Origin of the sequence: Kitasatospora sp. NPDC085895 (assembly GCF_040702125.1) — a bacterium.
In the GTDB taxonomy this organism is placed as follows: domain Bacteria; phylum Actinomycetota; class Actinomycetes; order Streptomycetales; family Streptomycetaceae; genus Kitasatospora; species Kitasatospora arboriphila.
Genome location: NZ_JBFBJY010000008.1, coordinates 1 through 56,892 on the forward strand (window position 1 = coordinate 1; position 56,892 = coordinate 56,892).

General features: G+C 74.9%; 48 protein-coding genes and 1 riboswitch. Of the genes, 20 read left to right on the forward strand and 28 right to left on the reverse strand.

What is annotated here, in order from left to right; all coding sequences use genetic code 11:
• From AB0442_RS07135 to AB0442_RS07190, 12 genes are all read right to left on the reverse strand, one after another.
• On the reverse strand, positions 1-848 hold an 848-nt coding region (locus AB0442_RS07135; RefSeq protein ID WP_366161222.1), incomplete at its 3' end, for a HAMP domain-containing protein.
• A gap of 123 nt (positions 849-971) precedes the next feature.
• A complete protein-coding gene (locus AB0442_RS07140) occupies positions 972-1,403 on the reverse strand; it encodes an ATP-binding protein (RefSeq protein WP_366161224.1) in 432 nt (143 codons plus the stop codon).
• Positions 1,400-1,792 carry an STAS domain-containing protein gene (locus tag AB0442_RS07145; RefSeq protein ID WP_366161226.1) on the reverse strand — a complete coding sequence of 131 codons (393 nt, stop codon included), beginning with the start codon at positions 1,790-1,792 and terminating at the stop codon, positions 1,400-1,402. Before AB0442_RS07145 ends, AB0442_RS07140 begins: the two co-directional genes overlap by 4 nt.
• A gap of 101 nt (positions 1,793-1,893) precedes the next feature.
• Entirely contained in the window at positions 1,894-4,365 is a 2,472-nt protein-coding gene (locus AB0442_RS07150; RefSeq protein WP_366161228.1) for a SpoIIE family protein phosphatase, read from the reverse strand.
• A 197-nt stretch (positions 4,366-4,562) separates the two neighbouring features.
• A complete protein-coding gene (locus AB0442_RS07155) occupies positions 4,563-5,471 on the reverse strand; it encodes a SigB/SigF/SigG family RNA polymerase sigma factor (RefSeq protein WP_366161230.1) in 909 nt (302 codons plus the stop codon).
• A gap of 567 nt (positions 5,472-6,038) precedes the next feature.
• On the reverse strand, positions 6,039-6,701 hold the full coding sequence (locus AB0442_RS07160) for an HAD family hydrolase (protein ID WP_366161232.1): 663 nt from the start codon (positions 6,699-6,701) through the stop codon (positions 6,039-6,041).
• 94 nt (positions 6,702-6,795) lie between these two features.
• The gene (locus tag AB0442_RS07165) at positions 6,796-7,311 is read right to left on the reverse strand and encodes a hypothetical protein (RefSeq protein WP_366161234.1); all 516 of its coding nucleotides are present in this window, start codon (positions 7,309-7,311) and stop codon (positions 6,796-6,798) included.
• 81 nt (positions 7,312-7,392) lie between these two features.
• On the reverse strand, positions 7,393-7,866 hold the full coding sequence (locus AB0442_RS07170) for an ATP-binding protein (protein ID WP_366161236.1): 474 nt from the start codon (positions 7,864-7,866) through the stop codon (positions 7,393-7,395).
• Between the two features lie 257 nt (positions 7,867-8,123).
• Positions 8,124-9,638, reverse strand: coding sequence for an MFS transporter (locus AB0442_RS07175; RefSeq protein ID WP_366161238.1), 1,515 nt, complete (start codon positions 9,636-9,638; stop codon positions 8,124-8,126).
• Positions 9,639-9,709: 71 nt separating this feature from the next.
• On the reverse strand, positions 9,710-10,891 hold the full coding sequence (locus AB0442_RS07180) for a permease (RefSeq protein WP_366161240.1): 1,182 nt from the start codon (positions 10,889-10,891) through the stop codon (positions 9,710-9,712).
• 57 nt (positions 10,892-10,948) lie between these two features.
• Positions 10,949-12,286, reverse strand: coding sequence for a deoxyribodipyrimidine photo-lyase (locus AB0442_RS07185; protein WP_366161242.1), 1,338 nt, complete (start codon positions 12,284-12,286; stop codon positions 10,949-10,951).
• A gap of 172 nt (positions 12,287-12,458) precedes the next feature.
• Positions 12,459-13,166 carry a pyridoxamine 5'-phosphate oxidase family protein gene (locus AB0442_RS07190; protein WP_366161244.1) on the reverse strand — a complete coding sequence of 236 codons (708 nt, stop codon included), beginning with the start codon at positions 13,164-13,166 and terminating at the stop codon, positions 12,459-12,461.
• A gap of 484 nt (positions 13,167-13,650) precedes the next feature.
• Here AB0442_RS07190 and AB0442_RS07195 point away from each other — a divergent pair, with 484 nt between their 5' ends.
• Positions 13,651-14,511 carry a universal stress protein gene (locus tag AB0442_RS07195; protein ID WP_366161246.1) on the forward strand — a complete coding sequence of 287 codons (861 nt, stop codon included), beginning with the start codon at positions 13,651-13,653 and terminating at the stop codon, positions 14,509-14,511.
• Between the two features lie 140 nt (positions 14,512-14,651).
• Here the strand turns inward: AB0442_RS07195 and AB0442_RS07200 are convergent, their stop codons facing one another.
• Entirely contained in the window at positions 14,652-15,500 is an 849-nt protein-coding gene (locus AB0442_RS07200) for a LysR family transcriptional regulator (protein WP_366161248.1), read from the reverse strand.
• A gap of 203 nt (positions 15,501-15,703) precedes the next feature.
• Here AB0442_RS07200 and AB0442_RS07205 point away from each other — a divergent pair, with 203 nt between their 5' ends.
• The 3 genes from AB0442_RS07205 to AB0442_RS07215 all read left to right on the forward strand — a co-directional run bounded on the left by AB0442_RS07205 (position 15,704) and on the right by AB0442_RS07215 (position 18,291).
• Positions 15,704-16,399: an SDR family NAD(P)-dependent oxidoreductase gene (locus AB0442_RS07205; RefSeq protein ID WP_366161250.1), complete on the forward strand. Its 696-nt coding sequence runs from the start codon at positions 15,704-15,706 to the stop codon at positions 16,397-16,399.
• A gap of 314 nt (positions 16,400-16,713) precedes the next feature.
• Entirely contained in the window at positions 16,714-17,880 is a 1,167-nt protein-coding gene (locus tag AB0442_RS07210; protein WP_366161471.1) for an MFS transporter, read from the forward strand.
• A gap of 75 nt (positions 17,881-17,955) precedes the next feature.
• The gene (locus AB0442_RS07215) at positions 17,956-18,291 is read left to right on the forward strand and encodes a YnfA family protein (protein ID WP_344624790.1); all 336 of its coding nucleotides are present in this window, start codon (positions 17,956-17,958) and stop codon (positions 18,289-18,291) included.
• A gap of 14 nt (positions 18,292-18,305) precedes the next feature.
• Here the strand turns inward: AB0442_RS07215 and AB0442_RS07220 are convergent, their stop codons facing one another.
• The 6 genes from AB0442_RS07220 to AB0442_RS07245 are packed head-to-tail and all read right to left on the reverse strand — an operon-like array spanning position 18,306 to position 25,634.
• Positions 18,306-19,679 carry a hypothetical protein gene (locus AB0442_RS07220; RefSeq protein ID WP_366161253.1) on the reverse strand — a complete coding sequence of 458 codons (1,374 nt, stop codon included), beginning with the start codon at positions 19,677-19,679 and terminating at the stop codon, positions 18,306-18,308.
• Positions 19,680-19,689: 10 nt separating this feature from the next.
• Entirely contained in the window at positions 19,690-21,060 is a 1,371-nt protein-coding gene (locus AB0442_RS07225) for an amino acid permease (protein WP_366161255.1), read from the reverse strand.
• A complete protein-coding gene (locus AB0442_RS07230; RefSeq protein WP_366161257.1) occupies positions 21,057-22,346 on the reverse strand; it encodes an MFS transporter in 1,290 nt (429 codons plus the stop codon). The genes AB0442_RS07225 and AB0442_RS07230 overlap by 4 nt, the downstream gene beginning before the upstream one ends.
• Positions 22,343-23,641, reverse strand: coding sequence for an ATP-grasp domain-containing protein (locus AB0442_RS07235; RefSeq protein WP_366161259.1), 1,299 nt, complete (start codon positions 23,639-23,641; stop codon positions 22,343-22,345). The genes AB0442_RS07230 and AB0442_RS07235 overlap by 4 nt, the downstream gene beginning before the upstream one ends.
• Entirely contained in the window at positions 23,638-24,642 is a 1,005-nt protein-coding gene (locus AB0442_RS07240) for a class I SAM-dependent methyltransferase (RefSeq protein WP_366161261.1), read from the reverse strand. The genes AB0442_RS07235 and AB0442_RS07240 overlap by 4 nt, the downstream gene beginning before the upstream one ends.
• Entirely contained in the window at positions 24,639-25,634 is a 996-nt protein-coding gene (locus tag AB0442_RS07245; RefSeq protein WP_366161263.1) for an aminotransferase class I/II-fold pyridoxal phosphate-dependent enzyme, read from the reverse strand. Before AB0442_RS07245 ends, AB0442_RS07240 begins: the two co-directional genes overlap by 4 nt.
• A 117-nt stretch (positions 25,635-25,751) precedes the next feature.
• Here AB0442_RS07245 and AB0442_RS07250 point away from each other — a divergent pair, with 117 nt between their 5' ends.
• The 8 genes from AB0442_RS07250 (at position 25,752) to AB0442_RS07285 (ending at position 36,002) form a co-directional block, all read left to right on the forward strand.
• A complete protein-coding gene (locus AB0442_RS07250) occupies positions 25,752-28,532 on the forward strand; it encodes a BTAD domain-containing putative transcriptional regulator (protein ID WP_366161265.1) in 2,781 nt (926 codons plus the stop codon).
• A gap of 89 nt (positions 28,533-28,621) precedes the next feature.
• Entirely contained in the window at positions 28,622-29,731 is a 1,110-nt protein-coding gene (trpS, locus tag AB0442_RS07255; RefSeq protein ID WP_344624802.1) for a tryptophan--tRNA ligase, read from the forward strand.
• A gap of 401 nt (positions 29,732-30,132) precedes the next feature.
• Positions 30,133-32,004, forward strand: a complete 1,872-nt coding sequence (locus AB0442_RS07260; protein ID WP_366161267.1) for a RiPP maturation radical SAM C-methyltransferase — start codon at positions 30,133-30,135, stop codon at positions 32,002-32,004.
• Positions 32,001-32,723 carry a DUF5825 family protein gene (locus AB0442_RS07265; RefSeq protein WP_366161269.1) on the forward strand — a complete coding sequence of 241 codons (723 nt, stop codon included), beginning with the start codon at positions 32,001-32,003 and terminating at the stop codon, positions 32,721-32,723. The genes AB0442_RS07260 and AB0442_RS07265 overlap by 4 nt, the downstream gene beginning before the upstream one ends.
• Entirely contained in the window at positions 32,720-33,379 is a 660-nt protein-coding gene (locus tag AB0442_RS07270; RefSeq protein WP_366161271.1) for a hypothetical protein, read from the forward strand. The genes AB0442_RS07265 and AB0442_RS07270 overlap by 4 nt, the downstream gene beginning before the upstream one ends.
• A 54-nt stretch (positions 33,380-33,433) precedes the next feature.
• A complete protein-coding gene (locus AB0442_RS07275; RefSeq protein WP_363538641.1) occupies positions 33,434-33,799 on the forward strand; it encodes a MoaD/ThiS family protein in 366 nt (121 codons plus the stop codon).
• Entirely contained in the window at positions 33,799-35,037 is a 1,239-nt protein-coding gene (locus AB0442_RS07280; RefSeq protein ID WP_366161273.1) for a cytochrome P450, read from the forward strand. Before AB0442_RS07275 ends, AB0442_RS07280 begins: the two co-directional genes overlap by 1 nt.
• A 17-nt stretch (positions 35,038-35,054) precedes the next feature.
• Positions 35,055-36,002: a 2-dehydropantoate 2-reductase gene (locus AB0442_RS07285; RefSeq protein ID WP_366161275.1), complete on the forward strand. Its 948-nt coding sequence runs from the start codon at positions 35,055-35,057 to the stop codon at positions 36,000-36,002.
• A 40-nt stretch (positions 36,003-36,042) separates the two neighbouring features.
• Here the strand turns inward: AB0442_RS07285 and AB0442_RS07290 are convergent, their stop codons facing one another.
• From AB0442_RS07290 to AB0442_RS07315, 6 genes are all read right to left on the reverse strand, one after another.
• Entirely contained in the window at positions 36,043-37,038 is a 996-nt protein-coding gene (locus AB0442_RS07290) for a nitroreductase family protein (RefSeq protein ID WP_366161277.1), read from the reverse strand.
• Positions 37,039-37,078: 40 nt separating this feature from the next.
• Complete coding sequence (locus tag AB0442_RS07295) at positions 37,079-37,375, reverse strand: SHOCT domain-containing protein (RefSeq protein WP_366161279.1); 297 nt, start codon at positions 37,373-37,375, stop codon at positions 37,079-37,081.
• Positions 37,376-37,509: 134 nt separating this feature from the next.
• Positions 37,510-38,022 carry a flavodoxin domain-containing protein gene (locus tag AB0442_RS07300; protein ID WP_366161281.1) on the reverse strand — a complete coding sequence of 171 codons (513 nt, stop codon included), beginning with the start codon at positions 38,020-38,022 and terminating at the stop codon, positions 37,510-37,512.
• A 219-nt stretch (positions 38,023-38,241) separates the two neighbouring features.
• The gene (locus tag AB0442_RS07305) at positions 38,242-38,508 is read right to left on the reverse strand and encodes a hypothetical protein (protein ID WP_366161283.1); all 267 of its coding nucleotides are present in this window, start codon (positions 38,506-38,508) and stop codon (positions 38,242-38,244) included.
• 126 nt (positions 38,509-38,634) lie between these two features.
• A complete protein-coding gene (locus tag AB0442_RS07310) occupies positions 38,635-39,285 on the reverse strand; it encodes a beta-glucanase (protein ID WP_366161285.1) in 651 nt (216 codons plus the stop codon).
• A 64-nt stretch (positions 39,286-39,349) separates the two neighbouring features.
• A complete protein-coding gene (locus AB0442_RS07315; RefSeq protein WP_366161287.1) occupies positions 39,350-39,955 on the reverse strand; it encodes a MarR family winged helix-turn-helix transcriptional regulator in 606 nt (201 codons plus the stop codon).
• 267 nt (positions 39,956-40,222) lie between these two features.
• On the opposite strand from AB0442_RS07315, the gene AB0442_RS07320 reads away from it, so the two are divergent.
• Both AB0442_RS07320 and AB0442_RS07325 read left to right on the forward strand, forming a co-directional pair.
• Positions 40,223-42,328 (forward strand): MMPL family transporter, encoded by a 2,106-nt coding sequence (locus AB0442_RS07320; protein ID WP_366161289.1) that lies wholly within the window; start codon positions 40,223-40,225, stop codon positions 42,326-42,328.
• 193 nt (positions 42,329-42,521) lie between these two features.
• Entirely contained in the window at positions 42,522-44,033 is a 1,512-nt protein-coding gene (locus AB0442_RS07325; protein WP_366161291.1) for a glutamate synthase subunit beta, read from the forward strand.
• Positions 44,034-44,218: 185 nt separating this feature from the next.
• Here the strand turns inward: AB0442_RS07325 and AB0442_RS07330 are convergent, their stop codons facing one another.
• The gene (locus AB0442_RS07330; RefSeq protein ID WP_366161293.1) at positions 44,219-45,130 is read right to left on the reverse strand and encodes a LysR family transcriptional regulator; all 912 of its coding nucleotides are present in this window, start codon (positions 45,128-45,130) and stop codon (positions 44,219-44,221) included.
• Positions 45,131-45,226: 96 nt separating this feature from the next.
• Between AB0442_RS07330 and AB0442_RS07335 the strand changes: the two genes are divergently transcribed.
• The 5 genes from AB0442_RS07335 (at position 45,227) to AB0442_RS07355 (ending at position 52,712) form a co-directional block, all read left to right on the forward strand.
• On the forward strand, positions 45,227-46,666 hold the full coding sequence (locus tag AB0442_RS07335; RefSeq protein ID WP_366161295.1) for an MFS transporter: 1,440 nt from the start codon (positions 45,227-45,229) through the stop codon (positions 46,664-46,666).
• 79 nt (positions 46,667-46,745) lie between these two features.
• Positions 46,746-47,447, forward strand: a complete 702-nt coding sequence (locus AB0442_RS07340; protein WP_366161297.1) for a hypothetical protein — start codon at positions 46,746-46,748, stop codon at positions 47,445-47,447.
• Between the two features lie 492 nt (positions 47,448-47,939).
• A riboswitch (cyclic di-AMP (ydaO/yuaA leader) is annotated at positions 47,940-48,090 on the forward strand.
• A 1-nt stretch (position 48,091) separates the two neighbouring features.
• Complete coding sequence (locus tag AB0442_RS07345) at positions 48,092-49,243, forward strand: transglycosylase family protein (protein WP_366161299.1); 1,152 nt, start codon at positions 48,092-48,094, stop codon at positions 49,241-49,243.
• A gap of 471 nt (positions 49,244-49,714) precedes the next feature.
• Entirely contained in the window at positions 49,715-50,938 is a 1,224-nt protein-coding gene (locus AB0442_RS07350; RefSeq protein ID WP_366161301.1) for a glycoside hydrolase family 6 protein, read from the forward strand.
• Between the two features lie 406 nt (positions 50,939-51,344).
• Complete coding sequence (locus tag AB0442_RS07355; protein ID WP_366161303.1) at positions 51,345-52,712, forward strand: endo-1,4-beta-xylanase; 1,368 nt, start codon at positions 51,345-51,347, stop codon at positions 52,710-52,712.
• Between the two features lie 101 nt (positions 52,713-52,813).
• Here AB0442_RS07355 and AB0442_RS07360 read toward each other — a convergent pair whose 3' ends face one another.
• Complete coding sequence (locus AB0442_RS07360; protein WP_366161305.1) at positions 52,814-53,254, reverse strand: GNAT family N-acetyltransferase; 441 nt, start codon at positions 53,252-53,254, stop codon at positions 52,814-52,816.
• A gap of 300 nt (positions 53,255-53,554) precedes the next feature.
• On the opposite strand from AB0442_RS07360, the gene AB0442_RS07365 reads away from it, so the two are divergent.
• The gene (locus tag AB0442_RS07365; RefSeq protein ID WP_366161307.1) at positions 53,555-54,559 is read left to right on the forward strand and encodes a hypothetical protein; all 1,005 of its coding nucleotides are present in this window, start codon (positions 53,555-53,557) and stop codon (positions 54,557-54,559) included.
• Between the two features lie 256 nt (positions 54,560-54,815).
• Here the strand turns inward: AB0442_RS07365 and AB0442_RS07370 are convergent, their stop codons facing one another.
• Positions 54,816-56,651, reverse strand: a complete 1,836-nt coding sequence (locus AB0442_RS07370; RefSeq protein WP_366161309.1) for a cellulase family glycosylhydrolase — start codon at positions 56,649-56,651, stop codon at positions 54,816-54,818.
• Positions 56,652-56,892 lie beyond the last annotated feature (241 nt).

Consider the following 56,892-nt stretch of genomic DNA (forward strand, 5'->3'; position numbering starts at 1 on the left):
GTGCCCACCTCGCGGGCCACCCGGGTCACCTCCCCCGCGAACGCCGACAGCCGGTCGACCATCGTGTTCACCGTGTCCTTGAGCTCCAGGATCTCCCCGCGCGCCGCCACGCCGATCTTCTGCGTCAGATCGCCCTCCGCGACCGCCGTGGCGACCTGGGCGATCGAGCGGACCTGGGCGGTGAGGTTGCCGGCCATCGAGTTGACCGAGTCGGTGAGGTCCCGCCAGGTCCCGGACACGTCGCGGACGTCCGCCTGACCGCCGAGCCGCCCCTCGGTGCCCACCTCGCGGGCCACCCGGGTCACCTCCCCCGCGAACGCCGACAGCCGGTCGACCATCGTGTTCACCGTGTCCTTGAGCTCCAGGATCTCGCCGCGCGCCGCCACCTCGATCTTCTGCGTCAGATCGCCCTCCGCGACGGCGGTGGTGACCTGGGCGATGTTGCGGACCTGACCGGTGAGGTTGCCGGCCATGGCGTTCACCGAGTCGGTCAGTTCGCGCCAGGTGCCGGAGACGCCCTCGACCTCGGCCTGGCCGCCGAGCCGGCCCTCGCTGCCGACCTCGCGCGCCACCCTGGTCACCTCGGCGGTCACCCGGGACAGCTGTTCGGCCATGCCGTTGAAGACCTCGGCGATCTCGCCGAGCAGCCCGGGGCCGCCGTCCGGCAGCCGGGTGCCGAAGTCCCCGTCGCGGACGGCCGTCAGCCCGGCCAGCAGCCGGCGCAGGTCCTCCTCGGGCAGCGGTGCGGACGCCTCCGGGGGTTCGGGTCCGGCGGAGCGCAGGAACCGGCCCGCGGACCGGTCGGGTCCGCCGGGGCCGTGGTGTTCGGGCGGGGTCGGTCGGTTCATCGTCGTCCTCGGCACGGTGCGGCACGTCCGAACGGGTGTCCTCCACGTCCACTCTGCCACCGTCGGCGGGCCGGGCGCTCCGCCTGCGGGGCGCCGTCCGCCGCGGGCGGCGGGCGGATGCGCTCAGTCCTCCACCGGTTGCTCGACCTCCAGCCACACGGTCTTGCCGGGCGGGCGCGGCACGCTGCCCCAGGACGCGGCCAGCCGGTCCACCACCCGCAGTCCGTGCCCGCCGGGCGAGGACCGCGGGCGGTCGGTCTGGAGCACGGGCAGCTCGAAGCTGTCGTCGGACACCTCGACCCGCAGTCCGCCGCCGGTGCGCTGCAGGACGAGTTCGCGCGGCCCGCCGGCGTGCAGGCAGGCGTTGGTGACCAGTTCGCTGACCATCAGCAGCACGTCCTCGGCCACCGCCAGGCGCTCCCCGTCGACCGCGGGCAGCCAGCCCCAGTCGTGCAGGGCCTCGCGGGTGAAGTCCCGGCAGTGCTGGACCGCGCCGCGGGACTCGTACAGGGCCAGCCGCCGCACCTGCCCGGCCGGCCCGAAGGGCCCGGTCATCCACCGCCGCCCGGTCCGGGCCCCGCCTCGGCGGTGCTGTCGACCACCCGGAAGATCTCGCCGGCGCCGGTGATCTCCAGCATCCGCCGCACCATCGCGGTGGGGGCGGCGAGCACCACCTCTCCACCGTCCGCCTGGGCCGACAGCCGGGCGCGCAGCAGCAGGTTCAGCCCGGTGGAGTCGCAGAACAACAGGCCGGAGCAGTCCACCACGACCAGGTCGGGAGGGTCGCGGAGCGCCCCGTCGAGGGCCTCCCGGAACGGCTCGGCGCTGTCGTGGTCGAGCTCGCCGGCCGGCGCCAGCACCCAGCGACCGGCTGACCGGTCCACGGAGACGGTCAGCTGGTCGGCGCCCGCGGGTCCGCCGCGCGCCGCAGTGTCGGCGTCCATCGCCGGCTCCTCCCGTACGAGGGGGTGCTCACCTCCACCATAGGTCGGCGCGGGCCGCCGTCCCCGGCAGCGCTCCGGCGGCGCCGTGCCGGCGGCCCCGGTCAGCCCAGGCGCAGCCCGACCAGGCAGGTGTCGTCGAGCGGGTTGGGGGCGCCGAGGCGGCGCAGCACGTGGTCGAGGCAGCCCTCGATGTCGTCGGCGCGGTAGTCGCGCAGTGCCTCGACCAGGCGGTGCACGCCCTGGCCGAGGTCGCCGCCACGGCGCTCGACCAGGCCGTCGGTGTAGAGCAGCAGCGTGTCGCCGGGTTCCAGCCGCAGCCGGGCGGGGCGGTAGCGGGCGCCGGGCACCGCGCCGAGGAGCATGCCGTCGGGCATCTCCAGCAGCCGGGCCTCGCCACCGCCGCGGGTGACGACGGGCGGCAGGTGGCCGGCCCGGGCCCAGTCGAGGGTGCGGGCGGCCGGGTCGAGGCGGCCGCAGACGGCGGTGGCGGTGTAGTTGCCGCGTTCGTGGCAGAGCATCCGGTTGAGCCGGGCGAGCAGTTCCTCGGGCGGTGCGCCGGTGTAGGCGAGGCCGCGCAGGGCGTGCCGCAGGTTGGCCATGCCGGCGGCGGCGGGCAGGCCGTGGCCGGAGACGTCGCCGACCACGACGAGCACGGTGCCGTCGGGCAGGGCGAGGACGTCCCACCAGTCGCCGCCGACCTTGTTGCCCCGCCCGGCGGGCAGGTAGCGGGCGGCGGTGCGCAGTCCGGGGGTGCGCGGGCCCGCCGGGGCGTCCATCAGGGCGCGCTGCAGGGCGACGACGGCCCGGTGCTCGGTGTCGGCCCGGCGGCGCTGCTCGGCGAGCCGGGTCCGGGTGCCGGCGAGGGCCTGCTCGGCGCGGCGCCGGCCGGTGACGTCCTGCACCACGCCGCGGACGGCGACGGCGGCGGAGCGGTCGAGGCCGGGGACGGCGGTGGCGAGCACCCGCAGGCTGCGCGCCTCCGCCTCCCGGCCGACCCGGAACTCCAGCGTGGTGTCGGCGGCCCCGGCGAGCAGTCCGGCGGCGGCGGAGCGGACCTCCTCGCGGTCGCCCGGTGCGACGGCGGCCAGGGCCCGGGCGAGGCCGATCCCACCGCTGCCGTCGTCGGGCAGGCCGAGCAGCCGGGGGACCTCGGGCGAGCAGGTGAGCCGGGTGCTGCCCGGCTCCCAGCTCCAGGTGCCGAGCCGGGCGAGCCGCTGGGCCTGGGCGAGCTGGGTCTCCCGCCGGTCCCGCTCGTCGTGGGCGCGCCAGCTGACCAGCACGCCGTCCAGGAACGGCGTGGCGTGCAGGGTCATCGCGGAGGCCCGGACGGCGCCGCCGACGACCTCCTCGAAGCGTTCGGCACCGCCCTCGTACGGGACGCCGGTGGCGGCGACCTCCAGCAGCCGGCCGAAGGTGCCGGAGGCGACCATGCCCGGGTACAGCTCGGTGAGCCGGCGGCCCACCATGTCGCCGGGGGTGCGGCCGGCCAGGTCGACGGTGGCCGCGTTGGCGTGCTCGACCCGCAGGTCGGTGACGCCGCCGCCGGTGTCGCGGACGGCGCCGAGGATCAGCACCGGGTCGAGCAGCGCGTCCAGCACGGCCCGGAACCACGGCTCGGCGACCGGCGCGGCCCGGCCGGGCCCTGCGGTGCCGCCCGCGCCGACCCGTTCCAGTTCGGCGGCGCAGAGCGCGGCCACCGCGGCGAGGTACCGCTCGGTGTCCGGATCGGGCCGGTACTCCTCGGCCCAGCCGAGCTTCATCGCGCCGATCACCCGGCCGCCGGTGCGCAGCGGCAGCGCGCACACCGTGCGGCCGGGGACGAGGTCCTCGCCGGGGACGTCGGGGTAGCGGGCCGCGAAGTCCTTGCGGGTGGCGACCCAGACGGGGGCGCCCGACTGGGCGGCCTCGGTGAGCGGCAGGGCGGTCATCGGCGGGATCCGCTGCCACTGGCTGAGCCGGTGCGCGGAGACTCCGTGGCTGCCGACCAGGCGCAGCGCGCCGTCGGGTTCGAGCAGGGCGAGGACGGCGGCGGTGACGCCGAGCGGGGCCAGGGCGGTGTCGTGCAGCAGCCGGGCGAGGTCCTCGGTGGTGCCGGCGGAGGCCAGCGCGGCCGCGGCGAGGTGGTAGCGGGCGGCGAGTCCGCGGGCGGGCAGCCCGTCGGCGGCGGGTTCCGGGGCGGCCGGGCCGGGGACGGGCGTCGGACCGGGCGGCTCGACCGGCTCCGCGCCGGCGGCCACCGGGCCGGGGCGGTCCGGTGCGGCCGTCCGGTCCTCGATGGGGGCGGCGACGCCCACCACCTCGGCGGCGATCTCCACCAGCTTGCGGTTGGTGTCCTGGGAGAGCCGGACGAGCCGGTCGAAGGCCTGGTCGGGGGTGCCGCCCTCGCGCTCCGCGAGCATGCCCTTGGCCTGTTCGATGACGGCGCGGGTGCGCATGGCGGTCTGCAGGCCCTCGACCTCGGCCCGCAGCCGGTCGACGGTGGCCTGCAGCACGGACCGCTCGTCCGCCCCGGCGCCGTTGTCGGGCTCCGGGCCGGGCGGCGCCTCGGGGTGGTGTTCGGCGCGGCCTGCCACGGAGCCAGCGTAGCCCGGCGACCGCGCCCGGCCCGCCCGAGCCGGTCAGGGCGTTCGGGTGGTCCGTTCAGGGGCGCGGGGCCGCGCGATCCGGGGCCGGTGTCACGGCGGCCCGGGCCCGAACGCGGTCCGTACGGTGGCCCGCGTCCTCGTTGCGCGGTCCCCGCGCCCCTTGAGGTGCACCCGCGATCTTCGGGTCATCCGGTCGGGGCGGGCCGGCGGGCGCCGTCCGGGCCTGCGTCGTCCAGGCGTTCGCGCAGCTGGCGGAGCGTGGCGGCGAGGATGCGGGAGACGTGCATCTGGGAGACGCCGATCCGGGCCGCGATCTCCGACTGGGTGTGGCCGCCCCAGAACCGCAGCTTCAGCACCGTCCGCTCGCGCTCCGGCAGCTCCTGCAGCAGCGGGCGGACGGACTCCCGGAAGTCGACCAGGTCGAAGTCCGCGTCGCAGGCGCCGAGGCGGTCCAGGAGGGAGCTGCCGGGCTCGTCCGGGCTGTCCTCGCGGAGCGCGTCCAGCGAGTCCGAGCGGTAGGCGCGGCCGGCGGTGAGGCCCGCGGCGACCTGGTCGGGTGCGAGTCCGAGCTCCTCGGCGAGCTCCTGCGGGGTGGGCAGCCGGCCGAGGTCCTGCTCCAGCCGGTCGGAGGAGCGCGCCACGGTCAGGTAGAGCTCCTGCAGGCTGCGCGGCACCCGCACGGGCCAGGTGGTGTCGCGGAAGAACCGCTTGACCTCGCCGGTGATCGTCGGGATCGCGTAGGTGACGAACTCGACGCCGCGCCGGTGGTCGTAGCCGTCCACCGCCTTGATCAGGCCGACCGTCCCGACCTGCAGGATGTCGTCCATGTCGGCGGCTCGGTGGCGGAAGCCCGCGGCGACGAAGCGGACCAGCGGCATGTTCAGCTCGATGATGGTGCCGCGGACGTAGCTGTACTCGTGGGTGCCGGGTTCGAGGGCGGCGAGGCGCTCGAAGAGCGCGTCGCTGAGGGCCCGGGCCTCGGCCTTGCCCATGGCCCGCATCTCCTGCTGGGTCGGGCGCGGAGCCGGGGCGGTGGTGGGTTCGACGGGCGCCGCAGGGGCGGCGGCGGTCGGGGAAGCGGCAACAGCGGACACGGGGAGTCATCTCCGTGGGGCGGGGGGACCGCAGGACGTGCGCGCACGGCGCAGCACACTGCGGGGGGTGGGACACCCGGCCGCCCGACGGCTTCAGACGGTGGCGCCCCGGCACGTCGAGGTGCCGGAATCCCCGGCGGCCGACGGCCACCGGGTCGCGGAGGGGGGCAGCCTGGGCCCGACACCTCCGCCTGATCGTTGTACCCGCTCGGCGGGTCGCTAACCCCACCCAGCGGATGAAACCGGAATGAGAACGGCGAAAGGTGCGAATCCACTGGCCGGATGCCCGCGGATCGGGCGGTGTCCGGCGGGCCCGCCCGGGTAGGCGTGCAACGGATCCCCCGGGCCCGGCGTGCCTCGGGGGGCCGAGCGACTTCCCCGGAGCCGCCGGGGGGCGGACGGAGGTGACGGCGGTGGACGGTCCCGACCTCTCCTGGCGGCGGTGGCCCTGCGGACGGTCTGCGGGGCCGCGGCCGCGGTCGCCGTGTTCGTCCTGCTCCAGGGCGCCCGCCGCGGACGCTAGGTCCTGAAAGGCGTACGGATGCCGCACGGGGGCGCGTGGGGCCGTCAGGTCCGGCCCAGGGCGCTGTCGTCGAGGGCGGCGAGCAGTGCGGCCGGATCGGCGTGGACCTCCAGGGCGCCGGCGGCGCGCAGCTCGCACTCCCCCACCCCGCCGCAGGTGACGGCGATGCACGGGACACCGGCCGCCGCCGCGGCCTGGACGTCCCACCGGGTGTCGCCGACGAACAGGGCCTCGCCGGGCCCCGCCTCGGCCCGTTCGAGGGCGGCGTGCACCAGGTCGGGGGCGGGTTTGGAGGTCTCGACGTCGTCGGCGCCGGTGGCCGCCCAGAGCACGTCCTCGGCCCCGAGCACCCGCCGCATCACCTCCAGGTCGCGTCCGGAGGCCGAACTGGCCAGCACCACCCGCCGTCCGCGTGCGGCGACCTCGCGGAGCAGGTCCGCCGCGCCGTCGAAGGCCCGCAGCCGGGGCCAGAAGCGGGCGTAGAGCGCCTGCTGGGCGGCGCTGATCGCGTCGTCCTGCGCGTGGTCCCGGTCGGTGCCGAGCAGGTGGTCGAGCAGCTGGTCGCCGGCCATGCCGATCGCCCGGTGGATGCGCGCGGTCGCCGGCTCGTACCCGAACTGGGCGAGCGCCTCCGACCAGGCGGCGGTGTGCAGGTAGTTGGTGTCGAGCAGCGTTCCGTCGACGTCGAAGAGGGCTGCGGACGGCATGCTCTACTCCCTCCGGAGGGCCGGCGCGGGACGGGCGCGGGCATGCGCAGCGTACGGCGCACGCCCGCGCCCGGCGTCCCGGACGTGCCGGGGCTCAGTGGCCGAGGCGATGGATCAGACCCTGCCTCCGCTTCGGCTGCGGCTGCGCCTGCGCCTGCGGGGCGGGCTCGGGCGCCGTGTCGTCGGCCCGCAGCCCGGTGGCGGTCGGGGCGTGCGTCCCGGGGTCGGCCGGGCCGCCCGTGGCGCCGCCGAGCGGTGCCCGGTCCGCGTACGGCTGCGGCTCGGGCGCGGCGGCGTAGGGCTGGTCGGTGTACGGCCCGGTGGTGGCGGGCTCCGCCGGGGCGGCCACGGCGCGGGCCCGGCGGGAGGTGCGCAGTTCGGCGCTGCGGCGGCGGTGCCGGCGGCTGCCGGCGGCCACCAGCAGGCAGCCGAAGACGAAGATCAGGGTCAGCGCGATCCCTGCGAGGAAGACCGCGAGGCTGTTCATGGTGGCGATGTGGTTGCCGAGCACGGCCACCGTGGTGGTCGGTCCGCCGTCGAGGTTGTCGGCGATCAGCAGTCCGGTGAAGGCACCGGTCGCCGCCAGCAGCAGGAGTCCGAGCGCGAGCATCGGCTGTCTCCTTTCGGGCTTGCGGGGGAGGTTCCCCCACCCGCGTCTGCCCCGGCGCCGCCGTCCGATGCACGGGCCGGGTCAGTGGTGCTCCTCGCTGTCCGGCCCGTCCTGGCCGGCGAGGCTGAGGTCCGCCCAGACGGTCTTGCCCCGGTGGTGCGGGACGACCCCCCAGCCGGTGCTCAGCCGGTCGACGATGTGCAGTCCCCGGCCGCCGGGCCGGTTGGCGGCCTCCAGCGGTTCGCGGGGGGCGGGGCTGCCCGGTCCGCCGTCGAAGACCTCGACCCGGGCGGACGGGCCGTCCCGCACCAGGGTGAGTTCGATCGGGCTGCCGCCGTGCAGGAGGGCGTTGGAGAGCAGTTCGGAGACCACCAGCAGCATGTCGGCACGACGCTCCTCGCCGCCGGGGCGCCCCCACTCGTCGAGGACCCTGGTGGTGAAGTCGCGGCCCGACCGGATGTCCCCGGGTGCGCCGAAGTAGCACCGGCGGCGTTCGGAGACGGGCCGTGCGGCCCCGACGGTGTGCCGTGGCCGACCTGCAGCGCCCTTCGCCATGTGCTCACCCCGTCGACCGTGTCCGACCACTGTGTGCGCTGCTCCCGTCGGAGCGGCTGTCCCCCGCCCACGACTGCCGTCCGGCGGCCGCGGTGCCGGTGGCCGCGGCCCGGTCCGCCGCGGGCGGAGAGGCTCCGGTTCCGCGTCTGCCCGGCTCCGCCGGGAAGAACCCGGCCGGGCGGGGGACCGCGAGTGGCGCGGTCGCCGCCCGGCCGGACCGGTGCCGCGCACCGGTGTCACGGCCTGCCGCCCCGCCGTCAGGAGGGCCCGGCGGCCGCGGCCTGCACCTGGCTGAGCGGCGCGGCGAGCGACTCCAGGCTGCGGCGCTCGGCCTTCACCCCGATCGCCGCCTCGACGAGTCCCGCCACCACCATCAGTGCGGCGCCGATCGAGAAGGCGAGCGTGGTGTCGGCGGTCTTGCCGCTGCTGACCAGGCCGTTGAAGAGCAGCGGTCCCGTGATGCCGCCGATCGCGGTGCCGACGGCGTAGAAGAACGCGATGCACAGCGCCCTGGTCTCCAGCGGGAAGATCTCGCTGACGGTCAGGTAGGCGGCACTGGCGCCGGCGGAGGCGAGGAACAGCACGGCCGTCCAGCACACCGTCATGGTCGTCGCGTCGAGCGTGCCCTGCTGGAAGAGGTAGGCCGTCAGGAAGAGCAGCACGCCCGAGCCGATGTAGGTGCCGGCGATCATCGGTTTGCGGCCGACCGAGTCGAAGAGGTGGCCGAGCAGCAGCGGTCCGAGGAAGTTGCCGACGGCGATGACGGCGAAGTAGTACCCGGTGTTGCCGTCCGGGACGTCGAAGAACGTCGTCAGGATCACCGCGTAGCCGAAGGTGACGGAGTTGTAGAGGAAGGCCTGGCCGACGAAGAGGGCGAGGCCGAGGATCGTCCGCCGCGGATAGGTGGAGGTCACCGTCCGGGCGATGGTGATGAACCCGAGCGCGCCCCTGGGCCTGATGGTGATCTCCTCGGTGGCGGGCGGGAGCTCCTCCCCGGTCTCCTGCGCGACCGTCCGTTCCACGTCGTCCACCAGGCGTTCGGCCTCCTCGGCGCGGCCGTGCGTGAAGAGCCAGCGGGGGCTCTCCGGGACGTGTCGCCGCACCAGCAGGATGACGAGGCCGAGAACGACGCCGAGGGCGAAGGAGAGCCGCCAGCCGACGTCGGTCGCGAACAGCGCGGTGTTCAGCAGGGCGATCGAGGCGAAGGCGCCGATCGCGGCACCGATCCAGAAGCTGCCGTTGATGATCAGGTCGACCCTGCCGCGGACCCTGGCCGGGATCAGCTCGTCGATCGCCGAGTTGATCGCCGCGTACTCGCCGCCGATGCCGAAGCCGGTGAAGAACCGGCAGAGGAAGAAGAACCAGGGCGTCCAGGCGAGGGCGGTGACGGCGGTCGCCGCGAGGTAGACGCCGAGCGTCACCATGAAGAGCTTCTTCCGGCCGAGGCGGTCGGTCAGCCAGCCGAAGAAGAGGGCGCCGCTGCACGCACCGGCGACGTAGAGGGCCGCCGCGGTGGTGGTCACCTGGGCGGCACTGATGTCGATGCCGCTGCCCGACTCGGCCAGCCGGGAGGCCATGTTGCCGACGATGGTGACTTCGAGGCCGTCCAGGATCCACACCGTCCCGAGGCCGATGACGATGCGCCAGTGCCAGCGCGACCAGGGCAGCCGGTCCAGGCGGGCCGGCACGTTCGTCCGGATCGTGCCCTTCTGCGGACTGCCGGCCCGGTCGGCACGGGTGGCGCGTCCCGGGGGTGGCACAGACTCGGCCATGATCGGCCTCCGTTCGCTGCCGCGGGGCCCGGCGGCCCCGATCGGGACGCGCCTGCCCCGCCGGAGCGCGATCACACGGGGGGACCCGCCCCGGGGACGGTGCCGTGCCCGTGCTGCGCCGCGTCGGGGCCGCCGCCCATCGCCCGCAGCATTCCGGCGCCGCCGGTGCGCAGGAAGCGGACCGTCAGCACCGCGGCGAGCAGCAGGAAGGCGATGTTCAGCCAGGTGGTGTAGTCCCAGCGGACCCCTTCGGAGGGCACGGTGGCGTCCGCCTGGTCGGGGATCAGGCCGAGCGCGCCGAAGACGAGTTCCACGGCGTACCCGGCGGCGACCGTCGCGGTGTAGAAGGTGACGAGCAGGAAAAGCGTCGTCCGGCGTCCGTAGTACTTCCGGTAGATGTTGAGGATCGGCAGGATCAGCAGGTCGGCGAAGATGAACGAGACCACGCCGCCGAAGCTGATGCCGCCCTTCCACAGGACCACCGCGAGCGGCACGTTGCCGATCGAGCAGACGAACGAGGCGACGGCCACCACCGGACCGATCAGCGGGCCCCAGATCTCCGCCGCGACGGGGTGGCCGGTGAAGAAGAAGGCCTCCCAGAAGGAGTCCGGCACCCAGGCGGCGACCGCCCCGGCGATCAGCAGGCCGAGGACGAGGTCCCGCAGGATCGCGGCCCACTCCATCACGAAGACGTGCGAGACCGAGGTGAAGCCCTCGGGCGAGGCCAGCCGCCGGAGGAAGCCGCCGTCGCGGCGCACGCCCATGTCCATCGCGGCGTGGCCCTCCATCGAGCCGGCCGCCCCGCGGTCGGCGTGCTCCCGCGCCTCCCGGACCATCGGCGCCCGGAGGAACCGCCGGAAGAGCACCGCCAGCACCACGATCATGATCGGGCCGCCGGTGAACTCGGCCGCCGTGAACTGCCATCCCATCAGCAGCGCCAGGATCAACCCGAGTTCGACGACCAGGTTGGTCGAGGCGATCTCGAAGGCCATCGCCGCGGTGAAGTCGGCGCCCTTGCGGAACAGCGAGCGGGCCAGTGCGACGGCGGCGTACGAGCAGGAGGACGAGGCCGTGCCGAGGCCGGCGGCGAGCGCCAGGGTCCGCGGCCGGGCGTCGCCCAGCGCCCGGGCGACCGTCTCCCGGTGGACGACGGCCTGGACGATCGCCGACAGCAGGAAGCCCAGGATCAGCGCCCAGGTGATCTCCCAGGTCATCGCGCCGGTGATCTTCAGCGCGTGCAGCAGGGCGTCCATTCGGCCTCGCAGGTCGGGCGGTCGGCGGGTGGTCCGGGGGCGGCCGGGCCGGCCCGGTCAGTCCAGGCCCCGACCCCGCCGCAGTCGCGCCGCCACCTCGCCCGGGTCGACCAGGGGCGCCGGGTAGTCGGCCGGCGGACGCTCCAGCAGCCAGGGCCGGTGGACGGACCGGCCCCGGAGGTGGGCGAGTTCGGGCACCCACCGGCGTACGTAGGCGCCGTCCGGGTCGAGTCGGTCGGCCTGGGTGAGCGGGTTGAGCACCCGGTTGGGCCGGGTGTCCGTGCCGGTGCCGGCCACCCACTGCCAGTTGAGCTGGTTGTTGGCGAGGTCGCCGTCGACCAGCAGGTGCAGGAAGTGCCGGGCTCCGGTCCGCCAGTCCTGGTACAGCGTCTTGGTCAGGAAGGAGGCGGTGAGCAGCCTGGCCCGGTTGTGCATCCAGCCCTCGTGGGCGAGTTGGCGCATCCCGGCGTCGACCACGGGGAAGCCGGTGCGGCCCTGCCGCCAGGCCTCGGCCTCGCGGGAGTCCTCGCGCCACCGGTCGCCCTTGCCGCGGTAGTCCTGCCAGGCGGCGTCCGGCCGGGCAGCGAGCACCTGGTGGTGGAAGTCCCGCCAGACGAGCTGTCGGACGAAGGCCTCCGTGCCGGGGCCGCCGCGGCGTTCGGCGAGGTCCACCAGCTCGGTCGCGGAGAGGCAGCCGAAGTGCAGGTAGGGGGAGAGACGTGACGTCCCGTCGGCGGCCAGGTCGTCGTGCACCTCCTCGTAGGCGGTGACGTCCCAGGCCTTCCAGCGCCTGCGGGCCTCGGTCTCCCCGCCGGGCGGCAGGCCCGGCGAGTCGGCGCGCTCGGGGCGGATCGCGTCCGGGTCCGTCCCGGCGAGGCCCGCGGGGGTGCGCAGGCTCCGCGGTGCCCGGTGCGGCGAGCGGCGCGAACTCCGCTGCCAGGCACGGAAGTACGGGGTGAAGACGGCGTAGTGGTCCTTGCCGGTGGGCGCGGCGGCGCCAGGGACGAGGGCGGTGAGGGAGCCGTCGTGCACGTGGAGGCGGTCGCCGAGGTGTTTTTGCAGGGCGCTCTCGCGGCGCCGCGCGAAGGAGCTGACGCCAGCGGCGACGTGGACGGCGACCGCGCCGGTCTCCTCCGCGAGGCGCGCCGTCTCGGCCGCCGCGGAGCCCCGGCGGATCAGCAGCCGCCCGCCGATCCGGCGGAGCGAGGCGTCGAGGTCGGTCAGGCAGGCCGCGAGGAAGGCCCGGCGGTTGGGGGCGGCGAATCCGGCCGCCTCGACACCGGGGTCGAGCACGAAGAACGGGACGACCTCGTCGGCGCTGCGGGCCGCGGCGTCCAGCACCGGGTTGTCGTGCAGGCGGAGGTCCTGGGTGAGCAGGGCGATGGCGATCGTCATGGCCCGGCCAGGCTAGGCCCTCCCGTTCGGATCGTGTCGGATCGGCGCGCGGCGGTGGGCGTCCGGAGTCGCGCGCCCGGCAGGATCCGTGGGATCCGTGGAGGGGACCTGTCGATCGGAGCGGCCGTGCCGGTGGTGGCCGGGCGGAGTGCCTCCCGCGCGGCGACCGGGCTCAGAGTGAGCCGACGCGGCGGCCGGTGACCCGGGTGGGCCGGATCCGGATCCAGAGCGGGTTGTCGCCGCCCGACCACGGTTCGGACCCGGGGCGCCCGGCGAGGCGGTCGATCTCCTCGTGCGCGGTCACGTGTTCCGCCGTGCCGGCCAGCAGCACGCTCCAGCCGCGGCTGAGCCGCTCGTCGATCCGGTCGATCTGGAAGGAGAGGGAGGTGCCGGAGTCCGGTGCGGCGGCGCTGTGCGGGACGGTCCGGTAGGCGACGGTGCCCGCGTCGACGACGTAGTTCACCGGGAGGAAGGCGGGGCCGGGGCCGGCGGGGACGGCGACCCGGCCGACGCCGTGGTCGCCGATCCGGTCCCAGCACTCGCGGACGGTGAGCGGGACCAGCACGGGGTGCTCCGGAGCCGCGGCCCGGCCCGGTGCCTCGTCGGTGCGGCCCTCGACGAGCTCGCGGCGGCTGAGCCCGAGGGCGCTCGCGAGGCGGAGGAACCCTCCGGGGTCGAAGGCGGGTCCGGCTTCGGCGAGGTGCTGAAGGTAGCGGGTCGCCATCCCGGCCTTGGCGGCGAGTTCGGCCTCGGTCAGGCCCAGGGCGTCGCGGCGTTCGTCGATCCGGCGGGCGATCGCGGCGGGATCCGGCTCGTCGGGGCCCTGCGACGGGTCCCCGTTCGGGTCGCGGCCGGGCTCGGGGCGGGCGTTGTCGTTCACGGCTGTCCTCCGGCGGGCACGGCGGGCGCACCGGGCGCGCGCTGTCGGCGGCCGGTTCCTCGGCCGTCTCGCCCCAGTAGAGCCCGGGGCCGCGCGGACCGCCAGGCTGCCGGGTCCGCCGGGGCGGCCGGTCCGCCGAACGGGGCCGGGCGGACGCGGTGGGTCGGTGCCCTGCCGTTCCGCTACGGCGCGGTACCCCGGTAGGGCATCCGGTCCGCCCTCCCGGGCGACCCGAGGTACCCCGTGGCCGTACCGGTCGGCGTGGTTCGCCGGGGCTCGGCCGGGCGTTCCCCCGGCCGTCGTCCGGGGAAGGGCCGTCCGGCCCTGTCTCCGATCGCGCGAGACTGGTGCGATGGGGCGCACGCGGCACGGACGTACCCCGGCGGCGCGTTCCCGGCGCCGCCCGCGGCGTGCCCGCACGCCGTGCCCGCCGGCCCGGCCCGGCCGTACCGGCACCGAACGATCGCACCACCGGGAGGATCCCGTGAACGGACCCGTCGTCGTCGGGTACGACGGCTCGGCCGAGAGCATCGCCGCCCTGCAGTGGGCGACCGTCGAGGCGGCGCTGCGCGGGCTGCCGCTGGAACTCGTCCAGGCCTGGCCCTGGCCCAAGCACCACGTCCTCGGCGGCGAGGACGCGGACCACTGGGTCCGGCAGCAACTGGCCGACCAGGAGGCCGCGGTACGGGCGTCCGCCGGCGACGTGGCGGTCACCTCGCGGCTGGTGCCCGACGCGCCCGCCGCCGTGCTGAAGGCCGCCGGCGAGAAGGCGTCCGTGCTGGTGCTGGGCTCGCGCGGGCTGAGCACGCTGCGCGGCTTCCTGGTCGGCTCGGTCAGCCAGGAGGTGCTGGCCGGGGCGGCCTGCCCGGTGGTGCTCGTCCGGGCCGGCGGCGGGGACGGCCCGGCCCCGGCCCACGGTGCCGTCGCCCTCGCGCTGGACCTCCGCCACGACTGCCCCGAGGTGCTGGACTTCGCCTTCCGGGCCGCCGCGCAGCGCGGGGTGCCGCTGCGGGTGCTGCACGCGGCCGGGCCGCCGGCGGGCAGCGAGTACATGGCCTTCGGCGCGATCGCGGCGATCTCCGCGGACCTGGCGTCGGCCGAGGAGCAGGCGCTCGCCGAGGCGTTGCAGCCGTGGCGCACCGAGCATCCGGACGTCGAGGTGGAGGCGACCGTGGTGCCCGGCAGCGCCGCGCTCGCGGTGGTGGAGGCCGTCGGCGAGGACGTCGGCCTGCTGGTGGTCGGCCGCCACGACCGGCGGGTGACCTTCGGCGGCCACGTCGGCCCGGTGACCCATGCGGCGATCCACCACGTCACCTGCCCGGTGGCGGTGGTCCCCTACCGCTGACGGGCCTGCCCCGGCTTGCCCGAAGGGCGCTCGAACGGCCGGTTCAGGGGCGCGCGCGGGGTGCCCCCGGCCGACGGCCGGAAGGTGCCTCCCCACGCGCCCCCGTGAGGCGCCCGCACGCCCTTGGAGGACAGGTCGTCCTACTCGTCGGCGGCGGGGGCCGGGGCAGCGGCGCCGTCCGCATGGGGGCGCAGGAGGGCGGCCGCGAGGTCGAGGAAGTCGGCTGCGGGCCCGGTGCAGTCGTCCTGCGGCACGGCGAGGCAGGTCTCGACCGGCTGGAGGTCGGTCACCGGCAGGTGGACGAGGTCCGGGCGGGAGTACGAGTCGGCGACGCCGGCGGGGACGAGTGCGATGCCCTGCCCGGAGGCGATGAGCTCGAACTTGCCCTCCAGCGTGGAGGTCCGCCGTTCCTTGCCGTCGAGGAGGGGCTCGCCGTCGAGGTCCGCCGTGGTGAGTGCGGGGCGCCCGGCCAGTGGATGCGTGACGGGCAGGCACGCCACCTTGGTCTCCCGGTCGACGGCGACGGTGCGCAGTGCCGTGTCGTCGAACGGCCGGCGGAGGTACGCGACGTGGACGCGGCCGTCGCGCAGCGGCGCGTCCCGCTCCCACCAGCGCAGCGGGAAGACGTCGACGGCGACGTCCGGGTGGCTCCGGGCGAAGGCCCGGACGGCGTGCGAGACGTGCAGGCCCGGCGCGAAGGCGACGACCAGGCGCTGTTCGCCGCGCGCGGCCTCGTGCACGCGGCGGACGGCCGAGTCCACCACCGCGGTGATCCTCCGTGCCTCCTCGTACAACCGCTGCCCGGCCGGGGTCAGTTCGACGCTGCGGGTGGTCCGTTCGAGCAACGGGCAGCCGAACTCCCGCTCGAAGACCCGGATCTGGCGGCTGAGGACGGGCTGGGCGATGAACAGGGCCCGCGCGGCCCGGCCGAAGTGCCGGTGTTCGGCCACCGCGACGAAGTAGCGGAGCTTCCGCAGGTCGAGATCCATACCCGGACGGTATCAATGCGGACCGAAGGGTATTGGACGGCCGGTCGGGCCCGCCGGAGACTCGGTGCACGACGGCCCGTCGGCGCGCAGTGACGCACCGACGACGGACCGGCCGCCCGACCGGCGGCCCACCCTGACGCTCCGTCACCACTTCCGCGGAGACGCCGCCGACGCGGCGCTCCCCACGCACGACGGGAAACGACATGACCGACACCCGCCCGACCGCCCTGATCGTCGGCGCCTCCCGGACCTTGGGCCTCGAACTGGCCGCGGAGCACCTGCGCCGCGGCTGGGACGTCATCGGCACCGTCCGCGGCAGCCGGCGCACCGGCCTGCACGACCTGGCCGAGGAGTCCGGGGGCCGCCTCGCCGTCGAGTCGCTGGAGATGACCGACCCCGGGGGGATCACCGCCCTGCGCGGCCGGCTGGCGGGACGCACGCTCGACCTGCTCTTCGTCAACGCCGCCGTCACCCGCGGCGACCTCCCGATCGGCGAGGTCCCGACGGAGATGTTCACCGAGGTGATGGCCACCAACGCGCTCGGCCCGATGCGCGTCGTCGAGTGGCTGCGCCCGCTGGTCGCCCCGGCCGGGACGATCGGCGTGATGTCCTCCGACCAGGGCAGCATCGCCCTCAACACCGACGGCGGGCAGGACCTGTACCGGGCGAGCAAGTCCGCGCTGAACCAGCTGATGCGCTGTCACGCCGCCCGGCACGCGGACGACCCGCGGACGCTGCTGCTGATGGACCCGGGCTGGGTCCGCACCGAACTCGGCGGTCCGGAGGCCGAACTCGGTGTGGAGGAGAGCATTCCCGGGGTGGTGGACACGATCGAGGCCCACCGCGGGAAGCCCGGACTCCACTTCGTCGACCACCGCGGGCAGGTCGTGCCCTGGTAGCGGCCGCCACCGGGCGCTGCCGGGGCCGGGGCGGGGCCGTCCCACGGGGTGGGCGAGGGCTGGGAGCCGCAACGAACTGCTGGTAGTAGTAGGCGCGTTCCACGCCGACAGTCGAGCGCCCCACCTGCCCACCGTCCGTGAACGGAGATCAAGTGCCCGCCCCCATCGCCCCCGACGACAGCACCGACGCCCCCGTGGCGACCGCCGACCCCGACCTGCCCGCCGCCCCCGCCACGGCAGTCGCCCCCGCGCCGGCGGTCGCCGACGGACCGGCCGCGTCCGTTCCCGGCCTGCGGCTCAAGGCCGTGCTGCTGATGGCCGGCAGTTGCCTGCCGATCCTGGGCGCCGTCCTCATCGCCCCCGTCCTGCCCGGGATCCAGGACCACTTCGCCGCCACCCCCGGCGCCGACGCGCTGGTGCCGGTCGCCCTGACGATCCCCGCGCTGGCGCTCGCCCTGCTCGCCCCGTTCGCCGGCGTGCTGATCGACCGGCTCGGCCGGCACCGGCTGCTGGTCGGGGCGACCGTCGCGTACGCGTTCGTCGGCACGGCGCCGCTCTGGCTCGACTCGCTCGGGGCGATCGTCGCCAGCCGGGCGCTCGTCGGCGTCACCGAGGCCGTCATCATGACCTGCTGCACCACCCTGATCGGCGACTACTGGAGCGGCCGCACCCGGGACCGCTACCTCGCCCTGCAGACGATGTGCGCCGCCGTCTCCGCCACCGCGTTCTTCGCGATCGGCGGGGCCGTCGGCTCGGCCGGCTGGCGGGCGCCGTTCTGGGCGTACGCGGTGAGCCTGCTGCTGGCGCCGCTGATGGCGACCGTGCTGCGGCCCGCGCCGAAGGCCGCCGCCGCCGCCACCGCTGCCGCGGACGCTCCGGCGGAGCCGGCCGAACCGGGCGGCGGCGAGGAACGGCCCTTCCCCTGGCGGCGGTTGGCGCCGACCTGCGGACTGACGGTGTTCGGCGCGGTGGTGTTCTACACCGTGCCGGTGGAGACCTCCTACCTGCTGGACGACCTGGGGGTGACCGCGCCGGCCGTGATCGGCGCGGCGACCGCACTGGCCAGTGCGGCCACCGTCGCCGGGGCGGCCGGCTTCGCCCGCTTCACGGCCCGGGCGCAGCGCTTCCTGCCGCAGGTGCTGGCGCTCTGCGCGGCCGGATTCGTGCTGATGGCGGTCACCGGCCGGGCGCCGCTGCTGGTGGCCGGCGCCGTGGTCAACTGCCTCGGCACCGGCGTCCTGCTGCCGCTGCTGCTGACCAGGGCGATGGCCCTGCTGGACCACGCGGACCGCGGCCGCGGCACCGGCCTGTGGACGGCGGCCTTCTTCCTCGGCGAGTTCGTCTGCCCGCTCGTGCTGCTGGCCGCCGCCGCGCTGGTCGGCTCCCTGGCGGCGGCGGTGGGCGTCCTGGCCACGGCGACGGCCCTGGTGGCCCTGGGCATCCACCTCAAGGACCGCCGCCCCGTCCCCGCCGCGGTCTGACGACGGGCCCGGTCCTGCCCGCCCGGGCGTGCACACCCGGGCGGGCAGGACCGTCGCAGCGCATAGGGTCGGGCCATGACCGTCCTGCGTTCCGTCCTGCTGTTCCTGCTCGCCGCCCTGCTGGAGATCGGCGGCGCCTGGCTGGTGTGGCAGGGCACCCGGGAGCACCGCGGGTGGGTGTGGATCGGCGCCGGGGTGCTGGCGCTCGGCGCGTACGGCTTCGTGGCGACCCTGCAGGACGACGCGGACTTCGGCCGGATCCTGGCCGCGTACGGCGGTGTCTTCGTCGCGGGTTCGCTCGCCTGGGGCATGGTCGTGGACGGCTACCGGCCGGACCGCTACGACGTGATCGGCGCCCTGGTCTGCCTGGTCGGGGTCGCCGTCATCATGTACGCACCGCGCGGGCACTGACTCCCCGGGCCAGGTCAGCTCGGGGCGAGTCCGTGGAGGACGGGACCGGCGTGCGCCCCCGTGGCGAGGTTGACGACCAGTCCTCCGCCGTCGGCGGGGGTGGCGCGTACGTAGGCGCCGCCGTAGCCGTTGACCACGGTGAACACCCCCCACAGCGGTGTCCAGGGGCGGAGTTCGCCGTTGTCGTCGGCGAAGAGCTCGACGGAGGGCCGGACCCGCCGCTGGAGGATGTACGGGCGGTCGAGCGCCGCGTGGATGCGCGTGCTCCACTCCTGCGCGGTCAGGCCCGGTGTCCAACCGGGCAGCACGCCGGTGCCGCCGGCCAGCGAGGTGGGCTTGAGCACCAGGTCGTGCTGGTGGGCCAGGGCGTACTCGACGAGGTCGACGGACTCCCCGTCCTCCAGGGTGACCGGGCCCGGGCGGACCATCCGCGTCCAGGTGAGGATCCGGTCGAGGCCCGCCAGCACGTCGGCGCCGAACAGCCGCCGGTTCCGCTCGTCGGAGAGCAGGGCGAGGGCGCCCTTGCTGGCGTACACGGCCGAGTCCAGCGGCGTGAAGATCCGGACCTCGCCGCGGTCGGCGGCGTCGAGGATCGGGTCGACCAGGTGCAGGGACCCCGGCGACTTGAGCAGGTCGCCGATCAGGAACACCCGGAAGACGATGTCGACGGGCCGCTCCCCCAGCCACACCCGGCCGTCCCGCGCCTCCAGCTGCCCGACGTGGCAGGGGTACGCCTCCAGCCCGTACTCGCCCCAGCGTTCGCAGAGCGCCTCCATGTAGGGGAGCATCCGCCCGTACGCGTCCGGCCAGTCGGTCAGCGCGACCACGGGGTTGTCCCCGGGGCCGTAGCCGCTCTCCACCACGATGTTCTCGACCTGTTCGCGGAGCGAGTCCACGAAGCCGAGCTTGTGGCGTTCGGCGAAGTCCGCGAGGTGCGGGCGGGCGAGCAGCTCCCGGCACATGTCGGGGTTGTCCATCCCGCCGACGGCGCTGCCGATGTTGAGTTCGAGCAGCTTGAAGCCGGTGTCGTCGGCGTAGAGGTCGGCCCGGGTCTGCCGGCTCACGGTCGCGCCGCGGCCGCGCATCACGGCGGAGACCTGGACGTCGGTCAGCCCGACGGCCCGGGCGAACGCCTCGAAGTCGCCGCCGAAGAGCAGGTCGGGGAGGGCCGCCAGGGCGGTGCGCAGGTTCTCCAGGTCGGCGTGGAGCTGCACCTGTTCGGCGTGGCCGAGGAACAGCGGCCGGGACAGGTACCTGCCCTCGTACATCCCGTCGAGGAACGCGGAGCCGACCGGGCCGACCGGGCCCGCCGGTCCGGCCGTCCGGGCGTCGGCTCCGGGCCGGCCCAGTTCGGCCAGGTACGCGCGGGTCAGGGAGATGCGGTCCATGGATCTCTCTCTACTGTTCGGCAGCCGCGGTTGCGCGGCGGCCACGGATCAGGGCGGCGGCGAGGACGGCCGAGGCGAGCACGGCCGTGCTGATCAGCTGGATCCTGGTGCCGGGGTCGACGAGCATCAGCCCGAGCAGCGCGACCATGGCGGCCAGCGCGGTCCAGCTCAGGTACGGGTGGCCCCACATCCGCACCGGCGAGTCGGCCGGCAGGCGCCGGCGCAGGCGCAGCTGGGAGCAGGCGACCAGGATCCAGACCAGCAGCAGCACCGTGCCGACCGCGTCGAGCAGGTGGAGGAAGACCGTGCGCGGCCAGAGCAGGTTGAGCACGACTCCGACGAATCCGAACGCGGCCGAGGCGAGCACGGCCGCACGGGGGACGCCCGTCCGGCCGAGCCGTGCCAGCAGCGCGGGCGCCTGGCGGCGGCGGGCCAGCGAGAAGGCCATCCGGGCGGCGGCGTAGGTGTTGGCGTTGAGCGCGGACAGCAGGGCGAGCAGCACGACGACCCGCATGACCTGCCCCGCGGCGGGAACGCCGACGTGGTCGAGGACGGCGGCGAACGGGCCGGCGCCGACCTGCGGGTCGGACCACGGCAGCAGGCTGACCACGACGGCCATGGAGCCGAGGTAGAAGACGGCGATCCGCCAGACCGCCGCGCGGACGGCCCGCCCGGTGGCCCGGGCCGGGTCGTCGGACTCGGCGGCGGCGATGGTGACGACCTCCAGGCCGCCGAACGCCGGGACGGCGGTGGTGAGTCCGGCCGCGACGCCGGCCCAGCTGTGCGGCAGCAGGTCGCCGTCCAGGGCTCCGGTGTCCCCGCCGGGGAGCACCCCGGCGATCGCCAGCACGCCGACGACCAGGAAGGCGACGATCGCGGCGACCTTGACCAGGGCGAACCAGAACTCGAACTCGCCGAAGTTCCGCACGTCGGTGAGGTTGACCGCGGTGAAGACCGACATGAACAGCAGCACCATGAGCCACTGCGGGACGGCCGGGAGCCAGCCGTGCACGATGACGGCGGCCGCGGTCGACTCCAGGGCGAGCACCACGACCAGGGTCAGCCAGTACAGCCAGCCGATGGTGAACCCGGCCCATGCGCCGAAGGCACGTTCCGCGTGCTCGGAGAACGAGCCGCTGGACGGGTGGGCGGCGGCCATCTCGGCCATCATCCGCATCACCAGCACGGTGAGGACGCCGGCCGCCGCGAAGGACAGCACGATCCCCGGTCCGGCCGCGGCGATGCCCGCGCCGGAGCCGACGAATAGGCCGGACCCGATCACGCCTCCCATGGCGAGCATGCCCAGGTGGCGCTGGCGCAGGGCGCCGCGCAGGTGCTCCCCCGGTCGCGGCTCGGTGGCGGGTGGAGCGGTGAGGGTCATTCGAGGTCCTTGGACGAGGCACGGGGACGGGGGAAGTGACGGATCGGGGTCGTGACGGGTTCGACCACCGCTGCTTCGGCGGGGCGGCCCGGCATCCGGGACCACCGCAGCGCCAGGACGGCGGAGACCGCCGCCCCGACGGCGCCGAACACGGTGATGACGACGGACGCCGGGGCGTGGTCGGCGGCGAGGCCGGCCAGGGAGATGCCGACCCCCTGGGCCATCCGGACGGCCGCCGAGGCCAGTCCGAACGCCTTGCCGCGCTCGGAGTCGGGGACGGAGCGGCTGTACTCGGCGTTCGCCGGGACCTGGAACGCCGAGAACACTCCGGAGGCCGCCCACAGCGCGCAGGTCACGGCGGTGTTCGAGGACAGCACGGTGAAGGTCAGCACCGCGCAGGAGGCGACGGACAGCGGCCCGAGCAGCCGCAGGCCGCGGTCCGGACTCACCCAGCGGGTCAGCACGAACATGCCGACGACCGCGCCGGCCGGGCTGGCCGCGAGCAGCAGGCCCACCCCGGTCGGCCCCTGCCCCAGGGCGTGGGCGTACGGCGTGGCCAGGCCCTCCTTGCAGGCGTAGAAGCCGGAGACGGTGCCGAACGCCACCAGCAGGCGCAGCCGGCGGTCGGCCCGGACGAGGCCGGCGCCGCCGGTGATCACGCTCCACCGGCCGCCGGTCGGCGGGCCGCCGGCCGGCCGCGGTCGCCGCTCCAGGCCGTACCGGGTCAGCACGGCCGAGACGGTGAAGGTGGCCGCGTTGAGCAGCAGGGCCCGGGAGGGCCCGAGCACCGCGACCGCCGCGCCGCCCGCCGCGAACCCGGCGAGCTGGCCGAGCTGGGCGGTCAGGTTGACCACCGCCGACGCGGGCAGGTAGTGGTCCCCGGGGGCGATCGTCGGCAGCAGTGCCGACCGGGCCGCCAGGTGCGGCGACTGGGCCAGTTGCACCGCGACGACCAGCGAGCACAGCAGCCACAGCGGCGTGCCGGGGATCGCCATGACGGCGACCAGGCCGGTGCGGACGAGGTCGCACACCACCATCAGCCCGCGCCGCGCGCAGCGGTCCGCCAGCCAGGACAGCATCGGCCCGCCGACGAGTTCCGGCAGCAGGGTCAGGGCGTAGGTGAGCGCGGCCAGCCCCGCCGATGCGCTGCGGTCGAAGACGAGCAGGGACAGCGCCACCCGGGTGAGCTGGTTGCCGCCCACCGAGACCAGCTGGGCCAGCCACAGCATCCGGAACTCGCGGACGGCGAGCACCCGGCCGAAGCCGGCCGTCGGCGGCCTGCTCACGGGCGCGCCACCGACTGCGCCCGTCCGGCCACCCGCACCACCGGCCGGTCCTCCACCGGCTCCCAGTCGAGCCGGTACTCGGCGAGCACCCGGCCGATCGCCTCCTCGATGCGGCGGCCGCTGCCCGCCCTGAACCGGTAGCGGCCGCCGGTCTCCTTCGCCCCGCCGGTGCCGTTGAGGATCGCACCCACCTCGGGCAGGACCTCCGCGTACATCTCGGGCACCTCGGCGAGCAGCGACCTGGTCGACAGCACCCGGCAGGGACGCACCGGGGGCTCCGGGATCAACAGGTAGCCGCCGGCCTCGCCCGCGGGGTCGGGCGGGGTCAGGTCCGGGGACTCCCCGAGGGTCAGCCGGGTGGCGACCTCCAGCAGGTCGAGCCCGTACACGTCGCGCCAGATGTGCGGGAGTTCCGCACCGCCGGCGCGTGCGGCCACCTCCAGGAACACCAGCCCGTCGTACTCGCCGGGCCCGGTCGGGTCGACCGCGAACACTTCGAGGTGGAAGACGCTGCTGCGCACGCCGAGGGCGGTGAGGGCGACCTCCGAGTACCCCGTCAGCCGCCGTTCCAGCTCGGGGTCGTCCGCGGCCACCGAGCCGAACGAGTCGCCCAGGGCGTAGTCCAGGCAGGTGTTGAGCAGCCGGAAGGCCCGCAGCACCCGCACCCGCCCGTCCTGGATCACCCCGTCGACCTGGTACATCGGGCCGCTGACGTACTCCTCGCAGACGTGGTTCGGCAGCGGGGCGGCGAGCGTCTCCTCCAGCGAGGCCGGGGAGTTGACCAGGCAGATGCCCTGGCTCCCTGAGCCGTCGCGGGGTTTGAGCACCACCGGGAAGCCGACCTCGGCGGCGAACCGGCGGACCTGCGCGGGATCGTCGGCGTCGACGAACCGCGGCACCCGCAGGCCCGCCGCGGCGACCAGCTGCTTCATCGTCACCTTGTCGCGGACCCGCGCCACGTCGTCCGGCCGGGGGCCGGGGACGCCGAGCAGTTCGCGCAGGTCCGCGGCGACCTCGAGGTCGCGTTCGAAGAGCGCGACGACCCGGTCCAGCGGGCCGTGGCGGTCCACGATGCCGCGGGCCAGTTCGGCGACGGCCGGCCGGTCCGCGAGGTCGTCGACGACGGCCACGGTCTCCGCCGCGGCGGCGTCGACGCCGTCGGCGCCCGCCGCCGAGCAGAGGTAGGCGACCCGGTCGGTGCCGTGGTCGATGTACGCGGTGTAGTCGCAGCCGACCGACCGGTCGAAGCGGTTGAGGACGAGGATGTGCCTGCCGGTCGCAGCGCGCTCGCTCATCCGTGCGTCCTCTCGCGGGTCAGGTGCATCAGCGCCGTGTACGGGGGCAGGTCGAAGTCGACGACGTCGGCGAGGTTCCAGCCGGCCTCGGCGAGGACGTCCTTCCACTCGGCGAGCGAGGGGATCATCTGGCCCATCACGGCGTGCGCGGTCTCGAACCCGAGCGTGAAGACCGGGTGCCGGTCGGTGGAGGGCAGGTCCGAGCGGTAGGTGTCGCAGATGATGAGGTCGGTCGCCGCCGGGAAGGCCTCGCCGATCAGCTTGAGGCTGGTCAGGCACTCCTCGCGCGGCCACAGGTCGTGACCCATCATGAAGGTGCAGACGAAGTCGACCTGGTCGAACTCGGGGCGGTGCTCCATCGCGGTCGCGTCGCCGTGGACCACGGAGATCCGGTCGGCGAGGCCGGCCCGGGCGACCGACTCGGTGGCCAGGGCCACCGCGCCGGCGGCGAAGTCGACGCCGATGCCCCGGAACTCCGGGTCCCGCCCGGCCAGCTTGATCAGCCGCTCGCCGCTGCCGCAGCCGAGGTCGGCGCCGCAGCGCAGGTCGCGTTCGGCGACGATCCGGTAGAACGCGGGGTCGACGTAGGAGAATCCGGCGTCGCGGGCGCCCAGGCCGATGGCCTTGTAGTCGCGCCGGACGGTGAACCCGTCGGGGCGGTTCGCGGTGCGGATCAGCTCCGGCATGGTGGTGAAGAGTTCGCCGCAGCCGCGGGTCAGCCAGTAGAAGAAGCCCTTCTTCGCCATGGTCTCGGCGAACTGCGGGCCGGGCTCGGCACAGTGGTGGTCCGGGTCGAGCGCGACGATCCCGGCGAGGGCCAGGCCCCGGGCGACGGCCTCGACGGAGGGCGCGTCGAGGTCCTGCTCGCGGGCGAACTCCCGCAGGTCCACGGGTGCTTCGGAGCCGTCCAGGCGGTCCAGCAGGCCGGTCTCCCAGGCGGCCGAGATGGCGTAGGCGGAGAGCGTGTGGTTGAAGACGTCGTCGATGACCGAGACGGTCATGGTTCCCCCAGGTGTTGTGTGCGAAAGCCGATCAGGATCGCGTCGACCGCGGCGACGAGGGCCGCGGTCTCGGCGGCGGTGCCGACGGTCACCCGCAGGGCGGCGCCGACGGGATGGACCCGGACCCCCCGGTCCAGCAGGACGGCCGCCCAGTCCGCGGGGCCGTCCGGCGGTCGTGCGTAAAGGAAGTTGGCCTGGCTGGGCGTCACCTCGAAGCCGCGCCGGGCCAGTTCGCCGGCGAGCGCCTCGCGGTTCTCCCGGTTGCGGATGCGGCGCTCCTTGAGCGAGGCCGGGTCGGCGAGCGAGGCGAGCGCGGCGGAGCAGGCCGCGCTGCTGACGGTGAACGGCGTCTGCAGCGAGCGCAGCGCGCCGATCAGCCGGGCGTGGCCGATGCCGTAGCCGACCCGCAGGCCGGCCAGGCCGTGGATCTTCGAGAAGGTCCTGGTGGTCAGCAGGTTGGGCAGTTCCGACAGGGTCTTGAGCGAGGGCCCGGCGTCCGCCTCGTCCGCGTAGTCGTGGTACGCCTCGTCGTTGAGCACGACGGTGCCGTCGGGCAGCCGGCCGGCCAGGTCGGCGACCGCCTGCCGGGGCTGCCAGGAGCCGGTGGGGTTGTGCGGGTTGGAGAGCGCGACCAGGCCGACCTGCGCCTGCCGGAGGTGGTCGGCCAGGTCCTCGCCGGGCGGCCAGGGGCGGGTCAGCGTCGGGGTGCCGCACTGGACGCCCAGCATCGGGTAGAAGTCGAACTCGGGTTCGTGGAAGAACGCCGGCCGCTCCGGCCCGGTGAACGCGCGCCAGGCCAGGCCGATGATCTCGGCGCTGCCCGCACCGACCAGCACCCGGTTCAGCGGGACGTCGTGCAGTTCGGCGATCGCCGCCTGCAGGGCACCCTCCCCCGCCGGGTACCGGTGCACGTCCGGCACCAGTGCGTGCAGGGCCTCGGCCACCCCGGCCGGTGGTCCCTGCGGGTGTTCGTTTGCATGCAGACGCAGCATCGTCCCCCTCGATTCGATCTTTCGATTACGGTAGGAACCGCGACTGGATGACGACTGGACGACAACTTTTCCTTCACACGGGGCGGGGGCGCGGAGATGGTGCAGGGGGGCGCACACGTGCAGGTTCAGCTCCTTGGGCCGGTCAGGGTCCTGCAGGGCGCGGCCCGTCACGACGTGCCGACGGCGGGGCGGCGCGCGGTGCTCGGCCTGCTCGCCCTGGCGGCCGGCCGGCAGGTCTCCCGCACGGAGCTGGTGGACGCGCTGTGGTCCGACGGCCCGCCCAACTCCGCGGTCAACGTGATCCAGACCCATGTGAAGCACCTGCGGAAGCTGCTCGAACCCGAACGCGCGGCCCGCGCCCCGAGTTCGGTCCTGCTCTCGGTCGGCGACGGCTACCTGCTGCCCACCGAGGCCTGCGTCGTCGACGTCCGCGTCTTCCGCGACGTGCTCAACCGCGCCGCGGCGGCCCGGCAGGCGGGCGACCACGCGGGCGCCCTCGCCCTGTTCGACGCGGCGCTGGCGCTCTGGCGGGCCGACTCCCCGCTCGCCGACGTCCCCGCGCTGGCCGCCCATCCCGCGGTCCTGGCGCTGGTCGAGGAGCGGTTCACGGCGCTGGCCGCCAAGGGCGAGACGCTGCTGTCCGTCGGGGCGGCGGACGAAGCGGTGGCGGTCTTCGAACAGGTCGCCCACGCACGCCCGCTGGACGAGGCCGCGCTCGCCCGGCTGATCCGCGGCTACGACGCCGCCGGGCGGCGGGCCGCGGCCGTCGACGCCTACCACGAGGTGCGGCGCCGGCTCGCCGAGGAGCTCGGGATCGGCCCGGGCCCCGAACTCGCCGCCGCCTACCAGGTGCTGCTGGCGGACGACGCCTGGCACACCACCGCGCCCCCGAGGCGCCGGCCGGTGCCCGCGACCCTGCCCGGGGACGTGCCCGACTTCGTCGGACGGCAGCGCGAACTCTCCTGGCTCGGGCGGACCCTGTCCCGGCCGGTGGGCGCCGCGGTGCCCGTCGCGGTGGTCTCCGGCACGGCCGGCGTCGGCAAGACGGCGCTCGCCCTGCACTGGTCGCACCAGGTCCGCCCGCGCTTCCCCGACGGCCAGCTCTACGTCGACCTGCGGGGTTACGACCCGCAGCAGCCGCTGTCCGGCAGCGACGCGCTCGCCAGGCTGCTGTCCGCGATGGGCCTGCCCGCCCACGAGATCCCGCTGGACGAGGCCGACCGGGTGGCCCGGTACCGGACGGAGCTCAACGGGCAGCGCGTCCTCGTCCTGCTCGACAACGTCTCCTCGGTGGACCAGGTCCGGCCGCTGCTGCCCGGCACCGGGTCCTGCGCGGTGCTGGTGACCAGCCGCGACACCCTGGGCGAGCTGGTGGCCCGGCACGGCGCCCGGCGGCTCGACCTCGACCTGCTGCCGATGACCGACTCGCTCGACCTGCTGCGCAGGCTGATCGGCGACCGGCTCGACCGCGAGGCGGCGGTCGGCCAGGACCTCGCCGAGCAGTGCGTCGGGCTGCCGCTCGCCTTACGGGTGGCCGCCGAGCTCGCGGCCGCACAGCACACCACCCCGCTGCCGGACCTGGTGTCCGAACTGGCCGACCGCCGCAGGCGGCTCCACCTGCTGGACACGGTCGGCAACTCGGTCAGCGCGGTCTTCTCCTGGTCCTACCAGCACCTGCCGGCGACGGCGGCGCGCACCTTCCGGCTGCTCGGCCTGCAGTACGGGCCCCACGTGTCGCTGAGCGCGTCGGCCGCCCTCACCGGACGCGGCCCGGACGACACCCGGAGCGCCCTGACCGCGCTCAGCCGGGCCCACCTGGTCCACCCGCTCGGGCCCGACCGGTACGGCATGCACGACCTGCTGCGGGCCTACGCGACCACGCTCGCGCACGACCACGTCACCCCCGCCGACCGGACGGCCGCCCAGCGCCGGCTCGTCGACTACTACCTGCACACCGCGAGCGCCGCCTCCGTGCTACTGGGCCGTCACGAACCGATCGCCCTCCCGCCGCCCGCGCCCGACGTGCCGCCGGCGGCCTTCACCGACCTCGACGGCGCCTCGGCCTGGTTCGCCGCCGAGCACCAGTGCCTGCTCGCCGCGGTCGACGCGGCCCCCGACGGCCTGGTCGGCCCGCTCGCCCGGGCCGTGGCGACCTACCTGGAACAGCGCGGCCACTGGCCGGACTGGGTGACCACGCAGCACGCGGCGCTGGACGCGGCGCAGCGGCTGGACGACCGGCCGGGGATCGCCGCGGCGCTCGGCGAACTGGGCCGCGCCAATGCGAGGATGGGCCGCTACGACGAGGCGGACCGGCTGCTGCGCCGGGCCGTCCCGCTCTTCCAGGAGCTGGCCGACCCGCTCGGCGAGGCGCACTGCCACAACAGCCGGACCCTGGTGTTCGAGCGGCGGCACGACTTCGTCTCCGCCCTGGAGGAGGCCGCCTCCGCGCTGGCGAAGTACCGGGCGGCCGGCAACCTGACGGGGCAGGCCCGGGCGCTCAACAACATGGGCTGGTGCAACACCCGGCTCGGCCGGTACCAGGCGGCCCGCCGGTGCTGCGAGCAGGCGCTCGCGCTGCAGCGGGAGACGGGTGACCGCAACGGCGAGAGCGCCACCCTCGACACCCTCGGCCTGGTGCACCACCGGGTCGGCGACCACCACGAGGCCATCGCCTGCTACGAGCAGGCGCTGCAGATCTACCGGGAGTTCGGCGACCGCTTCAACGAGGCCTCCCTGCTCACCCACCTGGGTGACTCGGCGGACGCCGCGGGCGACCCGGAGGCCGCGCGGGAGGCGAGGAGGAGCGCCCGCGAGATCCTCGCGGAGTTCGACCGCACGGCCGGTGCGGACGGGGGACGACACCCCGGAGCAGGCCCTTCCTCCGGTTCCGCCGGGTGACCTGATGCACCCTCATGTCGTAAGGCTCGCTTTTGTGTTGTGGAAGTGACATGTCATCCTGACGGCAGGAACGACCTTCCAGGAGACTCGTGAACACCACACCCACCACCGCGGATCCCGACACCGCCGCCGGTCCCGCCGTCGACGCGCTCGGGACGTCCGCCGCGCAGGTCCGCAGCGCGGCACTCGAGGAGCTGATCCTCAAGGACCCGGGGCAGTTCCGGATCCTCACGGGCGACCGGCCGACCGGCCGCCTGCACCTGGGGCACTACTTCGGCACGCTCCACAACCGCGTGCGGCTCCAGGACCTCGGCGTGGAGATGTTCGTGATCATTCCGGACTACCAGGTCCTGACCGATCGCGACGTCGCCGACAACCTGACCTGGCACGTCGAGGAACTGGTGCTGGACTACCTCGCCATCGGCGTGGACCCGGCCCGCAGCACCGTCTTCACGCACAGCGCGCTGCCCTCCCTGAACCAGCTGATGCTGCCCTTCCTCAGCCTGGTCTCGGTCGCCGAGCTGAACCGCAACCCCACGGTCAAGGACGAGATCGCGCACTCGCGGCAGTCCGCCGTCAGCGGCCTGATGCTCACCTATCCCGTCCACCAGGCCGCGGACATCCTGTCCTGCAAGGCCAACCTCGTCCCGGTCGGCCAGGACCAGCTGCCGCACCTGGAGCTCACCCGGACGATCGCCCGCCGCTTCAACGACCGGTACGGCAACGGCACCGCCGTGTTCCCGCAGCCGGAGGCCCTGCTGTCGAGCGCGCCGCTGCTGCTCGGCACGGACGGCACCAAGATGAGCAAGAGCCGGGGCAACGCCATCGCCCTGGCCGCGACCGCCGACGAGACCGCCCGGCTGCTCAAGGGGGCGAAGACCGACGCCGAACGCCACATCACCTACGACCCGGTCGACCGTCCCGAGGTCTCGTCCCTGCTGCTGCTCGCGGCGCTCTGCCAGGGCCGGACGCCGCAGGAGGTGGCCTCCGACATCGGCGCAGCCGGGGCCGCCGCGCTGAAGAAGACGGTGACCGAGGCGGTCAACGAGTACCTGGCGCCGATCCGGGCCCGCCGCGCCGAGTACGCGGACGACCGCGCCCACCTGCGGCGGACGCTGCGCGAGGGCAACGAGCGCGCCCGGGCGGTGGCCGACGCCACCCTCGCCGAGGTGCGCGCCGCCATGAACAGCCACTACTGACTACGACCGACCTCCGACCGCACGGGCACGGCCTCCCACCACGACGGAGGCCGTGCCTTCGCTATCTGCACACCCGACTCGAACTCCGGTGCTACACACACGGTCTGAGCATGCATCAGCACTTGCGCATCACCGGCGCCGATCGCTCCGTCCGGTCCCACGGATCCTCTGGTAAAAGTCGCCGGCTTCTGGTTAGCATGCAGAAGGCAGGTTGACGCGCGGACGACAAGTGGAGTCCGGGTTCGCAGCCCCCGTCGACCCGCCCGCCGGAGCAGGTGCGGCGCGCCGTGCGGTCGCAGCCGCCGGGCCGGGAGACCGGGCTCGGAATTCCCGTGCCGTGCGCCCCTTTCTGCATCCCTGTGCGTCTTCCCCTACAGACCTCCTAGGGCAGGCATCCCTTGATGAAGCTCCTGATGGTAGCCATGCCGTGGCAAGGACTCGACACTCCGTCGAGTGCGCTGGGAATACTCGGGCCGAGCGTCCGGAAGAACGCCGCGCACTGGACCGTCGACGAGTTGTACGCCAACATGCGGTGGGCCGAGCACCTGATGCGCGAGAGCGGCGGCGCCATATCCGCGGAGGATTACGGCGAGGTCGCCGTCCAGGTCTTCCACGGCGTGGGCGACTGGGTGTTCACCCCGGCGCTGTACGACACCGACGGCTACCGGGTCGACGAATTCTCCGCGTTCCTGCGCAGCCGCGGGATCGATCCGCGGATTCCCGTCGAGATGCAGAGGCACGCCCGCGGATTCGTCCGCGACCTCGCGGCCGAGATCGCCGCCGACCCGCCGGACCTGGTCGGGTTCACCAGCACCTTCATGCAGAACGTGCCGTCCCTCGCGCTCGCCAAGGAGCTGAAGCGGCTCGTCCCGGGCATCCGGACGGTCCTCGGCGGCAGCAACTGCGACGGCCCGCAGGGGCCGACCCTGCACCGCAACTTCGAGCAGTTCGACTTCGTGGTCAGCGGCGAGGGCGAACGCGCACTGCCCGCGCTCCTCAACCGCATCGCGCAGGGCGGGTCCTTCGCCGACGTGCCGGGCCTCAGCTGGCGCGACGACCGGGGCGAGGCGGTCGCGAACCCGCCGGCCGCCGCGGCGCTGCCCTTCGCCGCGGTTCCCGCGCCCGACTACGACAGCTACTTCCGCTCGCTCGGGGAGTCCCCCGTCCGGCACCGCGTCCGTCCGATGCTGGTCCTGGAGACCTCCCGCGGGTGCTGGTGGGGCGAGCGCCACCAGTGCACGTTCTGCGGCCTCAACGGGTCCGCCATCGACTTCCGGAGCAAGGCGCCCGGGCGCATCGCGCAGGAGGTCAGGGACCTCGCCGAACGCCACCGGGTCCTCGACCTGGTCATGGTGGACAACATCCTCGACATGAAGTACCTCGACACGGTGATGCCCGAAATGGCCGCCCTCGACTGCGATCTGCGGATCCATTACGAGATCAAGTCGAACCTGACGCGGGAGCAGTTGCGCAGCCTGCGCGAGGCGAACGTGCTCTACGTCCAGCCCGGCATCGAGGGACTGAGCGACCACGTCCTGCGCCTCATGGACAAGGGGGTCAGCGCCGCGCACAACGTGCGGATGCTGCGTGACGGCGAGGACCTCGGACTCAACGTCACCTGGAACATCCTCTACGGATTCCCGGGCGAGACCGAGGAGGACTACCGCGGACTCCTCGGGAAGCTCTCCGCACTCGAACACCTGCAGCCGCCGACCGGTGCCTGGCGCATAGCGCTCGAACGGTTCAGTCCGTACTTCGAGGAGCCGTCGCTGGGGTTCGCCGTCCGCCGCCCGGCCGAGATCTACGACCACATCTACCGATTGCCGCCGGACGAGCTGTACGACCTCGTCTACCTCTTCGACACCCCCGACCGGGGAATCTCCGGCCCGATCGAGGACGAACTCAAGAAGGCGGTCGACGCCTGGGCCGGGGCCTACGCACGGAGCAGCCTCTCGTACTGGACGGACGACGGGGGCCGGGTGACCGTCGAGGACCGCCGGGCGAGCTGGCCCCAGGAGGTGATCGAGCTGGACGACCGCGGGAGCAACGTGTACCTGGGCATGTTCCAGGGCGCCGGACGGGCGGGCGTCCGCCGGCGGCTCGCCGAGGGCGGATTCGCCGTCACCGAGGAGGAACTCGACCGGGTGCTGCGGTACTTCGTCGACCGCGGTCTGGCCTTCGAGGACGGGGGCCGCTACGTGGCCGTCGCGCTGGAGGTCGACCCGTACCGCCGCAAGCTCGTCGACGGCCGGGAGGTGTCGGCGTCCCGATGAGCGTGCTGATGGACATCGGTGAACTCAGGGCCCGGGCCTCGGACGACGGGCACCTGCCGGGCGGCGGCCGGCCCGCGGCCGCGACGCTGACCCTCGGGGCTGCGGGGGACGGCCTTCCGACGGCCGCCGAACTGGCGGCGCTGCTGACCCGGGTGCCCGTCGCCGGGGTACGGCTGGCGGAGGCGGCCGACCTCACGGCGCTCCCCGACCGGGCGGTCGTGCGGACGGTCGCGCTGATCCGCGAGTGCGCCTCGATCGGCGTCCGCGTCACCTGGTCGCTCGTGCTGGGCGCGCACCAGCTCGGCCTGGTCCCCCACCTCGACCACCTGCCGGCGCCGGAGGCGGTCACGGTGCTCGGGGACGGCAGCGCGTCCCCGGGCGAGTGGCGCTCCGCCGGCAGCTTCGGCCTCCTCTACTTCCGCAGGGGGCCGGGCTTCCTGTCGGTCGTCGACCGCCGGCCGGGGTCCGCCGGGCGGGCCGTCCTCGACGACCCCGTCACGGTGGACGTCTTCACCCGGTGCCTGGGCGGCCGTGCGCGGGCCGACCTGACCGGGGAGCAGCGGCGCGCCGCGGAGCGCCTGGTGGACGCGGGCCTGCTCCTGCGCCTCGGCGAGCACTGCGTGACCCTGCCGGTGCACATGCGCAGCTGGCCGCTGGGCGCCGCCCTGCTGGGCGGCACCCTGGCCTCGGCCGGCAAGAAGCCGGAGGAGGGCAGTTGACCGACGACGCCACCGCACCGCTCGGGGAGCTGCCCCGACTCGTCCGCTTCGAGCACGAACCCGCCCTGCGCTTCCTCGAACACGCCGTCGGCGAGTACCGGAAGTGCCTGGACAGCCGCGGCGCCGACGGCACGCCGAGCCACCTCCCGCGCGCCTCCGGCCTGCTGTTCGGCCGTGTCGACGACCTCGGGATCACCGTCCGCGACGTCGAGTTCGTCCCGAACGTCCGCGACAGCGACGAGGCCGTGATGGCCGAGTTCGAGACGACCATCGCGCCCCGGTTCGGCGAGGTGTACCGCAATCCCGGCCGGGGGTTCTGGAGCGACGAGGGCGCCGTGCTCCGGGCGGTCCAACGGCAGGCGGCGGCCGGCCTGGAGCCGATGGGCTCCGTCCACTCGCATCCGGACTGGCACGAGATCGGCCCGCCGCACGAACGGCGCCAGCGGCTCAGCGAGAACCCGACGCCGATGGACGAGTACCTCTTCCGCCAGTCGTGCTGGCCGGTGAACGTGATCTGGTACGTCCACACCGCCGACGACGGCGGCCTGGCGCACCGGGTGGCGGGCTGGCGGCCCGGCCCGGAGCGCTGCGAAGCGCTCCGCCTCCGGCTCCCGCCGGACCTCTGCGCCGAGTTCGGCGTGCAGTCCTCCCACTGACCGTCCCGTTCCGGCCCCGGGGCCGGCGGGCCCGCATCCCAGGAGAGCAGTCGCATGCCCGAAACCGCACAGCGCGTCGGCCGGGGTCTTCCGGCGCCGGCCGTGACCGTCCGGCTTCCCGCCGCCTTCCACGCCCTGACCGGCGGGCGGCGGCAGGTCCCGGGCGGTGGCGGGAACATCCGGGAGGTGCTCCGCGCACTCGACCGGGACTGTCCCGGCACCCTCGAACGCATCGTGGACGTGGAAGGGGCCGTGAAGCGCTACGTGAACATCTACCAGAACGACACCGACATCCGGAGCCTCGACGGTCTGGAGACGGAAGTGACGGACCGTGACGTGATCTGGATCATCCCCGCCGTCGCGGGCGGCAGCGGCGCCCCCGCCGGCGCCGGGGCCCGGCGCACCCCCGGGAGCCGCTGATGTCGGACGTGCTCCCCCCGCGGTTCTTCACCGATCCCGGGCCGTCGCCGCACGCGGCGACCGCGGAACTGCGCGCCGCGTGCCCGGTCCACCGGATCGACTACCCGCCGGGCGCCGAGGCGTTCGCGGTCCTCGGCCACCGGGAGGTCGTGGCGGCGTTCGGCGACCCCCGGCTGTCCAAGCAGGCCGAGAACCTGCCCGAGCGGTACCGGGACAGGGCGGCGAAGAGCCTCCTCATGGTCCGCAACCTGGGGTTCGCCGATCCGCCCGAGCACACCAGGCTGCGCCGGCCCATCAGCCGGGCGTTCCTGCCCGCCCGGATCGCCGGCCTGCGTCCGCGCATCCAGGAGATCGTCGACGACCTGGTCGACGCCCTGCCGGAGTCCGGCCGGACCGACCTGATGGACGCCTTCGCCCTGCCGCTGCCGCTCACCGTGATCTGCGAGTACCTGGGGGTGCCGGTCGAGGACCGCCCGCTGTTCCAGCAGTGGGGCTACGTCCTCAGCCAGGACCCGTTCCAGCACGCGGAGGCGGAGCTGAGGGCCGCGACCGACGCGTTCACCGACTACTTCGGCCACCTGGTGGCCGAGCGGCGCAAGGACCTGCGCGACGACCTGCTGAGCGACCTCGTCCGGGGCCGCGACGAGGGCGTGTTCAGCGACCGGGAGCTGTACTCGACGATCCTCCTGCTGCTCATCGCGGGCCACAAGACGGTGGCCAACATGCTGGGCAACGGGACGGCGCTGCTGCTCGGCCGGCCCGACCAGCTCGCGGTGCTCCGCGCCGCCCCCGAACTGGTGCCCTCGGCCGTGGAGGAGATCCTGCGCTACGAGGGGTCGGCCTCCTGGGCCTCGCTGCGGATCGCCGCGTCCGACCTGCGGCTCGGCGGCGTGGACATCCCCGAGGGGAGCTTCGTGCACCTCTCGCTGGCCGCCGCCGGCCACGACCCGGAGGTCCACGAGGACCCGGAGCGCTTCGACGTCACCCGCTCGCCCAACCACCACCTGGCCTTCGGCCACGGGCCGCACTTCTGCGTGGGTGCCCCGCTCGGCCGGCTCCAGGGCGAGATCGCCTTCACGACCCTGCTGCGCCGACTGCCGCAGCTGGAGCTCGCGGTGGCGCCGGAGGAGATCGCCTGGCTCGCCGACAGCTCGCTCAGCCGGGGCCTGGAGGCCCTGCCGGTCCTGGTCGGGAAGCGGCTGCCGCGGCAGGGTCCCCGGGAAGCGGGGCAGCGATGACCGGGACGGCGGGCGGTATGCGCGTCGCCGTGGTGGGGGCCGGCGCGGTGGGCGGCTACGTCGGCGGCATGCTCGCCGCCGCGGGAGGCGACGTGCGCTTCCTGGCCCGCGGCGAGACCCTCGCCGCGCTCCGCCGGGACGGGCTGCGCATCACCGGCGGCCCGGGCGGCCCGTCCGCCGACCGCCACGTGCCCGCCGTGCGGGCCTCGGCCGACCCGGCGGAGCTCGGCGAGGTCGACGCCGTCCTGCTGTGCGTCAAGACTCCGCAGCTGACCGCGGCCGCCCGCGCACTCGCCCCGCTGCTCGGGGAGGACACCGCCGTGGTCACCGTGCAGAACGGGGTGGAGGCGCCCGAGCAGGTGGCGTCCGTCCTCGGCCGTGACCGGGTGCTGCCCGGACTGGCCAGGGTCGTCGCCGTGCCGGTCCGTCCCGGCGTGGTGCGGCACCTGGGACCTCCCGGCGCGCTGGGGTTCACCGAGTGGGACGGCGGCGTCTCGGAGCGGGTGCTGCGGCTGCGCGAGGCGCTGCGCGCCGCCGCGCTGACGGCGGCGGAGCCGGCCGACGTCTGGGCCGAGCTGTGGGCGAAGTTCCTGGTGGTGGTGCCGGTCGGCGGTCTCGGCGCCGCCACGGGCGGGGCGACCGTCGGCGAGCTCCGCTCGCGCGCCGGCACCCGGCGGCTGCTGGTCGCGGCCATGCGGGAGATCCACGGGACGGCTGTCCGGCTCGGGATCGGCCTGCCGGAGGACGCCGTCGACACCGCCGTCGGACTGGTGGACCGGCAGGCCCCGGACGCGACCTCCTCGCTGCAGCGGGACGTCCTGGCGGGCCGGCCCTCGGAGCTCGACGCCTGGACGGGGGCCGCCGTCCGGCTCGCCGCCCGGGCCGGGCACCGCGCGCCCGTCCTGGAGCTGCTCCACGAACTGCTCGCCGCCCGCGAGGCGCTGGCGGTCGGAGCGCCGCACTGAGGCGTGCCCGTGCCGGGGCGTGCCCGTGCCGGTGCGGGCCTCAGAGCGGTGCCGGGCCGGCGTCCACGACCTCGGCGAGCGGCCGCCGCGGAGTGGGCGCGCCCTCCGGCCCGTGGCCGAGCCGGATCAGCAGGTGGACGTGGTACGGGCCCTGCCGGGCGTCGCGGGCCTCGTCCCGCAGGCCCGGCCACTCCATCGCCTGGTGCAGCAGCGAGGCGCGCAGCCCGTGCGCGGTGGCGAGCAGCAGGACGTGCTGCAGCGCGAGTCCCGCGGTCAGCCAGTCCTCGGGGTGGTCCCCGTGGGTGGCCAGGACGGCGATGCACGGGTCGGCCTCGAAGGGCGCGGGCGGCAGGTGTTCGGCCGGGTGGATGGCGGAGAAGTCCCGCATCGGCAGGTGCCCGCCGGCGTCCTGCGGGCCGAGGACGGCCGCGGGGAGTCCGTCGGCGTCGGGGTCGGGCAGGGGGCGGACCCAGCTGCGGCTCTCCGCGCGGCGGCCCGGGTCGGTGGTGGTGCGGCGCTCGGCCTCGGCGGTCAGCCGCAGCAGGCGGTCGCGCTCGGCGCGGTCGGGCAGCAGCAGGAGGGCTCCCTCGCCGTGGGCCGCCCGGGCGAGCAGGTCGAGCACGGCGGGCGGCACGGGGCGGCCGTCGAAGGGCGCGCGGACGCTGTGCCGGCGCCAGATCGCGTCGTACAGCTCGGTGGTCCCGGGCAGGTCGACCGGGGAGGGCTCGTCGAGGTCGACCGCGGCGAGCAGTCCGGGCTCGGTGGAGTCGGGCAGCAGCCGGACCCGGGGCGCCCAGCCGAGGTGGCGGGCGGCGGTGCGCAGGTTGAACACGGCGGCGCCGACCGAGATGTGCAGCGCGCGGCCCCCGGGGTCGGCGATCGGCAGACCGCGTTCCGGGGCGGCGTGCACCTCCAGGGTGGAGGTCTCGGGGCGCAGCCGGAAGCGCCACGGCTGGCTGTTGTGGACGGACGGCGCGGCGACGGCGGCGGAGATGAGCTTCTCGAGCGCGGCGGCGTCCAGTGCCTCGGTGCGCATGGCGGCCTCCTGGGGGTGGGATCGGCGGGTCCGGCGGCGGTCAGCCGCTGCCGGGTCCGCCTGCGGTGCGGAGCGTCTCCAGCCGGTGCCGGTACTCCTCGGCGTCGATCTCGCCGCGGGCGAAGCGTTCGGCGAGCAGCTGCTCGGGGTCGGTACGGGGCCGTCCGGGGTCCGCGGGCGGCGGGGCGGGCGGGCCGGGGGGCGGTGGTCCGGTGCGGCCCAGGTGGCGGACCAGGACCACGATGCCGAGGACGAGCAGGGCCCAGAAGAGCACCATGCCGACGGTCATGAAGCCGAAGCCCCAGCCGTTCATGCCATGGCCGTTCCAGTACGTCATCACGGCCTCCTCCGCCGGTCGCGGACGGATCGCGGGCGGATCGCCCACCACCATCGTGCGCGGCCGGGGCGGCCGGACGCTTGGGCCGATCGGCCCGGGCCGGGGCCCCGCAGGTCCCGACCCGCGGGCCGGTCTCAGGCCGCTCCGCGGAGTTCCCCGGCGACCCGGTGGGTCCAGGCCCGGATCTGCTCGGCGTTGCGGTAGTCGCCGCTGGTGCCGCGGCGGACCATGAGGCGGGCGAACAGGCCGGGGGTGTCGGAGGTGACCCGGCCGCCGAAGGTGACGTGGCCGCGGGCGTGCAGGCGTTCCATCTCGCGGGCGGCACCGGGGACGGGCAGCAGGTCCTCCTGCTCGGCGGAGCCGTCGACCGGGCCGCTGCTGAACAGCCAGACCGGCCGCTCGGTGAGGGCCTCGGCGTTGCGGTGGGCGCAGCGCAGCGCGTCGCGGTGCCAGTGGCCGGCGTAGAGCGAGCCGCCGAGGATGACGGCGTCGTACCCGGAGACGTCGCGGACCTCGCCGGCCGGGAGGACGGCGGCGTCGAAGCCGTCCTGCCGGAGGGTGAGTCCGATCTCGGCGGCGATCCCGGCGGTGGCGCCGTGCTTGCTGCCGTAGGCCACCAGGACTCTCCTGGTCTTCGTCGCGGTCATCACGTCCTCCCGTCGCCGGCCGGCCGCCGCCCGGCGGGTGTCCCCGCAGGGTGCGGCCGTCCCTTCCAGGGTGGGCCACCGGCGCCGAGGCGGCCAGGTACGGCCGTTCGGGTGATGGCCGGGAACGGGCGGGGGCGGGCCGACGGAGTGTCAGCGGCCCCCGCCCGGCGGGGCGGAGGGCCGGGTGCGGTGCCCCGGGGTGCCCGGGGCCGGAGCGGTTCAGCCGTTGATGGGCCGGGGGTCGTTGACGATGTTCCCGTCGGTGCAGCTGTTGGCGGTGGTGCCCGTCCAGGCCCCGCCGACGGGGACGACGGCGAGTTCCTGGAGACAGACCGCGACGGCGGAGAAGTTCCAGTTCTCGGCGGCGTTGATCGCCCCGACGAGGCTGTCGGTGGTGTCGGCGGCCGCGGGGGCGGCCGGGGCGAGGACGGCGGCCGGGGCGAGGAGGGCGGCGGTGAGGGCCGCGGAGGTGAAGGTCTTCTTCATGCCCGGCCCAACGGCCGGCGGGCGCCGTGGTCACTCGCGGCGGGTGCCGCTCGCCCGGTCGGCGGGCGGTGGTGGTCCGTTCGGCCGCGCCGGTGCGGCTCGGCCGGGGGCGGGCGGGGCGTGCGGTCAGCGTTCGACGACCAGGCTGTGGCAGGTCCAGCTGAGCCGGGAGGGGCCGCCGACGGGCGGGCACGGGTGGTAGGTGCCGTCGGAGACGGAGAGGTTGACGATCAGGTGGGCGTGCCAGGTGGAGCCCACGCCCCGGCGGTCGGAGTAGACGGCGGCACCGTTGGCGTACCAGTCGACGGAGGTGCGGCCGAAGACGGTGCGGAGCTCGACGGTGGCGCCGGGGGCTATGCCGGCCGCTCCGCCGTGCCAGTAGCGGTAGCCGCCGCGGACGTGGTTGGAGACCTCCAGCAGGTCGGGGTTGTCGGGGTGGTACTCGAAGACGTCGATCTCGTTGCCGCCGTCCCGCCAGGTCCAGATGGCCGGCCAGGCGCCGAGGGCGGTGGGCAGGGTGACCCGGGCGAGCATCACGTCGCCGGGCCGCAGCTGGAAGCCGTCCGGGCTGCCCTCGGTGGTGAGCAGGTTGCAGTTCCACAGGTCGCTGCCGGGCCGGCGGGTCGCGGCGAAGACGCCGCCGGGGCAGTAGGCGGGGACGAGGTGGTCGAGCTTGTGGTCGCTCCTGTTGGTGGGCCCCATCCGGGGGTAGGCGCTGCTGCGCCCCGCCACCCACTGCCGTGTCGACGTGAAGTCCGCGCTGAAGACCGTTGCCATCGCCGCCTCCCGGTGTGCCGGTCCGCCGCGTTTTGGGCGGACGCCGTCAATCACTGGGAGTGCATTACCCGTTACGGTTCGTCATATGCGAACTCGGAGGTTCCGAATCCGGACCGGTCCGCGCCCCGCCGCGGGAGTCCTGGACGCCCCGCGCGTCCTGCGTGTCCTGCGCGTCTTCGCGGCGGGCGCGGCGCAGTTCCTCCAGGCCGGTGGTCATCCGGCCGAGGAAACGGGCGACGGTGCGCAGTTCGTCCGGGCTGAACCCGGCGGCGACCTCGTCGGTGCAGGCGGCGACGGGGGCGAACCAGGCGGCGGCCATCCGGCTCGCACCGGGGTTGTAGTGCACCTGGACCTGGCGGCGGTCGGCGGCGTCGCGGCTGCGGTGGATGTGGCCGGCGCGCTCCAGCCGGTCGAGCACGGCGGTCACCGCGCCGGAGGTGAGGGCGAGCTCCTCGCGCAGCCGGCTCGGGGTGACCGGGCCGGGGGTGACGCCGGTGGAGCCGCGCATGATCGCGAGCAGCGCCTGGACGTCGGTGGCGTGCAGGCCCTGCGCGGCGGCGAAGTCGTGGCCGAGCAGGTTCATCTCCGAGGCGAGCCCTTGCAGGAGGTTGCCGAAGGCCCTGCTGTCGGGCGGCCGGGGCGCCTCGGCGGTCGGCTCCTGGTCGGACAAGGGTCACCTCTCGGTCGGTCGACGGCCGGCGGACGGACCGCTCGGGCTCGGGCGGCCACCAGCCTAGGGGGTGCTCCGCCGCTCACGCCGGGGCCCATACCCCGACCCCCGCCCTCGCGCTCCAATCCGATCCGCGGGGCCCTTCGAAGAGACGGGGCACCTCGTCCGATTATCTCAATGGTCAAGTCTTTCGATGATTGAGATATCATCGCGCCGACCGTCGACCGATCCGTCGACCGATCCGTCGACCCATCCGGAGGACCCGCCGTGCCACCTCGCCGTATCCGGTTCCTGATCCCGCTGGCCCTCGTGCTCGCCTGGCTCGCCCTGGGCGGCGCCTTCGGCTCCTTCGCGGGCCGCCTCACCGAGGTGTCCACCAACGACCGGGCCGCCTTCCTGCCGCAGAGCGCCGAGTCCACCCGGGTCGCCGCCCTGGAGAAGGGCTTCCAGGCCCAGGGCAGCCTCCCGGTGATCGTCGTCTGGGAGGCGCGCGACAGCTCGGTCACCGCCGAGCAGCGCACCGCCGCCGACCGGGCGCTGCGCGCCGCCGCCACGGTGCCGGGCGCCACCGGCCAGGTCTCCCCCGCCCTGCCCTCGAAGGACGGACGCGCCCTGCAGGGCGTGGTGGCGCTCCGCTCCGACCTCGGCCGGCAGACCGTGGACAGCGTCGACGCCGTCCGCGAACGGGTCTCCCCGGTGCCCGGCACCACCGTCGCGCTGGCCGGCCCGGCCGCCATCGCCGCCGACCTCGGCGGCGCCTTCGCCGGCATCGACGGCCTGCTGCTGGGCGTGGCCCTCGGCGTGGTGCTGGTGATCCTGCTCGCCGTCTACCGCAGCCTGCTGCTGCCGCTGCTGGTGATCGTCGGCGCGGTCCTCGCCCTCGGCGTCGCCTGCGCCCTGGTGTACGTGCTGGCGCAGCACGGCGTCGTCCGGGTGGACGGGCAGATCCAGGGCCTGCTGTCGATCCTGGTGATCGGCGCCGCGACCGACTACGCGCTGCTGCTCTCCGCCCGGTTCCGCGAGGAGCTCCCGCTGCACGCGGACCGGTTCGCGGCCATGCGGACGGCCTGGCGGCGCTCGGCCGAGCCGATCGTCGCCTCCGGGCTGACCGTGGCCCTGGGCCTGCTGGTGCTGCTGCTCTCCGACCTGACGAACAACCGGGCGCTCGGCCCGGTCGGCGCGATCGGCATCGGCTGCGCGGTGGTGTCGGCGCTGACCTTCCTGCCGGCCGCCCTGGTGCTCTGCGGCCGCGCCGCCTACTGGCCGGCCCGCCCGCCGGCGGACGGCAGCGCCCCGGTGCACGGCGTCTGGCGGCGGGTGGCCGCCCTGGTCGGGCGGCGGCCCCGGGCCGTCTGGGCCTCGGCCCTGGCCGCGCTGCTGGCCTGCGCGGCCTTCGCGCCCGCGCTGGACGCCCGCGGCGTCGCCCAGACCGACCTGTTCGTCAAGGAGCAGCCCAGCGTGGTCGCGCAGCGGGTGCTCTCCGCGCACTTCCCCGGCGGCTCCGGCAACCCCGCGGTGATCGTCGCGAAGGCCGACCGGGCGGACGCGGTCGCGGCCGCCGCCCGCGCGGTGCCCGGGGTGAGCGCGGTCGCCGCCTTCACCGGCGGAGCACCCGGCGGCCCGGCCAAGGCGGTCGACGGCCTCGTCCGGCTGGACGCCACGCTCGCCGACCCGGCGGACGGCGACGCCGCGGTCGCCACCGTGCTGCGGCTGCGCACCGCGGTGCACGCGGTGGACGGCGCCGACGCCCTGGTCGGCGGCTACACCGCCCAGCAGGAGGACACCCGGGCGACGGCCTCCCGGGACCGCACGGTGATCGTGCCGGTGGTGCTGGTCTGCATCCTGCTGGTCCTGATCGTGCTGCTGCGCTCGCTGGTGGCGCCGCTGCTGCTGGCGGCGACCGTCGCGCTCTCCTACCTGGCGGTGCTCGGGGTCTGTGCGGTCGTCTTCCCGCACGTGTTCGGCTTCCCGGCCACCGACCCGTCCGTCCCGCTGTACGGCTACGTGTTCCTGGTCGCGCTGGGCGTGGACTACAACATCTTCCTGATGACCCGCGCCCGCGAGGAGTCGCTGCACCGCGGCACCCGGGAGGGCGTGCTGCGGGCGCTCACCGCGACCGGCGGGGTGATCACCTCGGCCGGCGTGGTGCTGGCCGCGACCTTCGCCGCGCTCGGGGTGATCCCGCTGGCCTTCCTGGTGCAGATCGCCTTCATCGTCGCCTTCGGCGTCCTGCTGGACACCCTGCTGGTCCGCTCGCTGCTCGTCCCGGCACTCGTCCACGACCTCGGGCCGCGCGCCTGGTGGCCGGCCCGGATCGACCCGTCGGACAGCCCGGCCGAGCCGGTCGGCGAGCAGGTGCCGGCGGCCCGCTGAGCGGGGCACCGCCCACTGTCCAAGCCGGGCGGGCGGGCGTACGGTGGCCACACGGCACCGTACGCCCGCCCGCCCGGCTGCGACCGCCGACCCGCGCTCCCCCGGCCCCGCGCCCCCCGCTCCTGTGCACCCCTCTTGCCCGGCCCTCCCCGCCCTGACGCCCGGCGGCGAACCGCACCGCTGGAGGCCGACCATGGCCGACCCCAAGGCGTTCCTGAACACGCCCCGGCTGCTCCGCGCCCGCCGGGCGGTGGCCGCCCGGGTGCACGACTGGGAGGAGGTCTACCAGCGGCGCGCGCTGCTCCCGATCATCAGCGGCCAGGCGGCCCGGTGCATGGACTGCGGGCTGCCGTTCTGCCACCAGGCCTGCCCGCTCGGCAACCTCGTCCCCGAGTGGAACCGGCTGGTCTCCGCGGACGACTGGCGCGACGCGGTGGAGCGCCTCGGCGCCACCAACAACTTCCCGGAGTTCACCGGCCGGCTCTGCCCCGCCCCCTGCGAGAGCGCCTGCGTGCTGGCCATCAACGCCGACGCGGTGACCATCAAGAACGTCGAACTCGCCATCGCCGACCACGCCTGGGAACACGGGCTGGAGCCGCCGCGGCCGCCGGAGCGCCGCACCGGGCGCACCGTCGCCGTGGTCGGCTCGGGCCCCGCCGGGCTCGCCGCCGCCCAGCAGCTCACCCGGGCCGGCCACACCGTCACCGTCTACGAACGCACCGACCGGCCCGGCGGGTTGCTGCGCTACGGCATCCCGGACTTCCGGCTGGAGAAGCACCGGCTCGACCGCCGGATCGAGCAACTGCGCGCCGAGGGAACGCGGTTCCGCACTGGCGTGGCCGTCGGCCGGGACCTCCCGGCGGACGAGCTGCGGGCCGGCTGCGACGCCGTGGTGATCGCCGTCGGCGCCACCGCCTGGCGCGAACTCCCGGTGCCGGGGCGGGAATCCACCGGCATCCACCAGGCCATGGAGTACCTGCCGCTGGCCAACCGGGTGGTCGCGGGCGACCTCGACCGGTCCCCGGTCGACGCCCGCGGGCGGCACGTGGTGGTGATCGGCGGCGGCGACACCGCCGCTGACTGCGTCGGCACCGCGCTCCGCCAGGAGGCCCTGGACGTAAGACAGTTGGACATCCACCCACGCCCGCCCGAGGACCGTCCGCAGACGCAGCCCTGGCCCGTCCACCCCAAGGTCCACCGGGCCACCACCTCGCACGAGGAAGCGGCCGAGCTCCGCCCGCCCGACCTGCCCGACCCGGACATCCGGTCCTACGCCTCGGCCACCGTCCGCTTCGACGCCGACGCCCGCGGACAGGTCTCGGCCGTCCGCTTCGCCGACACCGAACCGGGCGGTCGGGCCCCGGTGCCCGGCGCGGAGCACGCCCTCCCCGCCGACCTGGTGCTGCTCGCCCTCGGCTTCGCCGGCCCCGAGCACGACACCGGCCTGGCGCAGCAGTTGGGCGTCGGCCTGGACACCCGCGGCAACCTGGCCCGGGACGACCGCTTCGCCGCCGGGCCGGACGGCGTCTTCGTCGCGGGCGACGCCGGCCGCGGCCAGTCCCTGGTCGTCTGGGCCATCGCCGAGGGCCGCGCGGTCGCGGCCGCCGTCCACCGCTACCTCACCGGCCGCGACGAACTCCCCTCCCCCGTCACTCCCGCCGACCACCCCATCACCCCCGAGGACGTCCCCCCGCTCCCCGCCTGACCACCACGCCCACGGGCTCAACCCGCCAGAGCCGTCGACCACCAGGGGCATCAACCACCAGGGGCGCGTGTGGGCACCTCCCGGCCGAAGGCTGGGGGAGAACTGCGCAGTCCGGGAGTGGTGCTCCTGACGGATCCGGCTCTCCCCTGGTCCGCACGGTGGCCAACCTCCGAATCCCGGCTCCGTCAAAGCCCCTCGCCGGCCAGGCGCTCGCGGATGCAGCCCCGCAGCCACGCGTGCGCCGGGTCGGCGTCGTGCCGCGGGTGCCAGGCCAGGCCGAACGGCAGGGCCGGCAGGCCGAGCGGGATGTCGACCGTCACCAGTCCGAGCGCCTCGGCGAGGCCGCGGCTGCGCGTGGTGGTGAGGCCGACCAGGTCGGTGCTCCGGAGCACGAAGAGTGCCGCCGGGTAGGTCGCCACGGTGCCCACCACCGTGCGGGAGAGGCCGAGTTCGGCGAGTGCGGTGTCGATCGGTCCGTGCAGGCGGCCGCGGCGGGAGACGCCGAGGTGCCGGCCGGCTGCGAACCGTTCCGGGGTCGGCGGCCCGTCGAGCAGCGGGTGGCCGGGCCGGACGACGGCCAGCATCCGGTCCTCGTAGAGCTGTTCCACCCGCACCTCGGGGGCGGTGGTGTCGATCACCCCGACCTCCAGGTCGGCGGCGCCCTCGCGCAGGGCGGGCGCGTCCACGTGGCTCTCGCCGAGGAACCGCAGGCGGACGCCGGGCGCCTCCGCCGCGGTGCGGGCGAACAGTGCGGCGGCGTGCGCGGCGGCGAAGGCGTCGTGCGCGAGCACGGTGAACGTCCGGTCGAGGGTGCGCAGGTCGACCTGCCCGGCGGCGCTGAACAGTCCGCGGGCGCGCTCCACGACCGCCCGGACCTCCGCGTGGAGGGCCAGCGCGTGCGGGGTCGGCACCATCGAGCGGCCGGCCCGGACGAGCACGGGGTCGCCGAGGGCCTTGCGGATCCTGCCCAGGGTGCGGCTCATCGCCGGCTCGGAGAGGTGCAGCCGGGCCGCCGCCCCGGAGACGCTGCACTCCTCCAGCAGGACGTCCAGCGCCACCAGCAGGTTGAGGTCCATTCCGGATTGCACTGGACGCATTCCTCTCTTGCGAAACATGCACTGGAAGCAATCCAAGCATCCGCCTAGCGTGGACGGGAACCCAGACGCCTCCGCTCCGGAAGGAGCCCGTCCGTCATGTCCGAGAACGCCCCACCGGCCCTCCGCCGGTCCACCCTCTTCGCGATGTGCGCCTGCGTGCTCGTCGCCCAGAGCATGGTCGCCGCGATCAACCTGATGATCCCCCAGCTCGCGGCCTCCGCCCTGCACCCCTCCCCCGGCGCCCTGCTGTGGACGGTCGACGCCTACGTCATCGTCTTCGCCGGGCTGCTGATCCCGGCCGGCGCCTGCGGCGACCGGTGGGGGCGGCGGCGGGCGCTGCTCGTCGGCCTCGCGCTGTTCGCCTCCGGCGCCTGCCTGAGCGCCGCGGGCGGCTCGCTCGGCTCGGTGGCCGCGCTGATCGCGGGCCGCGCGGTCTCCGGCGCCGGTGCCGCCCTCGTCATGCCCGCCACCATGGCGGTCCTCGTCCACCTGGCCGGCCCCGAGCGGCGTGTCCAGGCCCTCGCCTCGTGGACCCTCGCGGTCGGGCTCGGCGGGCTGGCCGGCAACGTCGGCGGCGGCCTGACCGCGCAGTTCCTGCCCTGGCATGCGCTGTTCTGGGCGATGGTGCCGCTGTCCGTCCTGCTCGCGGCGGCGGTGCTGCGCACCGTCCCCGAGCTGCCGCGGCACGCCGCCGCCCTCGACCCCACCGGCTCGGCCCTGCTCGTCGCCGGCACCGCCGCCGTGCTGTACGGCATCATCGAGGGCCCTTCGCACGGCTGGCTCTCGGTGCCCGTGCTGGTCGGATTCGCGCTCGGCGCCGCCCTGTTGGCGGCCTTCACCCGGTACGGCCTGGTGGCGCGGCGGCCGCTGGTCGACCCGCGGGTGTTCCGTTCGCGGCGGCTGCGGGCCGCGGTGCTGGGCACGGCGGCCTCGTTCTTCGGCCTGTTCGCGCTGTTCTTCGTCAACTCGCAGTTCCTGCAGTACGCCAAGGGCTACTCGCCGGCCCGGACCGGTTTCGCCATCGTGCCGCTGACCGTCGGCATGGCGCTGGTGCCGCGGTTCGCCGGGCGGCTGCAGGCCCGGCACGGGGTGCGGTGGGTGGCCGGCGGCGGGCTGGCGCTGATCGGCGCCGGGCTGCTGGGCGTCTCCACCGCGGGCCCGGGCACCCCGTACCCGGTGTACGCGCTGTGGCTGCTGCTGCTCTCGGCCGGCATGGGGCTGTCCGCCCCGGGCCTGACCCACGCCGTGGTCTCCGAACTCCCGCCCGGGCAGGCCGGGCTGGGTGCCGGGCTGAACACCGCGGCCCGGGAGCTGGGTGCGGCGCTCGGCGTGGCCGTGGTCGGCACGGTGCTCGCCTCCCGTACCGGCGGCGCGGCCCACAGCTCGGCCGGGTTCACCGCGGGCATGGCCACCGGGCTCCGGGTGGTCGCCGTGCCGGTGCTGCTCGCCGCGCTCGCCGTCCTCGCCGGTCTGCGCGGCCGGCCGGCCGCCGAGCGGCCCGTTCCCGCGCCGGCGCCCGCCGCCGAGGCGGCCTGACGGCTCGTACGGCCCCGCGGCCGGGGCGGTGGGGCGCCCCACGGGGCGCCGGCTCCGGCCGGTTTGCCACCATGCGGGCATGACCCTCATCGTCTCCGTGGCGGGCGCCGGTTGCGGCTGTGCGCCGCGCCGCGCCTGGTCCGCCTCGCCCGCGCCCGCGTGGGCGGCGGCCGCCGGAACCGCCCTCGCCCGCTGGCCCGATCCCGACTGCGCCGAGTCGCCGTACGGGGGGCGGGGCGTCGCGCAGACCGACCGGATACCGGTGGCCGGCGAGGAGCGAATGCTCGGGCTGGACGGCCCGCTGCTCGTCGAGGGGCCGTTCTGGTGCCTGTTCTCCCCGGCCGCGACGGCGCTGAACGGGGTGTCCGACGACCCGGACGGGCTGCCCGAGCACGCCCTGGTCCGCTGCACCCCGCTGGCGGTGGCCGACGTCCGTCCGGGCGGTGCCCGGGTGCGCGTCGCGGTCGAGGAGGTGGTGCGGCTGACGGAGGTGCGGGAGCGCTGGGCGCCGTCCTCGGCCGGTTCGGTCGCGGGCCTGTTCCCACCGGAGGGCGCCTCCGTGGACCGCTGCAGCGTCCGCCGCGGTGCGCTGCGGTACGTGGAGTGGTCCGCCCAGGGCGATCTGGGCCGCCGGGCGGTGCTGTGGGAGGGCGACGGCCGGTCGGTGCTGCTGATGTACGCCGAGTGGTCCTTCGACGAGGACGACGTCGCGTTCGGCCACCGGCCGCTGACCGCGGCGGAGGCCGCCGACGTGCGGGCCTGCTGGCCCGCGGAGGGCTGAACGGACACCCGCCGCACGATCCCCGTTCCGACACGAACGGACGGCCGCCGCGGGCGCCCGGCGGACCCGAACCTTCCGTTTCGGCCCGCTCCGGCCCCTCGGTTCGTGCCGTGATCGCCCCGGCGGGGCCCGGCGGCGGACCCGCCGAGCCCCGCATGCGTGCATTTTCGGCCGACTTCGCCGCCCTGCCGCACGGAAATGCCACCGGGAATTTCCCAGGGAATTTCCACGGAATTCGTCCGATCCGCGCCGCCGCGGACACGTCAGGGCCGCTGCCGCCCCCCGCGACCTGCGACGCGGCCCGGGCGGGCGGTGGCGCGTGGGGCGGCGTGCGGCCGAAATGCACGCATGCGGCACCGAAGCACTCGTGATGATTGTGTGATGTTCGGGATGCTGGCTTGTTATCGCAGTGATGATCCCTCTAATGTCCACCTCAGCCCGACAGCACGGGCGCCCGAGGCGCGGCACGCCGAACCCTGCCCACCGCGTCGACCGGGTCACCGACCAGACCCTGGGCAGGGACGGGGGACCCAGTTTCGACGCCGCCCCCACACGGCTAGGGGTGAAGCCGCCTCAGTGCGGCCGGGCCACCTCCCGGTCCGAACCCGACAGCTCACCTCGCAGGCGTGCGGAGAGGGAACTCGATGGGTTTCATCGGCTCGGGCCGTCACCGCCGCCCCACCCAGACCGAGCGCGCCGTCGCGGCCGCAGGTGTGGCAGGTGCGGGTCTGGCGATCCCGCTGCTCACCGCGACGGGCGCCCACGCCGCCCCGGTCACCACCTGGGACGCGGTGGCCCAGTGCGCCAGCGCGGGCAACTGGGGCAAGAGCGTCGGCAACGGCGAGTACGGCGGCCTCCAGCTCGACCTGCGCACCTGGGTCGCCTACGGCGGCGACAAGTTCGCCTCCACGCCCGACCGGGCCACCAAGGAGGAGCAGATCGCCGTCGCCGAGCGCGTCCTCGAGGACCGCGGCGCGAAGGCCTGGGGCACCTGCGGCAAGTCCGCGGGCCTCACCGGCGAGGGCAAGCCGGAGACGGTCGACCAGGACTCCCGGGGCGACCAGGGCTCGACGGCGCCGACCGCCACCACCGCGCCGACCGACCGCGGCGCCTCGGCGCCGGTCTTCACCGGCATGCAGGGCCGGGACGCCAGCGGCGTCTACTGGTACCTGGTGGACGGTCAGTGGTACTGGACGACCAGCCAGGAGATCTACGACTACTACACCGGCCCGGCGGCCCCGACCGCCCAGAGCCGGTCCACGGCGCCGGGCCGGGCCACCACCGCGCCGGCCTCGCCCACCGCGCAGGGCAACGCCACCACGCCTCCGACCATCGACCCGATCACGGGCCTCCCGGTCACCCCCGACCCGACCGGCGCCACGACCGCCCCGGTGCCGGGCACCACCACGGCCCCCGGCACGCCCGCCCCGGGCACCGCCGCACCGGACGCCGCGCCCCCGGTCATCGACCCGATCACGGGCCAGCCGGTCACCCCCGGCACGACCACCGCGCCGGCCACCACCCCCGGCACACCGGCCCCGAGCACCACCGCGCCGGCCACCACCGGCCCGGGCACCACCGCCGACCCGGCCGCCACCACGGCCACCCCGGCCCCGCAGGCCACCACGCCCGCCGCGCAGCCCGACACGTACACGGTGGCGGCCGGCGACACGCTCTCCGACATCTCCGACAAGAACAAGCTCGGTGGCTGGAAGCAGGTCTACGACGGCAACGAGGGCACCATCGGCCAGGACCCGAACCTCATCAAGCCGGGCCAGGTCCTGAAGATCAAGTAACTGCGGCACCGCAGGCGCACCGACGCCGGCGGCCCCGGGACACTCCCGGGACCGCCGGCGTCCTGCCGTTCCGGCGCCGGATCCGGCCGGCGCCGGGCGGTCGGGGGCGACCCCGAAGTCAACCATCGGCGTTCACATCGATGAACGATGGTTCCATCCATGGCCATACCTGGGCGCGGAGCCGACAACACGCCAACGCCCGTGACGCAGGGGAACATTGATCGCAGCGCGCCTCCGCGCCGCCCGCAGGCCCCGGCAGCGGGTTCAGCGGAGTGAACGACCCGGCCGCGGCACCCCGAGAGCGCCCGGAGCCCCGCCCGCATCCCGGCCGGCGCCCAACCGACCGTCCTGCGCGGAGCCTTGACGCGGCGGACGGGTGCGACTAGAACTTCCCTCGCGCTTGGGAGCGCTCCCACGAGTCGCCCGCACCCTCGCCCTGCGCAGCCCGTACGCCAGCCCTAGGAGCCGCACGTGTCCCGCCCCCGCCGTCGAATCGCGGCCGCGAGCGCCGCCGTCGCCGCCGTCGCGGTCTGCTGCCTGCCCGCCACCGCATCCACCGCGTCCGCCGCCCCCGGCAGCGACCGGGCCGCGGGCCGGGCACCCGGCCCCGGCACCAGTTTCTACGTCGACCTCGACAGCAAGGCCCTGCACCAGGCCGCCGCCGACCTCAGGGCGGGCGACCGGAACAACGCGCTCGCCATGGCGAAGATGGGCTCGTACCCGGTGGCCCGGTGGTTCAACGGCACCGCGACCCCGCAGGAGACCACCACCGCGATGGCGCAGCTGCAGGCCAAGGCCGCGCGGCAGCACCAGACCCCGGTGGTGGTGGCGTACAACGTGCCCGGCCGGGACTGCTCGCAGTACTCCGCCGGCGGCGCCTCCGACTCCGCCGAGTACGCGGCCTGGGTCGACGGCCTCGCCCGGGGCATCGGCGACCGCCGCACGGTGGTGGTCCTGGAGCCGGACGGCCTCGCCCTGAGCCCCGCCTACTGCGGCGGCACCGCCCAGCAGCAGGCCGACCGGCTCGCCGAGATCAACGGCGCCGTCGACCGCCTCGCCGAGCAGCCGCACGCGGCCGTCTACCTGGACGCCGGCCACAGCGCCTGGCAGTCCACCGGCACCATGGCGAAGCTGCTGGTGGACGGCGGCGTCGAGCGCGCCCAGGGCTTCTTCCTCAACGTCTCCAACTACCAGCGCGACGCCGACCTGGTCCGCTACGGCACCCAGGTCGCCAAGTGCAGCTGGTACCTCTCGCACACCCCGGGCGCGGTCGCCGACGACTGCGCCAACCAGTACTGGCCGCAGGCCGACGCGGACGCCTGGTACACCGCGCACGTCCCCGCCGACGCGAAGCTGCCGCACTTCGTGGTCGACAGCAGCCGCAACGGGCAGGGCCCGTGGACGCCCACCGCGACCTACCCGGACCCGCAGACCTGGTGCAACCCGCCGGGCCGCGGCCTCGGCACCCGCCCGACCGCCGACACCGGCACGCCGCTGCTGGACGCCTTCCTCTGGGTCAAGGTGCCGGGCGAGTCCGACGGCAGCTGCACCCGCGGCACCACCGGCGGCACCGACCCCGAGTACGGCGCCGCCGACCCGGCCGCCGGCGCGTGGTGGCCCGCCCAGGCCCACACCCTGGCCGCCAACGCCTCGCCCGCGCTGGCCTTCGGCCTGCCGGCCGGCACGCACCGCTGACCATCCCCCCATAGGCGGCCCCGGACCCCACCCGCCGGGCCGCCCGCCGGGCGCCGCACGCCCCACTGCACCGCTGCGGCGCCCGGCCCTTCTGCATGCCCACACACGGGCGAAAGTTTTCGATACCGATAATGCCGCTCCTGGCCGCACTCGGCCAGAACTACGACATGACATCTCGTCAGACTCCGTTGTCAGCATGCCCGGAAGCCCGCCATCGCCTGATAGAAACTTTCGACAGTCAATTCGAAACACAGTATTGACCAGCATTCGACAACAAGGACATACTCGTCGGCGATCGACCTCCCGCCGCTGGCCGCGTGGCGGACGCACAGCACCGCAACAGGTCCCACCCAGCCTGTCCGGACGAGCCCCACGGCCGTCCGGCCGACGGAAGAAGAGGTTGTCGATGATCCACCGCTCCCCCGGTGCCCCGGGGCTGCTCCGCCGCGTGCTGCTGGCCGGCACGGCCGGCGTGCTCGCCGCGGCGGGCCTGGCCGGTGCGGCCGGCACCGCCGACGCCGCGAGCACGCTCGGCGCGTCCGCCGCCGCCAAGGGCCGCTACTTCGGCACCGCCGTGGCCGCGGGCCACCTCGGCGAGTCCGCCTACGCCAGCACCCTGGACACCGAGTTCACCGCGGTCACCCCGGAGAACGAGATGAAGTGGGACGCCGTCGAGGCCACCCGCAACTCGTTCAACTTCGCGTCCGCCGACCAGATCGTCGCCCACGCGCAGGGCAAGAACATGAAGGTCCGCGGCCACACGCTGGTCTGGTACTCCCAGCTTCCCGGCTGGGTCGGCGGTCTGTCCGCCACCGACCTGCGCACCGCGATGAACAACCACATCACCCAGGTGATGACGCACTACAAGGGCAAGATCTACGCCTGGGACGTCGTCAACGAGGCCTTCCAGGACGGCGGCAGCGGCGCCCGGCGCAGCTCGCCCTTCCAGGACAAGCTCGGCAACGGGTACATCGAGGAGGCGTTCCGCACCGCCCGCTCCGTCGACCCCAACGCCAAGCTCTGCTACAACGACTACAACACCGACGGGCAGAACGCGAAGAGCAACGCGGTCTACGCGATGGTGAAGGACTTCAAGCAGCGCGGCGTGCCGATCGACTGCGTGGGCTTCCAGTCGCACTTCAACAGCGCCTCGCCGGTGCCGAGCGATTACCGGGCCAACCTGCAGCGCTTCGCCGACCTCGGCGTGGACGTGCAGATCACCGAACTCGACATCGAGGGCTCCGGCTCGGCGCAGGCCGCCAACTACGCCAACGTGGTCAACGCCTGCCTGGCCGTCACCCGGTGCACCGGCATCACGGTGTGGGGCATCACCGACAAGTACTCGTGGCGCAGCAGCGGCACCCCGCTGCTGTTCGACGGCAACTACGGCAAGAAGGCCGCGTACACCGCGGTGCTGACCGCACTCGGCGGCTCGGGCGGCGGGGACGGCGGAGGCGGTACGGGCTCGGGGTCCTGCACGGCCGCCTACAGCCTCACGCAGAGCTGGAACGGCGGCTTCAACGGGCAGGTGACGGTGACGGCGGGCAGCACCGCGATCACCTCCTGGACGGTCACGGTGACCGTCACCCCGCCGCAGAAGGTGTCGGCCACCTGGAACGGCTCACCGAGCTGGGACAGCAGTGGCAACGTCATGACGATGAAGCCCAACGGCAACGGCAACCTGTCCGCCGGCGCGTCCACCAGCTTCGGCTTCACGGTGGCGTCCAACGGCAACACCACCGCCCCCAAGGTGGGTGCCTGCACGGCGGGTTGACCCCCGCCACCGGCACGGCGGACGGCACGGCGGCTCCCCGGCCGCCGTGCCGTTCCGCGTTCACCCGGGCGCAGCGCCATGTCGGCGGGCCGCCACCCGGTTCAGGGCAGGAGCAGCGTGAGGAAGGGCACCGTGTCGCCGGGCAGCAGGTACTCCTCGACCTGGACGAAGCCCTGCGCCAGGGCGAAGGCGACGCCCTCGGTGTTGGACGCCAGGACGATCGTCTCGATCCGCTCGGCGCCCGTCGCGCGGGCCCGTTCGAGGCACCGGCGGTGGATCGCCGTCCCGATGCCCCGGCCGCGGTACTCCGGCAGGACCCGGGCGATCACGGTCGCGGCCGGTTCCTCCGCGGTCGGCGGGCGGACGGTCGAGCATCCCACGGGTTCGCCGTCGAGGCGGGCGACCTCCAGGTGGTAGCGGTCCGCGTTCCGCCGCACCTCCTCGAGCGAGAGCGGTGCGGTCGGGATGATCACGTTGTGGACGTGCCGCCAGGCCTCGATCGAGGCCTCGCCGTCCACCGGCCGGATGTGGAGATCACTCATGGCGGCAGCCAAGCGGCGGCTCCCGTGCACCGTCAACCGTGTTTCCCGGTGACCGATCCGGCTCGTCGGACGACGCCCTCGGCGAGGCGGGCGGCCACGGTCCGGCCGGCCGTCGCAGTGGTGCCGCAGTCGGAGGAGACCGCGGAGGCCCGCGCGGCGACCTCGGTGTCCCCCGGTCCCGTCCGGCACCGGAGTCGGCAGGTCGGTGGGTGCGGGCCCGGTCTCGTCGAGCAGGAGGCACGTGCGTGGAGGCGGGGCGGCGGGGCGGCGGTAGCGTGACTCCCCGTGCTTGCGCGATTGATGAACAGGATCAGCCTGCCCGCCGAAGTGGGCCGCGTTCGGCCGCTGGCCGGGGGTGGCTGGTGGGTGACGTGCCGGGACGACCCGCAGCATGCAGTCGTCCTCGACGACCGGCTCGCGGAAGTCCGCCGGCTCCGCGTGCCCCTCCCGCCGGACGTCGCGACCTATGCCGTCTCCCCTGACGCCGGCCTGCTGGCCGCCTCCGGTGAGGACAGTGTCCGGGTGTCCGGCACGAACGTCGACTGGAGTCGGCAGCACGGCTCGTGGAGCGACTTCCCTCCAGGACTCGGTGCCTGCGCGTTCTCACTCGACGGCACCGAACTGTGGGCCACCGTGCGGCCGGTCGACCAGGACGAGCCGGACGACGAGGAAGACCTCGACGACGAGGACGAGGACCTCCACGGGGAGGAGGGCGGGGGAGGCTGGGGCGACGAGTGCTGGGTCCTCGACGCCGCGACGGGAGACGTCCTCGCCCGCACGTCCGTGGACAGCGAGATGTCGTACTCGCAGCTCCTGGCCCACCCCGACGGCCGCCACTTCGCAGCCGTGGTGAGTGAGGGTCAGGACGGGAGCTTCGGGTACTGGGTGCGTCGCGACGGGAACCGCCTGATCAAGACTCCTACCGACCTGACGGGCCGCCGCGACCGGTTGCCGGTGGCCGTCGCCCCCGACGGCCACCACTACCTCAATCAGGGCTGGGCCACCCTGTCCACCCACTCCTTCCCGAGCGCGGAACTCATCGCCGAGCGCCCGGCGGCCGATGTCCTCCTCCGGGGACGGCCTTGGAATTACGTCTTCGACTACTACGACCCGTCCACCGTGCTGGCCACGCTCACCGACGACGGCCGCGCCACGGCCACGGTGGTGCTCCGGGCACCGTCCCTCGAACCGCTGGGCGAGGTCGAGTACCCCGTGCCGACCCGGCCCCGGGCCCTCGTCTCCGCGGGTGACGGCAGCTGGCTCACCGTCGAAGGCATCGATGTCGTGCGCTGGTCCCTCGGTTAGAGGTCGTTGGCGTACTCGTCGAGGTCGTCGCCCGTGGCCACTCTCGACGACCCGCAACCGTGGTCGCGCACGGCGACGGCGCGAGCGGCTGGTTCCCGACCGGTGTCGAACGCCGGGCCGCCGGACGCCGCTGACCGCAGCGCCCGGTGCCCGTGCGGGCATGGGGTGACACCGCCGCCCGGGAGTGCGGGCTCCTGGGCGGCGGTGCCGTGGCCGGGCGCGGAACGGGGGTCAGGTCACCGGTCCGCGCCACGGGTCAGGAGGTGACGGTGCAGGTCGGGACGGCAGTGGCGACGGCCCCGCTGTCGGTGCGGGTGGCCTGGACGCCGAAGGTGGTGGAGCCGGCCGGGGCGATCACCCCGTTGTAGGAGAGGTTGGCGGCGCTGACGGTCTGTCCGCTCTGCTGGACGTCCGCGCTCCAGCTGCTGGTGACCTTGAGTCCGGTGGGCCACTGCCAGACGACCTTCCAGCCCTTGGTGGCGGCGGTGCCGGTGTTGGTGACGGTCACGTTGGCGGTCAGGCCGGCGCCCCAGTCGTTCAGGGTGAGCGCCGCGCTGCAGCCGGCGTTGCCGCCGGAGCCGGCCGTGGTGGCGGTGACGGCGGTCGAGGCGGCGGAGACGTTCCCGGCCGCGTCCCTGGCCCGCACGGTGTAGCTGTAGGCGGTGGCGGCGATCAGTCCGCCGTCGGTGTAGGCGGTGGTGGTGCTGCTGCCGACCTTGGTGCTGCCGCGGTAGACGTCGTAGCCGGTCACGGCGGTGTCGTCGGTGGCGGCCGTCCAGGAGAGCGAGACGCTGCTCGCCGTGGTGCCGGTGACGGCGAGCCCGGTCGGCACGGTCGGTGCGGTGGTGTCGCCGCCTCCGCCCCCGCCGCCGGTGCCGCCGAAGCCGGGCGCCTTGATGTCGGCGAGGTAGCCGTCCTTGACGGTGTTGACGGTCGTCCAGTCGTCGTTCAGGATGCCGCCGGTGTCACCGGAGTTGGGGTTCCACGACCAGAACGTCCAGCCGAAGCTGTCGGCGCCGTACTGGGCGGTGGGCCGCAGGTACTGCACCAGGGCCTTCAGCCACTGCTGGTCGACGGTGGACTGCAGGGTGGTGCCGAACTCGCCGACCCAGACCGGGGCGATGTTCTGCTTGAAGAGGTAGCCCCAGTTCTTGTCCCAGACCCCGGGCATGTTGGCCGGGAAGGCCGGGTCGGAGAACCACGGCTGCTGGGCGACGCTGGTCGCGTAGTCGTGGGCCGAGTACACCACCCGGTTGGCGACGCCGAGTTGGACGGGGTACTGGCCGGCGCCCTGCAGGTTGCCGCCCCACCAGGTGGAGCTGCCGTTGAAGGTCTGCACGCCCTCGACGAAGATCAGCAGCTTGGAGTTGGCCGAGAGGACGGCCTCGCCGCCGCGCTGGGCGGCCAGCCGCCAGTCGGTGGCGGTGTCGCCGCAGCCCCAGCAGGCCGGGTCGTGCGGCTCGTTGTGCAGGTCGATGCCGACCACGGCGGAGTTGCCGGCGTAGCGGGCGGCGATCGACTTGAGGTTGGCGAGCCAGGTCGACTCCGGGACGGCGGCGGTGTACCAGAGGGCCGACTGGCCGCCGGAGTCCGGGCGGTGCCGGTCGAGGATCACCTTGAGGCCGGCCGTACCGGCGTAGTTGACCAGCTTGTCCATCACCTGGAGGGAGTTGAGCCCGACCAGGTCGGCGTTCATGCCGCCGGAGGTGTTGATGCCGGCGGGCTGGGTGCCCTTGAAGATGTCGTCGCTGTACGGCAGCCGGACGGTGTTGTAACCGAGCGACCTCATCTGGTCGATCATGCTCTTGTAGTCGCGGCTCCACAGGCCGTGCGCCACGTAGTTGCCGGTCTCGAAGCCGAACCAGTTGATGCCGGCGATCCGGACGGGCCGGTCTGCCTCGTCCAGGATCTGCCGGCCGCTGGTGTGCCAGTACCCGGCGCCCGCGGAGGCGGTGGCGGCCGGGGCGGCGGGGGTGTCGGCGTGCGCGGCCTGAAGGCCGGTCGGGGCGGCGACGACCGCGGTGACCGCGGCGAGGGCTGCGGCACCGCGGCCGAGCCGGCGGGTGAGGCGCCGGCGCAGCTGAAGGCGCATGGGTCTGGTTCCTCTCTGGAGGCTGTCCGGGCGCCGCCGCCGGGGGAAGTCGGCGGTCGGGCGCGCGGCGGGTGGGGGCGGTCCGTGGTACGAGAGTGCCGATGCCGGCACCCCACCATTGCGGGAGCGCTCCCACAGTCAGGGCTGTACGCCGGAGTCGCCCTCATCAAAGCCAGTGGCGGATCAGCCGTCAATACGACCAACCGACTTCAATACATGAAGGACTGGGCCGCAAACCGCC

Coding starts and splice junctions, on each gene's coding strand:
- AB0442_RS07140 (WP_366161224.1), bottom strand. CDS start 1,403: ATGACCGGGCCCTTCGGGCCGGCCGGGCAGGTGCGGCGGCTGGCCCTG.
- AB0442_RS07145 (WP_366161226.1), bottom strand. CDS start 1,792: ATGGACGCCGACACTGCGGCGCGCGGCGGACCCGCGGGCGCCGACCAG.
- AB0442_RS07160 (WP_366161232.1), bottom strand. CDS start 6,701: ATGCCGTCCGCAGCCCTCTTCGACGTCGACGGAACGCTGCTCGACACC.
- AB0442_RS07165 (WP_366161234.1), bottom strand. CDS start 7,311: ATGCTCGCGCTCGGACTCCTGCTGCTGGCGGCGACCGGTGCCTTCACC.
- AB0442_RS07170 (WP_366161236.1), bottom strand. CDS start 7,866: ATGGCGAAGGGCGCTGCAGGTCGGCCACGGCACACCGTCGGGGCCGCA.
- AB0442_RS07175 (WP_366161238.1), bottom strand. CDS start 9,638: ATGGCCGAGTCTGTGCCACCCCCGGGACGCGCCACCCGTGCCGACCGG.
- AB0442_RS07180 (WP_366161240.1), bottom strand. CDS start 10,891: ATGGACGCCCTGCTGCACGCGCTGAAGATCACCGGCGCGATGACCTGG.
- AB0442_RS07185 (WP_366161242.1), bottom strand. CDS start 12,286: ATGACGATCGCCATCGCCCTGCTCACCCAGGACCTCCGCCTGCACGAC.
- AB0442_RS07200 (WP_366161248.1), bottom strand. CDS start 15,500: ATGGATCTCGACCTGCGGAAGCTCCGCTACTTCGTCGCGGTGGCCGAA.
- AB0442_RS07205 (WP_366161250.1), top strand. CDS start 15,704: ATGACCGACACCCGCCCGACCGCCCTGATCGTCGGCGCCTCCCGGACC.
- AB0442_RS07210 (WP_366161471.1), top strand. CDS start 16,714: ATGGCCGGCAGTTGCCTGCCGATCCTGGGCGCCGTCCTCATCGCCCCC.
- AB0442_RS07215 (WP_344624790.1), top strand. CDS start 17,956: ATGACCGTCCTGCGTTCCGTCCTGCTGTTCCTGCTCGCCGCCCTGCTG.
- AB0442_RS07220 (WP_366161253.1), bottom strand. CDS start 19,679: ATGGACCGCATCTCCCTGACCCGCGCGTACCTGGCCGAACTGGGCCGG.
- AB0442_RS07225 (WP_366161255.1), bottom strand. CDS start 21,060: ATGACCCTCACCGCTCCACCCGCCACCGAGCCGCGACCGGGGGAGCAC.
- AB0442_RS07235 (WP_366161259.1), bottom strand. CDS start 23,641: ATGAGCGAGCGCGCTGCGACCGGCAGGCACATCCTCGTCCTCAACCGC.
- AB0442_RS07240 (WP_366161261.1), bottom strand. CDS start 24,642: ATGACCGTCTCGGTCATCGACGACGTCTTCAACCACACGCTCTCCGCC.
- AB0442_RS07245 (WP_366161263.1), bottom strand. CDS start 25,634: ATGCTGCGTCTGCATGCAAACGAACACCCGCAGGGACCACCGGCCGGG.
- AB0442_RS07260 (WP_366161267.1), top strand. CDS start 30,133: ATGAAGCTCCTGATGGTAGCCATGCCGTGGCAAGGACTCGACACTCCG.
- AB0442_RS07265 (WP_366161269.1), top strand. CDS start 32,001: ATGAGCGTGCTGATGGACATCGGTGAACTCAGGGCCCGGGCCTCGGAC.
- AB0442_RS07275 (WP_363538641.1), top strand. CDS start 33,434: ATGCCCGAAACCGCACAGCGCGTCGGCCGGGGTCTTCCGGCGCCGGCC.
- AB0442_RS07280 (WP_366161273.1), top strand. CDS start 33,799: ATGTCGGACGTGCTCCCCCCGCGGTTCTTCACCGATCCCGGGCCGTCG.
- AB0442_RS07285 (WP_366161275.1), top strand. CDS start 35,055: ATGCGCGTCGCCGTGGTGGGGGCCGGCGCGGTGGGCGGCTACGTCGGC.
- AB0442_RS07290 (WP_366161277.1), bottom strand. CDS start 37,038: ATGCGCACCGAGGCACTGGACGCCGCCGCGCTCGAGAAGCTCATCTCC.
- AB0442_RS07295 (WP_366161279.1), bottom strand. CDS start 37,375: ATGACGTACTGGAACGGCCATGGCATGAACGGCTGGGGCTTCGGCTTC.
- AB0442_RS07300 (WP_366161281.1), bottom strand. CDS start 38,022: ATGACCGCGACGAAGACCAGGAGAGTCCTGGTGGCCTACGGCAGCAAG.
- AB0442_RS07305 (WP_366161283.1), bottom strand. CDS start 38,508: ATGAAGAAGACCTTCACCTCCGCGGCCCTCACCGCCGCCCTCCTCGCC.
- AB0442_RS07310 (WP_366161285.1), bottom strand. CDS start 39,285: ATGGCAACGGTCTTCAGCGCGGACTTCACGTCGACACGGCAGTGGGTG.
- AB0442_RS07325 (WP_366161291.1), top strand. CDS start 42,522: ATGGCCGACCCCAAGGCGTTCCTGAACACGCCCCGGCTGCTCCGCGCC.
- AB0442_RS07330 (WP_366161293.1), bottom strand. CDS start 45,130: ATGCGTCCAGTGCAATCCGGAATGGACCTCAACCTGCTGGTGGCGCTG.
- AB0442_RS07335 (WP_366161295.1), top strand. CDS start 45,227: ATGTCCGAGAACGCCCCACCGGCCCTCCGCCGGTCCACCCTCTTCGCG.
- AB0442_RS07340 (WP_366161297.1), top strand. CDS start 46,746: ATGACCCTCATCGTCTCCGTGGCGGGCGCCGGTTGCGGCTGTGCGCCG.
- AB0442_RS07345 (WP_366161299.1), top strand. CDS start 48,092: ATGGGTTTCATCGGCTCGGGCCGTCACCGCCGCCCCACCCAGACCGAG.
- AB0442_RS07355 (WP_366161303.1), top strand. CDS start 51,345: ATGATCCACCGCTCCCCCGGTGCCCCGGGGCTGCTCCGCCGCGTGCTG.
- AB0442_RS07360 (WP_366161305.1), bottom strand. CDS start 53,254: ATGAGTGATCTCCACATCCGGCCGGTGGACGGCGAGGCCTCGATCGAG.
- AB0442_RS07365 (WP_366161307.1), top strand. CDS start 53,555: ATGAACAGGATCAGCCTGCCCGCCGAAGTGGGCCGCGTTCGGCCGCTG.
- AB0442_RS07370 (WP_366161309.1), bottom strand. CDS start 56,651: ATGCGCCTTCAGCTGCGCCGGCGCCTCACCCGCCGGCTCGGCCGCGGT.